Below are 57,671 nucleotides of genomic sequence, written 5' to 3' on the forward strand. Positions count from 1 at the left end.
GAGCCAACCCCACGTACTCAAACACCAGATCACGAACTTCATCATCGGTATACCCAGCAGAAATCGGCATCTCAACCCCCTCACCGGTCATGACCACCATGACTCACAACCAGTCTGACAATGAGGGGTTTGCAGTGGTGTTGGGAACGGATGGCTCTGCGGCGTCCCTTGATCGAGCTCGGACCTATCTGTCGGCACTGGATGTCGCGGAGACACCTCCCATGTCACGCAGCGATGCCTCCGCCACGTGGAGTACCCGTCTGATTGCCACGTTGACCGTCTTAGCGAACCTGGGGATGTTCGTGGCCGTAGTGATTGCCGGCCTGTCACTGGCGGTCTCCACGGCGGCGTCGATCCTGGAACGTAAACGGGTGTTCGGCTTGCTCCGCCTCATGGGCATGCCCATATCCCTATTGCGGGGCATTGTGGTCAGGGAAGCGGTCCTGCCCTTGATGACTGCGGTCATCGTGGCCGCCGGCCTCGGTTACCTGATGGCGGCACTCATGCTCAACGGCCTGGACGGCACGCGGTCGGTTTCCTGGCCGGACGGGTCATACTTCCTGACTCTCGGTGTGAGCGCGGCGCTCGCCGTTGGCGCCGTTGTCGTGGCGTGTGGGTTGCTTAGGCAGCACAGGAACGTGGTGCTGACGCGATTCGAGTGACAGTCACAGAAAGTGGGGGCGATGCCTCTCAGTTCCAGACGAAACCAGGCTGAGAAGAAAGTCTGTTTTCTGCAGCCAACTTGGCCAATCGAAGAGAGCCATCCAGCGGATCGCCGTGAGGCGGTCCAACGACAGCATCTGTTGTGATCCGTTCTAGTTCTCCAATGAACGAGGACCTGAGGGTGTCGCAGACGTTGGCGAGCCCGCCCGTCAGGACCACGTGGTGCGGAGTGATGTCAGAAAGGGCTGCAGTTGCGCTTCGGGCAGCTTCACGTCCTGCGGCTCGGAGGATTTCTGTGGAGGCTGGATCACCCTGCCTGGCCAGGTCAACCACGTCGCGGGCAAATTCGGCAAGAAGCCCGGCACGGTCGTCTCGAGTGTAGAACTGAGACGGCCAAGTGCTAGGCGGGCCGAGGCGTCGTACTCCAGCTGCGAGCAAAGTTTGTCCGGAGGTGACGAATCCATCGTGGGATTGAAGCGCTAGTTCAAGACCTTGGCGTCCGATCCATGCCCCGCCACCCCGGTCACCCAATAGATGACCCCAACCGTCGGCACGTTTCCAGGGCAGAGCTTCTGTGCCCTTTTCGGTAGGGCCGGGGTGTCCGATCGCTATGGCTCCTGTGCCAAGGGCGACCATTGCGCCGCCTTGGCCGGCCAGTGCACCCAGATGAGCTGTGACAGCGTCGATGGCTAACACAGCTGGCGCACCTGTGATCCGAACGCACTCTCGGGCCAGACTGGGTGGGTCATCGACCAGAGAGGCCAGACCGCTGGCGCCAATAGCCAATCCACTGATCTCTGCGCTTTCCTCGGGCCAGGTCTCTTTAGCGAGCGTAAGCAACTCAGCGACAAGGCTAGGGACGCTGCTTCCGCGGGGTCCGATGTGCAGTCGAGGCCCGGTTAATTCCCGACGGCGATCATCAGTTGTATTCATCAGCCCTACGCGGCTGCCCGATCCGCCGATGTCAATTCCGATGACCGATTCTGAGGCCTTCAAGAACCGTCACGTCCCTCGGAAATATCGCCATCTGTGTGCGCTGCGAGGAGTGCACCCTTGACCGATTGGCCATTCTCTCTCAGGAGATCCAGCGCGTTCTTCACAGTAACGTCCGCCAAAGCAACTACGATCGCGGCCTTGAGGTCGCCATCTGTCTGGTCCAAGAGTTTTCGGGCTGATGCATCGTTGATATCTGCAGCCTCACCGAGAATCCGTATCGTTCTATCTCTGAGTTTCTGGTTGGTGGCCACCACGGACACCATTAGGTTCTGCCAGGTCCTGCCGATGGCAACCATGAGTGAAGTGGAGAACGCGTTGAGCACGAGTTTCTGCGCCGTACCCGCTTTCAGACGTGTGGAACCAGTAACCACTTCGGCACCGGTATCCAATGCCAGAAAGTGATCCGCCAAGTCGGACAGGGGACTGAGGGGATTGTTGGCGATCAGCACAGTCTCGGCTCCAGTGCGCCGGGCCGCCTCCAGGGCCCCTCGGACGTACGGAGTCGAGCCGCTGGCCGTCAAGCCTATGGCCACGTCATCTTTCGAGAGGTTTGCAGCAGCTGCCCGTCCGTCCTCGACGGAGTCCTCGGCGTTCTCGACCGCGCTCATCAGGGCAGGTGGGCCACCTGCGATATGGCCGACTACACGACCCGGTTCCAAGTTGAACGTAGGCAGTAATTCACTTGCATCAAGTACACCGAGGCGTCCTGAGGTACCAGCACCGAAATAGTGGATGGTGCCTCCACCTTGGAGTCGTTCGGCAGCCACATCGACCACTTTTGCAAGGTCTGGCAGAACGGGAGTCACGGCCTCCAGCGCCACTAGATCTTGGCCATGGAGAACTCGTAGTACTTCCAGCGTGGTGAGTTCATCCAAGTTCTGGCTCAGGGGGTTACGACGCTCCGTGGGAGGCAACCACGTTGGGCCTTTGCCAAAAGCGCCATCCTCATCGTTCTGGGGTATATGGGATCGGCTCATCACTGCCTTTCGTAACGGGGGATCAAGACGTGGTCACTGTATTGGTGTTCCGGCGCTCGCCAGCCGGGTGGCGTAGTGACAACAATCCGCCCACTACAAGGGTGATGACCACGCCCAGCAATGGGTACCACTGCCATGCCACCCAAACCTCACCTGTCACGTACTTCTCCATGATGAAGAAGTACGCATTTGTCGCCACAGCGGCCACGAAGGCGATATTGGCGTCGAGCGCGCGGGCCCGTGAGTTGACGATGCCGAACACGAATGCACCGAGCAGGCCACCGTAGGTGATCCCGGCAACGCCCAGGGCCAGAATGACGATATTGCCTTCATCCGATTGGAAGACAGTTGCGGGAAGAATGAACGCCAAGCCCCAGCCAACGGTGGCCCAGCGGCCAACTACTAGTCCTTGCTGATCGGTCAATGGAGTCTTTCGGAACCGAGCCACTACATCGGTGACCGTCGATGAAGCGAGCGCCGACAGGGAAGACGACAAAGTCGACATCGCGGCAGCGAGTATGCCTGCCAACAACAGGCCTGAGATTCCTTGAGGAAGGCCCTCGATAATGAACTTCGGGAAAATCTCGTCATCGCGGGTCAGCCCCATCGAGGCGGGAGAGGCGTGGTTGTAGTAGCCCCAGAGAGCCAGGCCGACCAGGAGGAACACTGCGAACTGGAAGAAGACCACGACGCCGGACCAAATCAGTGCCTTCTGAGCCTCCACCTTGGAACGACAGGCCAATAGTCGCTGGACGATCAACTGGTCAGCGCCATGAGACGCCATAGCGAATACGGCACCGCCAAAGAATGATGCAATGAACGAAGTGTCCGCAGAAATCGGGTTTCCTTCGAAAACAAACATTGTGAATTTGTCGGCACTGACGGCGTCAGAGATCCAACCTGAGCCAGTGACCGACGTGATCACAATAATTGTCAAGATGCCGCCAGCCACGTACAAGAGCATCTGAGCCACATCGACCCAGACCACGGCCCTGATTCCTCCGATGAAGGTGTACAAAATGGTGACGACGGACAGCACGACAATGATCGTGAAGTAGTTGGTGTGGAGGCCCATGCCGTCCAGGATGATCTTGAGCGGGATGGCAGCAGCAAGTACGCGGATACCATCTGCCAATAATCTAGTGAAAAGAAACGTCACGCCAGCCGTAGTTTGAGTGCTCCGACCGAATCTCTTGCCGAGGTAGGCGTATGCGGTCACCATTTCACCGTCGTAGTACCTGGGCAACATTAGGAACGCGACGACTACTCGCCCGAGTATGTAGCCCAGACCGAGTTGTAGGTACGAAATATCGCCCAGGTAGCTCATTACAGGAATACCGATCACTGTCAGAGCGCTGGTTTCTGTCGCGACTACCGATAGGCACACTGCCCACCAGGGAATGTTTCGGCCGCCCAGGAAATAGTCCTTAGATCCAGACTGCCGGCCACTGAGCCGCAACCCCAGCCAGGCCGTGGCGACCAGATACAGGACGATCACCAGTAGATCGAGGGTGTGCATGGTGCGTCTCCTTAGTACTAAAAACTGCTAGATCAAGACGTTCAGTCGTTTGGGTGGATCCTTGAACGGATTAGGTAATCGGAGTGGTCCGCTTCCTGGGGACAGTCGTCCCGCTATGGATGTTTCTTCCGCCCCGGTGGCGCTTGGCAGAGAGCCGGGCAACCCGTGCCAGCTCAACCATCCGAGGAGTGCCATGAGACAAGACTCTTTGGCCGCCTCCGGCAGTCCAAAGGTTTCCTCGGTGCTCATCACGGGGATGCCAGTTCCTTTGGCTGTGCGGAGCTCTATTGACAGTGCTGTCATCAGGGCCGGGTTACGAGTGCCTCCGCCCGATGCGATCACCTCAACCACTCCTTGGCGGATGCATTCCTGCGCGACTGTGCGTGCAGTGAGGCTAGTGAGTGTGGCAATGACATCCATGTCGGTGACCGAGATCTGCTGCGGGAAAGACGCGCGGTATTGAGCCAGATGTCGGTCCAGGTATGCGGCGTTGAAGAGTTCTTTTCCCGTGGACTTGGGAGCTGGCTGCGCATAGTACGGATCGCTCAACAACTGATTGAGCAACGCGGGAATGACCTTTCCTTGCAATGCGTAACTCCCGTCCCAGTCATAGCCACGTGAATTCCCGGAGATTCTTCTCGCCATGATGTCTAGGAGCGCATTCGCAGGGCCAGTGTCATAGGCGATCGTGTCTGAGTGAGGCGAGACCACAGTGATGTTGGCAATGCCACCTAGATTAAGCATCGCGGTGGGCACGTTTCGGTCGGCCAAGAGCAACTGATCCATCGTGCTGACTAGGGGCGCACCTTGTCCGCCCTCGGCCACGTCCCTTGCGCGGACATCCGAGAGCACAGGAAATCCGCAACATTGAGCGATCCAGGCGGGTTGCCCCACTTGCAGCGTGGACATGACCTTTCCAGCAATCACGTCGTGGCGGATCGTCTGCCCATGGAACACCGCCAACTCGCACCGAACCCCCGTGTCATACGTGAGCTGCTGAAGTGCTTCGGCAGAAGCCTGACCTAACCGCGCATCAACGCTGCTGACCAAAGACACTGGTACGGGTGCCCCGCTAATGAGAAGGAGGATGTCGTTCGCGAGATCGGGGTCGAAATCGAATTCTTGGTACGCAAGTAATCGCATGTCCAATGTCGAACTGTCCGTGATGCTAACCGACATGTCGACAAGAGCGACGTCCAGGCCATCAGCGGATGTGCCGGTCATGATGCCAGCGATGATCATGATCGTGCAGCCTTTCTGGCCATGGGAATCGCCAGTTCGGTGTGGATTTTGTACCGGTCGCCTCGATACACGGAACGGACGAATTCCACAGGATTGCCGTCGGATCCCCACGACACTCGTTCGAACAGAAGGGCCGGTAACTGCGGAGCTACTTCAAGTTTTGAAGCCTCGTTCTCCTGGAGAACAGTGGGTTCGATGGTCTGGGTGCTTCGAGTCATCGAGATGCCGCACCGGTCACTCAACAGCGCGTAGAACGAGTGGTTCTCGAGGTCTTGGGCCGTCAACTCGGGGATCAGGGTCCGAGGCACTGTGAGTTCTTCAAGCGCAATGGGTTCATCATCAGCCAGACGAAGCCTGGTGATGTGGAAAACTTCGGCCGATGCTGCGATGCCCAATCGCCGGGAAATCCTTGTCCCTGCTGGGACGATTTCGAAATCGACGGTGCGTGAACCTGGACGAAGTCCTCGAGCATTCATGTCTTCGGTGAATGAATTCGCGACGAGTGATTGATCGAGCTTCGGACTGAGCGCGAAAACTCCGGAACCATGGCGACGACGCACAACCCCTTGGGCCACCAGCTCGTCGATGGCGCGCCTGAGAGTCATTCGTGACACGCTCATTTCCCCAGCGAGTTCGCGCTCGGGCGGAAATGGTTCACCGGGGGACATGGACTCGAGTCGGTCCAAAAGGTGATCGCGTACCGCGTGGAATTTGGTCACATCTCCATTGAGACACAGAGCACATTCATAAACAAGACCAATGGTCTAGTTTTTGACAGCGCTTGGGGCATTCCGTTCACCACCCCGAGCAGTGGCACACTAGTCCCCATGCTGACTTTCGGTGATGACACTGCCTGGACCGCGGCCGAGGACCGCTACGACGCCATGCCCTACCGGCGGGTGGGAAATTCGGGTTTGAAGCTGCCCGCGCTGTCCCTGGGGCTATGGCACAACTTTGGCGATGACACCCCGCTGGCGAACATGCGTGCCACCCTGCGTAAGGCGTTCGACCTGGGCATCACCCATTTCGACTTGGCCAACAACTACGGCCCACCCGCGGGTTCAGCCGAGTTGAATTTCGGCCGCATCCTCCGCGAGGATTTCGCACGGTACCGCCAGGAACTCATCATCTCCACCAAGGCGGGCTGGCAGATGTGGCCGGGCCCGTACGGGGGAGTGGGCGGCTCGCGGAAGTACCTCCTGGACTCCATCGACCAGTCCCTGGAGCGCATGGGCTTGGACCGGGTGGACATCTTCTACCACCACCGACCGGACGCCGACACTCCACTCGAAGAAACCATGGGCGCCCTGGACCACATCGTGCGGTCGGGTCGAGCGACCTACGTGGGCATCTCGTCCTACAGCGCGGACCTCACACTGGCTGCGCAGAAGATCATGAAGGAACTGGGCACCCCACTACTTATTCACCAACCCTCGTACTCCATGCTCAACCGCTGGATCGAGAAGCCCAACGAGCACGCGGACGGCAAGAACCTGCTCGCCGCCCTCACCGAGGCAGGCATGGGGTCCATCAGCTTCTCCCCGTTGGCCCAGGGCATGCTCACCAATAAATATCTGGGCGGTGTCCCGGAAGAATCTCGCGCGGCTGCGGGCAAGTCCCTCAACCCGGAATGGTTGACCGACAACACCCTGGTGCAGGTCAAGGAACTGAACTCGATGGCCGAGGACCGCGGTCAGACGCTGGCTCAGATGGCCATTGCATGGGTTCTGCGCCCGCAGGCCGAAGGTCAGGTCACCACGGCGCTCGTGGGGGCGTCGTCCCCGGAACAGATCACTGATTCCGCGGCGGCCATTCAGAACCTGGACTTCTCTGACGCTGAACTCGAACGCATCGACTCTCTGGTCACGGATGCCGACATCAACATCTGGGGCGCGGCAACGGACTCCAAGCACGCATGAGCACCACACAGTACCTGGCCCTGCTCGGCCTGTGGATCGCGGGCATCGTCTCGCCCGGCCCGGACATTCTGGTCATCCTCCGCAACGCGTTCCTGTCATCGCGCGGCAAGGCCATGCTCACGGCACTAGGCGTGATGATCGGCAACATCATCTGGATCACCCTCTCGCTCACCGGCGTCACGGTGGTGATCAACCAGAACGAGGTCCTCAAGCTGACCATCCAGATCGCGGGTGCACTGTTCCTCGCGTGGATGGGCTACGGCTCCATTCGCTCGGCGCTCGCGGCCAAGGCGAATTCACGACGTCGTTCGGAGACTACCCACGCGAGCCCGACGGGCGGTGCCGTACCCGGCTCGGGCGAGGCGGCGCCGTCGCCGGCCACCGTGGAGGCCGCCGAGCAGATCCCCGAGCCCGCGCCCAGCGCGCACGGTGGCGGGATCTTGGGTACCAAGAACCTGACCGGGTTCAGAGCGGTGGTGCAGGGCATCATCACGAATCTCTCCAATGCCAAGGCCATCGTGTTCTTCATCGCGTTGTTCGCCTCGGTGGTTCCGGCGAATGCGCTGTGGTGGGAATCAATGCTCGTGGCCGTGCTGTTGTTCGTGGTTGGGCTGGCGTGGTTCTGCGCGGTTGCGTGGTTCGGATCCGTGCCGGCACTGGCCGCGAGGTTCCAAGCGCATTCCGTGGGAGTGGAACTGATCGCGGGTGTGGTCTTCCTGGCGGTGTCCGTGCTGCTGCTGGTGGAGGCCGCGCTGTCCTGGTAAGCCCCAGTCATGACCGCCCGCAACGGTGCGTTAACCGACCCGTAGCTTGACTAGACTGTGGAGTTGGTTCTGTGCGGCGCGGCACTGCGGTGGTCAGCCACCCGTGTGTCGGCGCGGGTCTGCACAATGACCACTGACTACTTGATTCCCCGAGGAGAACCGTGTCCGAACACCCCATTCGCGTGGCCATTGCAGGTGTGGGCAACTGTGCCACATCGCTGATCCAGGGCGTGCACTTCTACCGCGACGCCGACCCGTCCGAGGCCGTCCCCGGCCTGATGCACGTGCAGTTCGGCGCCTACCACGTGCGCGATGTCGAATTCGTGGCGGCCTTCGACGTGGACGCGGCCAAGGTTGGCCTGGACCTCTCCGAAGCGATCCTGGCATCCGAGAACAACACCATGAAGATCGCGGACGTCCCCAACCTGGGCGTGACCGTGCAGCGCGGCCCCACGCTGGACGGCCTGGGCGTGTACTACCGCGAGATGATCACCGAATCGGACGCCGAACCGATCGACGTGGCCCAAGCACTGCGCGATGCCAAGGTGGACGTGCTCGTCTCCTACCTGCCCGTGGGCTCCGAGGACGCAGATCGCTACTACGCGCAGGCCGCCATCGACGCGGGCGCAGCCTTCGTCAACGCGCTGCCCGTGTTCATCGCCGGCACCGAGGAGTGGGCCCAGAAGTTCCGCGACGCCGGTGTTCCCATCGTGGGCGACGACATCAAGTCTCAGGTGGGCGCCACCATCACCCACCGCGTGCTGGCCAAGCTGCTCGAGGACCGTGGCTACGTGCTGGACCGCACCTACCAGCTCAACGTGGGCGGCAACATGGACTTCAAGAACATGTTGGAGCGCTCCCGTTTGGAGTCCAAGAAAATCTCCAAGACCCAGGCCGTGACCTCCAACGTGCCGCACGAAATGCGTGCCAAGGACGTTCACATTGGCCCCTCGGACTACGTGGGTTGGCTGGACGACCGCAAGTTCGCGTTCGTGCGTCTCGAGGGCCACGGCTTCGGCAATGCGCCCATCTCCCTGGAGTACAAGCTCGAGGTGTGGGACTCCCCGAACTCCGCGGGCGTGATCATCGACGCGATCCGCGCCGCCAAGATCGGCCTGGACCGCGGTATCGGTGGCCCGCTGACCTCGGCGTCCTCGTACTTCATGAAGTCCCCGCCCGAGCAGTTCGATGACGACACCGCTCGCGAGAACGTCGAGAAGTTCATCCGCGGCGAGGTGGAGCGCTAACGGCGCCTCTCAACCGACGGCGGCGCCCGGTACCGAAGCATTTCGGTACCGGGCGCCGCCGATTCAGTGGGTACCTGAGATCCGAAGCATCCCCGCGCCACTCTTACCCCAGCAGAATGCTCAGAATCTCAGGTTGCAGATCTATCGCCGGTCCTGCCCCGCCAAACCGGCGCGGGAAATGATGTAGTCGACCAGCGGATTGTAGAGGTGCGGGGCCACGTTGTCGTCCAGGGGAACGGTGACCTCCACGTCACCCTGGGCCTCGGCCACGAAGATACCGGGGTCGTTGCAGTCGCCCATGGCGATGGTGCGTAGTTTGGCCCGCGAACCCGCGTAACCGGCCATGCCGTGGTCGGAAACGACAAGGTCCGGCTGCTCGCGACCCTCTGCGGCCAACTGCTCCAGAACCAGTTTCATAGGCTCGGGGGAGTGTGTGTGTCGCAGACCGCCGTACTGCTCGACCATCACGACATCCTCTACCTGCCGCACATCACCGTCCTCGAACGGGATGGCACCGTCCACCCGCAGCACACGGGCACCGGACTTGCGGGCAACTCGGGCGAGCCGGGCGTAGACGGGTGCGAGCCCGGCGGGGTGTGCCGTGGCGAACAACAAGCGTTTGCGGCCCTTGACGGCCTCACTGAAAACATCCGCGTACTTGTCGAGCGCGGCAATGCACAGGTTGGCGGAAATGGAGTCCTGGCCCTCCGTGTACTTGGGGTCCTCATTGATGCCTACGCGATCACGCATGAGCTTGAACACGGACTTGTAGGTCCAGTCCTTGGTCTGTTCGACGCCCATGTGCTGGTGCTGGTCGCCATCCAGGAAACCCTGGATGTTACGGAGGTTGGCTTCACGGGGGGTCGCTACGGCGCCGGTGATCCGGGATCGATCCAGATACCTGGCCAACGATTCACGGCTGAGATACGCGGTGGTCACACTCTCGAGTCTAGGTGTTAACGGGCTCGGCCGCGCAGCGTGTGTAAGCCACCTCATGTTGGGCGGCCACATGGTCCCATGTGAGTTCGCGCCCCCGCTCCGCCGCAGCCTGGGACATGGCCCGCCAGTGCTCAGGGTTCGACGCCGCTCGGTACAGCGCCTCCGCCCACAGTTCCGGGGTGCGCCCGGGCACCAACCATCCGGTGCGATGGTCCTCCACTGCGTAGCGCAGCCCGTCCACGTCGGTGGCCAGAACCGGCGTTCCGCATGCCTGGGCCTCCAGAGCCACCAGACCGAAGGTCTCGGACGAGGACGGCATGGCCACCGCATCCACGGAACGCATCAACTCGGCCAGTTCGGATGACGGCATGGAGCCTTGGAACTCGATGACGTCCGCCACGTCGTATTCGGCGACCAACCGATGCAACGCCGCCAGAAAATCTGGGGAGCCCACCCCCGCAAGGATCAGCCTGATCGCGCAGTCGGGGTGCTCGTGGCGCAACAGTCCCATGGCGGCCACCAGAATCTGCGGACCCTTGAGTGGCTGCATGCGACCCGCGCACAACACGGTGAACGGCCGCCCCGCCGCACGGGCAGAAGAAGACGGAGCAATCGAGGCGATCGACGTGACGGAAGGCTCACCGGAATCATCAGCGGAGGCGGTCTGCGCTCTTGGGTAGAAGATTTCCGGATCCACTCCCGGAGGAATCACACGAATCCGGTCCCGGGAGGCCCCGTAGAGCTCCACCATGTGATCGGCCTCGGCGGGTGTGTTGACCACCAGGGTGCAGGAACTGGCCACGAGCTCCCGTTCGGCAAGCTCGCGGGACGCGGGTTCCGGATTCTCGCCCGGCCCGGCGCGCAGGTTCTTCACCGCCGCAGAGGTGTGCAGCGTGAGCATCTGGGGGATCTTGAGAGCCTCACAGATTTCACGGGCCGCCACCCCGGACAGCCAATAATGGGCGTGGACGAGGAGGGGAGCGTCGTCGTCGTCGTAAAAAGTGGCGAGCGCGCGGCCGAACTCGACCGCGAACTCGGGGAGCTGTTCCTTGGGTGCACTGGCCGCCCCGGGAAGCGCCACCGAGAGCAAGCGGAGACCATTGGACAGAGGAGCCACCGTGATGCCCTCCGGATGCATAGGAACCCGGTCGAGAGTGGCCATGTCCACGTCCCAACCGCGCTGGGACAGCGAACGGGCCAGGTGCAGAACGTACACGTTCATGCCGCCGGCGTCGCCGGAGCCGGGCTGGTCCACGGGCGAGGTATGCATGCTCACGAGCAGCACGCGCGGCGGGGTCTGTTGGGGCACCAGTCCAGCCTAGCGGGAAGCGCCGCGGCACAGTGCAGTAATGGTGGTCGGGCGCGCGGCGGCGCGCGGAACAGGCACAATGGAGGGCGTGAGCGTAACAACGTCGTGGCAGTCCGAAGAACCCAGCGAGCGCAGCGCGGTCATCGACCTCTCGGCCGTGTGGCACAACGTGGTCCGATTAACGCAGTTGGCGCGCGGACGAAAATTGATCGCCGTGGTCAAGGCGGACGCCTACGGCCATGGTGCCCCGGAGGTGGCCCGCACCGCGCTCTCAGCGGGAGCGGATCTGTTGGGCACCGCGCACGTGAGTGAGGCACTCGCGTTGCGCTACGCAGGGATCACCGCACCCGTGCTCTCGTGGCTGCACACCACGAGCACCGACTTCTTTGAGGCACTGGAACACAACGTGTCCCTGGGGATCAGCGGTTGGGAGCTCGACGCCGTGCTCACCGCCGCCCGTGAGACCGGCAAGACGGCCACACTGCACCTCAAGATCGACACCGGTCTGGGCCGCAATGGCTCCACCGCCGGGCAATGGCCGGGCCTGGTGGAACGCGTGATGGCCGCGCAAAATCAGGGCCTGGTTCACGTGGAAGGCATTTTCACGCACCTTTCGGTCGCCGATGAACCAGCCCGCGGCGACGAGACCATGGAGCAGCTCAACGCGTTGACGGACGCGGTGCGGATCGCGCGCAAGGCCGGCCTGAAACCCGCCATGATCCACGCCGCCAACACGCCCGCACTGTTGTCCGCGGATCAGCTCGAGGACCCCGACTACATCCTGCGTGACGCCGTGCGCATCGGCTTGGGCATCTACGGACTGAGTCCATTCGAAGACCGCCCGCCCAAGGATTTCGGTCTGATCCCGGCCATGACCCTGCGCACGCGCGTGGCCAACGTCAAGGCTGTTCCGGCCGGACACGGTGTGTCGTACGGACTCACCTACCGCACCGAGGGCCCCACGCACCTCGCGCTCATCCCGCTGGGCTATGCCGACGGCGTTCCGCGCGTTGCGACCGGAGCTCCCGTCTACATCGGGGGCCGGGTCTACCCCGTGGTCGGTCGCATTGCCATGGACCAGTGCGTGATCGACCTGGCGCAGGGCCAGACCGTGACACCCGAGGGCCTCCCCGCCGGAACCCCCGTGGTGGACGAAGCCGTGGATCCCATGGTGCACATCGGGGACGAGGCCGTGCTCTTCGGCGCCGGTGACTACCCGTCAGCGACCGAGTGGGCGGACGCTTCTGGAAGCATCAACTACGAGATCGTCACGCGGGTGTCCCCGCGCGTGCCCCGTGAGTACACGAGCCACAGCCATCTGACTCTGGGGGACGTGACGGTGTCTCGCAGTGCCAGCGCCTTGGCTGCCCACAGCCTGCCGCAGGACCCGCGGCCCACGCGTGATTCCTCCGGGGAGTCCTACACCCAGCCGAACTGGACACTGACCCGCTATCCGTCCTCCGCGGAAGAAACCCAGCTGATCGCGCAGAAACTTGCCACGCACCTGAAGGCCGGGGACCTGCTCATGCTCAACGGCGAACTGGGCGCAGGCAAGACGACGTTCACACAGGGGCTCGGAGCGGGAATGGGTGTGCGCGAGGGCATCATTTCGCCCACGTTCGTTCTGTCCCGCAAGCACCCGAATCTGCCGGAGGGTCCCAACCCCGGTGGACCGGATCTCGTGCACGTGGATGCCTACCGTTTGGACACCTCAGCGGACATCGACAACATCGACCTCGAGGACACGGTGGAGTCCAGCGTGACCGTGGTCGAGTGGGGTACCGGCAAGGTGGAGCACCTCAGCGAGTCCCGTCTGGTCATCGACATCGTGCGACCCCGGGGAGCGGTGGGAGCGCCGTCGGCGGCCTTTTCCCTGAACTACGAGATCAACCAGAGCGCGGGCGAGACGGAACAGTCCGGCGCCGGTGCCCAGGGACCGGGCGAGAGCTCCGCGGCGGCCGAGGAGTCCCAGTCCCTCGCGAGCGCTCTCGATGCCCTCAATGAGGAATGGGATGAGGACGAGGAAGACACGGATGAGCCGCGCACCATCATCATGCGCGGCTACGGTCCCCGCTGGTTCGAGCGTCTGGACCTCTGAGCTCCGGGGCATCTGCTCACGTCGAGAGCCGAACTCGACGGCTCGAATCGTCCGGGCAGTGGCCCCCGCCACCGTGACCGGTCGTCGATGAACGGCCGGGTTTAGACTGTTCGGGTGCTTGTGCTGAGTCTGGATTCGTCGTCCATTGCGTCCGCGGCGCTGACCCGTAACGGGGAGGTGCTCGCGGAGTTCGCCACCCAGGACACCCGCTCCCACGCGGAGGCGCTTGCTCCGGCCGTCTACAACCTGCTGGGTCAGGTGGACGTTGAACCAGCACACTTGACGGCGATTCTCGTGGGCACCGGACCCGGTCCCTTCACGGGCCTGCGTGCCGGCCTGGTGAGTGGCCGCACCTTCGGCTTTGCGTGGAATCTTCCCGTGTTCGGCATGTGTTCTTTGGACGCGCTGGCCCATCGGGCCGCGCAGGGTGCAACGGAGGGAACCGAGTTCCTGGTTGCCACCGATGCCCGCCGCAAAGAGCTCTATTGGGGCCGCTACGAGGTAGGGGAGGACGGTCACGGCCGTTTCGCTCGGTCCGTGGACGGACCGCAGGTCACCGCGCCTGGCGAACTACCCAAGCTGCCGGTCTACGGCTCCGGTGCCGGGCGGTATGCCGACCAACTTCCGCACACCGTGGCGGACTCCACCGACTGGCAACCCACCGCAGCCGATCTTTCCCGCGCTGCCTGGGCGCTGCAGGAGCGCGGCACGGATCTGAGCACGGACACGTCCCCGCTCTACCTGCGCGAGTCGGACGCCAAAGTGCCCGTGCAACGCAAGAAGGCACTCCGGTGACCGGACACGAAGTGGCTCGCGCGGCGGCGTCATCGTTGCCGGAGGGCTACGCCCTGCGACCCATGCAACCCGCGGACCTGGACGAGGTCTACGCGCTCGAAACCGCGCTGTTCCCCGAGGACGCCTGGCCGCGCCACATGTTCGACGAGGAACTGGCCCACCCCACCCGCCAGTATTGGGTGCTCACGCGCGAGCAGGAGATCGTGGGTTACTCGGGCATGATGTGTATCCCTCCGGTCGCGGACGTCCAGACCATTGCCGTGGCCAGCGGGCACGAAGGCAAGGGCCTGGGCAGCGCACTGTTGCGCACCCTGCACGAGGCAGCGATCCACGCCCGCGGCACGGAAATCCTGCTGGAGGTGCGTTCGGACAATCACCGGGCGCAAGAGCTGTACAAGCGCTTCGGCTACGAACACATTCACACCCGCCCCGGCTACTACGGGGGCGGTCATGACGCGCTGATCATGCGCTGCGAGCTGGTTCCGGCCGGGCCGCCGCAGCGCAGCGCGGACGGAAGGACCATTCATGGCAACCGCTGAACCACTCGTGCTGGGTATCGAATCCTCGTGCGATGAAACGGGCGTGGGAATCGTGCGCGGCACCGAACTGCTGACCAACACGGTGTCCTCGTCGATGGACGAACACGTGCGCTTCGGCGGCGTGATCCCCGAGATTGCCTCGCGAGCGCACCTGGAAGCCTTCGTGCCCACGCTGCAGGCCGCCCTCGACGACGCCGGTGTGACGCTCGATGAGATCGACGTCATTGCCGTGACCTCCGGACCCGGACTGGCCGGCGCGCTCATGGTGGGGGTGGCCGCGGCCAAGGCGCTCGCGGTCGCCACGGGAAAACCGCTCTATGCCATCAACCACCTGGTCGCCCACGTGAGCGTGGGATTGCTCGACGACAATGACGAACTGCCCGACAACCTGGGCGCGCTGCTCGTCTCGGGCGGGCACACCGAAATTCTCTCGGTTCCGGATATCACCGGCGACGTCCGCTTGCTGGGCGCGACGATCGACGACGCCGCCGGCGAGGCCTACGACAAGGTCGCACGGCTACTCGGGCTGAGTTATCCCGGGGGACCGGCCATCGACCAGGCCGCTCGTGACGGTGATCCCAATGCGTTCCGCTTCCCGCGCGGGTTGACCGCGGGCAAGTACATGGGATCGGCCGACAAGCCTGGATCGCACCGCTACGACATGTCCTTCTCAGGGCTCAAGACCGCGGTGGCCCGAGTGGTGGAGACCTACGAAGCTTCCGGGCAGCCGGTTCCGGTCGCGGACGTCGCCGCGTCCTTCCAGGAATCCGTGGTGGACGTGATTTCCCGCAAGACCGTGCTCGCATGCACCGAGAAATCGATCGACACGCTGCTCATGGGCGGCGGCGTGGCAGCGAATTCACGGTTGCGCGCGCTGGTGACCGAGCGCTGCAATGCCCGGGGCATCGAGGTGATCGTGCCGCCGCTGAACCTGTGCACCGACAACGGGGCCATGGTGGCGGCTCTCGGAGCGCGGTTGGTGGCGGAGGGTCGCGCCGCGACCGGGATCGTGTTCACCGCGGATCCGGGGCTTCCGGTGTCCACGGTGTCCATTGGGGCGGCGTAGCGCTTACCCGGCACCGGGCTGAACGGCGCGTTGGGCAGTGTGTCCCGAGCGCGACTGACGGTGCGGCCCGTGCGTTACGAACGGGTGCGGTTCAGCCCACCGAGTTGCGGTTGCGCCCCACGATGTCCAGGACCACGGCGCGCAGATCGCCGTTGTGCTCCTTGGCCACGCGCTGCTGACGCTGGTACCCGGCACCATTGCGGATGATGTCCTCCACGCGCGCGAGTTCGTCGCTACAGCTGAGGTCGGAAGCAATGGGCTCCAGCTTGTTGAGGAGCTCGGTGAGATCCTCGGTGATCAGGCGCTCGTCACTCTGTGCGTTCTGAATGATGATGGCGTCCAGACCGTAACGGGCCGCGCGCCACTTGTTCTCCTGGTGGTGCCACGGCGGCATGGTGTGAATGGTGCCGCCGTCGTTGAGGGTGCGGGAGAAGGACTCCACGAGGCACTGGGTCAGGGCGGTCAGCGCGCTCACGTCGTGCAGGGTGGAGGGCCCGTCGCACACGCGCATTTCCACGGTGCCGAAGCGAGGAACGGGTCGGATGTCCCAGCGGTTTTCGGAATCGTCCTCGATCACGCCGGTGGTCAGCAAGTCCTGAACGTAGGACTCGTATTCGTCCCAGCTCTTGAACTGGAACGGCAGTCCCGCGGTGGGCAGCTGCTGGAACACCTGGGAACGGTGTGACGCGTAGCCGGTGTCGTGGCCGCACCAGTACGGCGAGTTGGCGGAGAGCGCGAGCAAGTGCGGGTAGTAGTTCAGCAACCCTTCGAGAACCGGCAGGGCCTTGTTCTTGTGATCCACGCCCACGTGTACGTGCAGGCCGTAAATCACCATTTGGCGGCCCCAGTACTGCGCGCGGTCCACCACTTTGTAGTAGCGCTCCTTGTCCACGACGGCCTGGTCCTGCCACTCCGAGAACGGATGGGTTCCGGCGGCGAAGATCTCCAACCCCTCGGGATCGGCGACCTTGCGGATCTCGTCCGACGTAAATTTCAACTGCGCGGTGGCCTCGGCTACGTCGTGGCACACTCCCGTGACCATTTCCACGGTGTTCTGCAGGAACTCACCGGTGACGCGAGGGTGGTCGCCGTCCTCGCCCATTTCGGGATTGGACGCGATGACCGCTTCGAGGACTTCCTGGCCGCGCGGTTCGAGCTCCCCGGTTTCACGATCAACCAGGGCGATCTCCCACTCGACGCCCAACGATGAGCGTTCGGAAGAGACGAAATCAATGTGCACGGCAGTGGTCCTCTCATGGGTGCACCGGGGATGTCCCGCAGTCCATGAGCGAGGCCGGGAATTCTTCACCGAATCTCGCACTGCTTAGCGGGTACTTCAGTGTACGGGGTCAACCACCAGCGCCGCGCGACGTTCTTTCCCGATTTCTTGCAAACGTGTCATCACCAGAGTGGCTTTTTCGGTGCCGCGAGGGGCCAGCTGTTTCCTGAGCTGTTCCGGAGTCACGTCCGTGCCGCGCTTCTTGATGGTCAGCGTGCCCACGTTGTGATCCCGCACCCACTTTTTGAGGGTCTTCACGTTGTGAGGCAGCACGTCGCGCACGCGGTACGCCGTGGCCAGCGGGGAGTCATGCAGCTCGTCCCCGGACAGATACGCGATGGTCGGGTGGATCAGGTGCGCGTCCAATTGCTGCGCCAGATCAGTGACCAATCCGGCGCGGATCACGGCGCCGTCGGGCTCGTAGAGGAACTCGCCCACTTCGCCCAGCAGGCCCCCTTCGGGCGCGGGGGAATCCCAAGTCTCGGAGGTCAGTTCCGCGGCGGTCGCGGAACCGTCCGCGCGCGAGCCCAGCACGAGCGCGGCACGGGCCACGTCCGGGCGGCGCACCGCGTTGAACCACAGCACCACCTCGACCACGTCGCCGTGATCGGAAACCCACTGTGCCTCTGCGTCGGCCGGCACCTGATCGTGAGGAATTCCGGGTCCCAGCTTGGCACCCACGGCCAAACCCTGCTCGGCCAGCCCCGACACGAAGGAGAGGGGAGGCGAAAACGCCTCGGGGTCGAAAACGCGCTGGGTGCGCCCCGAACCGGTGACCCGACGCGCGGGATCCAGCCAGACGCCGTCGGGCGCGCCATTCTCGAGGTCCGAAAAATCAAGGGTTTCGACGTCGCCGCACACCACGTTCGCGTTGGGCCACCCGGTGAGGTTGACCGTGGCCACGGCGGCGGTCAGCTCGTCCTTCTCGACGGCGGTCACGGTGCGTTCGAGGGCGGCCAGAGCCAGGGAATCCGCACCGATTCCGCACCCGAGATCGGCCACGTGGGTGAGGTCCGCCTGGGCGTATCGGCGGGCGTGCAGCGCAGCCACGGACCAGCGCGTGGCCTGTTCCAGACCGTTGCGGGTGAAGACCATGTGCTGAGCAAACTCGCCGAATTTGGCCTTGGCCTGGGTGCGCAGCTTGGCCTGCGTGAGACCCGCGGAAACCAACTCGGGGGAGTAGCCTTCCGCGCGCAGCGACTCGGACAACTTGAGCGAGCGCTCGGGATCGTAGGTTCCGATCGAATCCACCAGGTGCAGGCCCTGGGGCGTGAGGAGCTGGGCGAGGGCGTGCATCTCGGCATCGGCGGGGGAATTCACGGTTCCATCACATCACGAGCGCGCTCGCGGGTCACATGTAGTACATGCCCACGTGGTGGCCGTTGATGACCTCCACGCGGATATCCATGTCGTAGATGTCGCGCAGGATGTCCGGCTGCATGATCTCTTCGGGGGTGCCCTGACAGACGAGCGCGCCCTCCTTCATGGCCAGGATGCGATCCGAATAACACGAGGCGAAGTTGATGTCGTGAATCACCAGGATCACGGTCTTGCCGAGCTCGTGGGTCATGCGCCGCAGGAGCTTCATCATTTCCACGGAGTGCTTCATGTCCAGGTTGTTGAGCGGCTCGTCCAGGAGCACGTAGTCCGTGTCCTGGGCAATCACCATGGCAATGAACACGCGCTGCCGCTGACCGCCGGAGAGTTCGTCCACGTAGCGGTCTTCGAATTCGGTGAGGTTCAGGTAGTCCAGGGCGCGGTCGATGTGCTCGGTGTCCTCGGGCCGGAGTCGACCCTTCGAATGCGGGAATCTGCCGAAGCCCACCAGGTCGCGCACCGTGAGGCGAACCGTCAGGGTGTTCTCCTGGCGCAGAATGGACAGCTTCTTGGCCAACTGGTCCGAGGGGGTATTGAGCACGTCGTGGTCGTCCACGAACACGGAGCCGTCGTCCATAGTGACCAGGCGAGCAACCATGGACAGCGCGGTGGATTTGCCTGCCCCGTTGGCACCGATGATCGAAACCACCCCACCGGGTTCGATCTGTGCCGAGACATGATCCACCACGGTGGTCTCGCCATACTTCTTGGTGAGACCGGACAGCTCAATCACTTGATGGACCCTCTCAACAACAGGAACAAGAACAACAACCCACCGCAGAACTCAATCACAATGGACAGCGCCGTATCGAATGCGAAGACGCGCTCCAGGATCAATTGTCCGCCCACGAGCGCCACGATGCCGAGAAGCACGGAAATCGGTAGGATCCAGGCGTGGCGGAAGGTGCGGCACAGGGCATAGGCCAGGTTGGCCACGATCAGTCCGAAGAACGTAATGGGACCCACCAGCGCGGTGCAGACGCCCACGAAGATCGAGCAGACGATCAACACGGTGGTCACAGTGCGGGTGTGGTTGATCCCCAAGCTGATCGCGGTGTCACGGCCCAGGGACAGAACGTCGAAGCGGCGCCGCATCACGATCAGCGGAATGGTGGCGGCGGCAATGATGGCCACGGAGATTCGCAGCAGACCCAGGTCCACACCGGTGAACGAGGCGAACATGGAATCCTGCAGCACCATGAACTCGCTGGGGTCCAACAGGCGCTGCAGCAGCGAAGAAATACCGCGGAACAGCGTGCCGAACACGATGCCGATCAGCAGCACCAGGTGCAGTGAGAGCCCGGATCCCGTGAACAGCCAGCGGTACATGATGGCCGCGAAGAGCACCATGAGTCCGAGCTCCAGCATGAACAGGGGATAGGTCCCCAGCTGGGTGCGGCCCACGGTGCCGATCACGAAGATCAGCACGGTCTGGATCAGCATGAACAGGGAGTCGAAGCCCATGATGGAGGGCGTCAGGATCCTATTGGAGGTGACCGTCTGGAACAGCACGGTGGAGACACCCACGCAGAAGGCGACCAGGACCATGGTGAACACACGGTTGGCGCGGCGGGGGAGCACATAAGCGGCGTTGGCATCCAGGCCCAGGAACAAGTACAGGCCGATGCACACCAGGGCCAGCGCGCCGATGAGGGCGGTGACCATGGCCGGCGACACGGAGCGCACGACAAAGCGTTTGCGCTTCTGCTGGATCGCGTTGGGGACCGGCAGAGCGGCGGATTTGGGGGTCATCAGGAACGAGCTCGCTTCCGCAACAGCATGGCCAAGAAGATTGCAGCGCCCACCACGGCCACCACGGTTCCCACGGGAATCTCGAACGGGTAGCGGATCACACGACCCACGATGTCGCACACGAGCACGAAGCCCGCGCCGAAGACACCCACCCACGGAACCGACCGGCGCATGTTGTCACCGATCATGAGAGACACGATGTTGGGAACCACCAGGCCCAGGAACGGGATGGAGCCGATGGTCACGACCACCACGGCGGAAATGAGAGCCACGATGGTCATCCCCAGCGCCATAATGCGCTTGTAGTTCACGCCCAGGGTCGTGGAGACGTCCTGGCCCATACCGGCCACGGTGAAACGATCAGCGGCGATGTAACCAATCAGGGTGAGTGCTGCTACGAGCCACAGCAACTCGTAGCGGCCCTTGATGACGCCGGAGAAGTCACCGATCATCCACGTGTTGAGCGTCTGCAGCAGATTGAAGCGGTAGGCGAAGAACGTGGTGATCGCTGCGATCACGTTGCCCAGCATGATGCCGACCAAGGGAACGAGCAGCGCGTTGCGCAGCGGGATCTTCTGCAGCACGGCCAGGAACAGAGCGGTGCCGCCCACGGCGAAGACCGCCGCAACGCCCATCTTGCCGAGCAGTGGTGCGCTCGGAACCAGCACGGTGACGGCCAGCAGGCCCAATGAGGCAGATTCCACGGTGCCGACCGTGGAGGGTTCCACGAATTTGTTGCGCGCCATCTGCTGCATGATCAGACCGGCCACGGCCATGGCCATACCGGCAAGGATCACGGAGATGGTGCGCGGAAAACGGGAGACGGCCAGGAGATGAAAGGACTCTTGGAGTCCGGCGGTGTCCCCGCCGGCCACCTGACGCATCAGGGTGGCCGGCGTGACATCCGCGACGCCCACGAACGTTGAGATCACTGCCAGGACGAGCACCGCGAGAGCGGCGATCACCAGGGCACCGTTGGAGCGCAGCAGTCGCCTGAAGGGTCCGGGCCTTCCGGCCTGGTCCGAGCGATTACTTGCTCCGGGTTTTACAGCGGGTTGAGGTTCGGGAGCCGAACCGCCGCCGGTGTTCTCAGGTGCGTGAGCGATGGTGCTCACTTCAAGCTGTCCTGAACTTCAGTGATCATCTTGGGGAAGTTGTTCAGGCCGGGACCCACGATGTACCACGCGGAGGGATCCAGGTAGGTGATCTGGTCTTCCTTCGCGGCGGTGGTCTGGTTGACCAGGTCGTTGTCCAGAACCTGCTGAGCTGCCTGGCCGGATTCGCCCTGACCCACGGCCACGTCGCGGTCGATCACGAACAGGCGGTCCGGGTTGGCTTCGGAGATTGCCTCGAAGGACAGGGACTCACCGTGGGTGCCTTCTGACTGCACATCACCGGCGGGCTTCACGCCCAGGGTGTCGAAGATGATGTTGCCGAAGCGCGAGCCGGGGCCGTAGGCATTGATCTCACCGGCATTGGTCATCAGGAACATGGCGGAACCGGCATCAGTGGCGGCTTCCTTGGTGTCGGCGATCTGCTGGTCCACGCCCGAGAGTTTCTCCTCCACCTCGGATTCCTTGCCCAGGATCTGACCGATGGTCTCCGACTGCTTCTTGAAGGAGGCGACCGGGTCCTTCTGATCCATGGTCAAGTCCACGGTGGGGGCGATTTCCGAGAACTGGTCGTAGAAGTCCGCGGTACGGCCGGAAATGATGATCAGGTCCGGGTTGGCGGCCGAGATGGCCTCCATGTCCGGTTCCTTCATGCCGCCGGCGTTGACGTACTTCTCGTCCTGGTACTTCTCGAATTCGTCCGGCAAGGATGCGGGCTTGGGCAGGCCGTCGACCTCTTCGCCCAGGGCCTCGAAGCTGTCGATGACCCCCAGGTCCATGGAGATCACGGTCTCAGGGTTCTTGGGGACCTCGGTGGTGCCCTGGACGTGTTCCACGGTCACGGTTTCGTTCGAGGCGCTTTCCTCGGAGGAGGACTCGCCAGCGGCTTCGGTGGAGCAACCGGTGAGAGCGAGAAGGCCACCTGCGGTGAGCAGTGCCATGGCCTTGGGGCTGATGCGGTTCATGTCGTTCCTCAAGTGTTCAGGGAAGGTGCGGGATCGTGCGGCCGCGCAAACCCGGCGGCAATGCCAGGTAGGTACGACGGCGCCGTCGAACCCTGACCTGCGAATGCATCGTCTTAGGTTTGCCTTACCTGACAAACTAGCGGGAGGAATTGGGTGTGCGCAAGCTAATAGCGAACGTGTTACTTACCTAATTGTTTTCATCGGCGAGTGAACGTCTGGCACTCGCCTTGACCGACTGCCAGGCCAACCCTAGAGTGACTATTGGCACTCTCCGGGTGAGGGTGCTAAGGGCCAGGCGCTCAATCGGCACCGCGACGACGGTTGGCACGCCAACTGGCTCGTAGCGCATCCGCGGTCACGGGACCCCGTGAACCACCGTGGGCGCTCACCGTCTCATACGCCTAAAGAAAGGGAGAGATCGTGTCGGTCTCCATCAAGCCCCTCGAGGACCGCATTGTGGTCCAGCCGCTGGCCGCCGAGCAGACCACTGCTTCCGGTCTGGTCATCCCCGATACCGCCAAGGAGAAGCCCCAGGAGGGCACCGTCCTGGCTGTGGGTCCGGGCCGCGTCGACGACAAGGGCAACCGCATCCCCGTGGACGTCAAGGAAGGTGACCTGGTCATCTTCTCCAAGTACGGCGGAACCGAGGTCAAGTACAACGGCGAAGAGTACCTCGTGCTCCCGGCACGTGACGTGCTGGCAGTCATCGAGAAGTAAGTCTTCAGAATCCTTTCTGCGCGGTGCCCGCTGCGCCTACTCGTGAGTGGGTGGCGCACGGGTACCGCGTTTTTCACCCTTAGTTTTCTCGCCCGATAAGGAGCACACATGCCCAAGCAGTTGGCGTTCAACGACGCCGCTCGCAAAGCCCTTGAGGCCGGTGTCAACCGGCTTGCCGACACCGTCAAGGTGACCCTCGGCCCGCGCGGGCGCAATGTCGTTCTCGACAAGAAGTGGGGCGCCCCCACAATCACCAACGACGGCGTCACCATTGCTCGCGAAGTAGAGCTGGACGACCCGTACGAGAACCTCGGCGCTCAGCTCGCCAAGGAAGTTGCCACCAAGACCAACGATGTTGCCGGTGACGGCACCACCACCGCGACCGTGCTGGCGCAGGCCCTGGTCAAGGAGGGTCTGCGCAACGTGGCCGCCGGTGCGGCCCCCAGCGAGATCAAGCGCGGAATCGAAGCAGCCGTGGAGGCCGTGTCCCAGCGTCTGCTGGACAACGCCCGCCCGGTCGAAGGTCAGGACGTGGCCCACGTGGCCGCGATCTCCGCTCAGTCCCCGGAAATCGGTGAGCTGATCGCTCGCGCTTTCGAGACCGTGGGGACCGACGGCGTCATCACCATCGAAGACGGCTCCTCGACCGAGGTCGAGCTGGACGTCACCGAAGGTATGCAGTTCGACAAGGGCTACCTCTCGCCGTCGTTCATCACCGACCAGGAGCGCCAGGAAGCCGTCCTCGAAGACAGCCTGATCCTGCTCTACCAGGGCAAGATCTCTTCCGTGCAGGACCTGATGCCGGTTCTGGAAAAGGTACTGCAGGCCAAGAAGCCGCTGACCATCATCGCGGAGGACGTCGAGGGCGAGGCCCTGTCCACCCTTGTGGTCAACAAGCTGCGTGGCACCCTGGACGTCGTCGCGCTGAAGGCTCCCGGTTTCGGTGACCGCCGCAAGGCGATCATGCAGGACCTGGCCGTGCTGACCAACGGCACCGTGATCACCCCCGAGTTGGGCATCTCGCTGGACAGCGTGGACATGTCCCAGCTCGGTACCGCGCGCCGCGTGACCGTGACCAAGGGCCAGACCACCGTGGTTGACGGCGGCGGCTCGGCCGAGCAGGTCGCGGACCGCGTGGCCGAGATCAAGGCCGAGGTGGAACGCACCGATTCCGAGTGGGATCGCGAAAAGCTCCAGGAACGCCTCGCTCGCCTGGCCGGCGGCATTTCCGTGATCAAGGTGGGCGCCGCCACCGAGGTCGAGCAGAAGGAACGCAAGCACCGCATCGAGGATGCCGTTTCCTCCACCCGCGCCGCTCTCGAAGAGGGCATCGTGGCCGGTGGCGGTTCCGCTCTGGTGCACGCGTCCAAGGCGCTCGACGGCGCCGAGCTCGGTCTCGAGGGCGACGCCGCCACGGCCGTCGGTATCGTGCGCCGCGCCCTGGTTCAGCCCCTGCGCTGGATCGCCGAGAACGCCGGGCAGGACGGCTACGTCGTGGCCTCCCGCGTGGCGGACCTGGAACCGGGCCACGGCTACAACGCCGCGACCGACGAGTACGAGAACTTGGTCTCGGCCGGCATCATCGATCCGGTCAAGGTCACGCGTTCCGCTCTGCAGAACGCAGCATCCATTGCCGCTCTGGTACTCACCACCGAAACTCTGGTGGCCGAGAAGAAGAACGACGATGAGGATCACCATCACCAGCACTGATCTGCTGTGATGAAATCCACGCTGACCGGCGGCTTTCCCCACATCACGGGGCGGGCCGCCGGTTTTTCATTGCGTGGATCCAGTAGCTGTCCTTACGGGCGGTGACGACGGACCTCGATTCTGCATGTCAACTCGAGGGGGTTAAGGTGGCAGTCATGCCCGAAACCCTTCCCCCACGGTCGAGCGCGCCCCACGTTCGCCCCGACGTCGTCTCGCGCTATTCCGGTTTCCGAACCGAAGTGCAGGGTTTGCGCGCCGTAGCGGTCCTGCTGGTGGTGATTTACCACGTGTTCCTGGGCCGGGTGTCGGGCGGTGTGGACATCTTCTTGTTGATCTCCGCGTTCTTCATGACGTTGTCCTTCGTGCGCAAGATCGAAAGCGGTCGCCCGCTGGCCATCGGCCGGTACTGGTTGCACACGTTCAAGCGGCTGCTTCCGCTGGCCACCGTGGTGATTCTCGTGACGATCGGGTTGCTCACGGTGTTTCCCGAGTCCTCGGTCGCGCAGTTCCGCTGGGAGGCCCTGGCGTCCGTGTTCTACGTGGAGAACTGGGCTCTTGCGGCGTCGTCGGTGGATTATTACGCGGCGGATAATTCCACGGCCTCGCCGTTCCAGCATTTCTGGTCCCTGTCCGTTCAGGGCCAAGTCTTCTTGTTGTGGCCGTTGACCTTTGGTTTCGCGTGGCTACTACGACGCCGCACACGCATCAGTTCGGTGCCCATTCTGGCGGTATGTTTCGGGCTGATTTTTGCGGCGTCCATGATTTTTTCGGTGATCACCACCGAGACTCAACAGGCTTACGCCTATTTCGACACCCGTGCCCGGTTGTGGGAGTTCGCGCTGGGTTCTCTGATCGCCTTGGCGATTCCCTACCTCAATCCGCCGCGGGTGCTGCGCATCATCCTGGGGTGGGTGGGCATTGTGAGCATGGTGTCCGTGGGCATCCTGGTGGACGTTCAAGGTGCTTTTCCGGGCTGGATCGCTCTGTGGCCGCTGCTGTCCGCGGCCGCAATCATCGTGGCCGGTAACACCGAGTCCCGGGTGGGGTTCGACCGGTTTTTGTCCTGGCGGCCCGTGGTGAAGTTGGGCGACGCCGCCTACGCGTTGTACCTGGTGCATTGGCCTCTGCTGGTCACGTACCTGGTCATCATGGATCGTCCCTGGGCCGGACCGCGTTCGGGTGTTGCACTGGTGCTGGTGTCGATTGTTCTGGCGCTGGTGCTCACGGCGTTCATTGAAAACCCGCTCAAGGCGTGGACGTGGCCCGAGCAGACCAAGCGCCGACTGGCACTCGTGATCATCGCGTGTTTAGCGGTGGTTTCCACTGCGGTACTGTCCTGGACCGCCGTGGACGCCCACCGCAGCGCGCAGTTGGAAGCGGAGGCCGCGCGCAACAACCCCGGGGCGGCGGCACTTGCGGTCGAGGATCCCAGCGGCACCGAGACGGATGCGCCGCTGGTGCCGATCATTCAAGGGGATTACCCGAAACCGTCCCTGGGAGAGCCCTGCCCGGAAGAAATGGGTTTGAGTGCCGCAAATCAGACATGGTGTGGAATCACCATCGATGATCCGCAGGCAAGCCAAACGATTCTCGTGGTGGGCAACAGCCACACGATCCAATGGCTTCCGGCCATCGAGGATCTGGCGCGCAGCCAAGGGTGGAACATGGTGAGTTACATTCGGGGAAACTGCATCCTGGGCAGCGCCGATGACCAAGTGAGGGATCAGGCGGAGTGCGCAGAATGGCTCAGTGAGATCGACAAGGTCATCGATGACGCAGATCCGGACTTGGTCGTCACGACAGGCACCCGCTCCTTGGAAGACGGGGGTGAAGACCTGAGCCCGGGAATGGTGGAGAAGTTGCAGGAGTTGTCGCAAAAGACCGGGCATCTCCTGGCTATCAGGGACAACCCTCGTTTCGTTGACGCCCCGGGTCTTTGCGTCCAGGACGACCGGCGAAGCGCGCAGGATTGCACCCCTCCCGCCACCGACATCACGACCTCTCCGAACCCCCTCGAATCCATCGCCGGCCAGAACGAGGGGATCTCCACGGTGGACATGGGGGATCTCATTTGTCCTGACGGAATGTGCGCACCCGTCATCGGCAACGTGATCGTGTACTGGGACAATAATCATCTCACGCAGAACTACGTTCGTTCCTTGTCCCCGTTCTTCGTGGAACGTGCGAAGAAGGCCCTCACCGAGAACGGTTTGCTCTAGGGCGGCAACCGAGCCGCAGCCGCATGACCGTAGAATGAAAGGGAAACTACTTGGTGAAAGGGAGCTTTCGTGACCGATGCCGTGCCTACCGCACTGATGGATGACCCGTTCGGCTTGACCGGACTGACCTACGATGACGTTTTGTTGTTGCCCGGCAACACTGATGTGATTCCTTCCGAAGCGTCGACCAAGACCCGGCTCTCACGCCGGATCGAGATCGAGGCGCCCGTACTGTCCGCGGCCATGGATACCGTCACCGAATCCGCCATGGCCATTTCCATGGCCCGGTTGGGTGGCATGGGTGTAATTCACCGCAATCTCTCCATCCAGGACCAGGCCGATCATGTGGATCGCGTGAAGCGCAGTGAATCCGGCATGATCACCAAACCGGTGACCGTGGGCCCGGACGCGACCCTCGCCGAGTTGGACCACCTGTGTGGCTACTACAAGGTCTCCGGCCTGCCCGTGGTGGATGAGAACCAGAAACTGCTGGGCATCATCACCAATCGTGACACCCGCTACCTGCCGGAATCCGATTTCCACACCCGGCTGGTGCGCGATGTCATGACCCCCATGCCGCTGGTGACCGGCAACGTGGGGATGAGCAAGGACGAGGCCCACAAGCTGTTGGCCACGCACAAGATCGAGAAGCTGCCCCTCGTAGATGAGCAGGACCGGCTCACCGGCCTGATTACCGTCAAAGACTTCACCAAGGCGGAGCAGTATCCGCTGGCCACCAAGGACGACGAAGGTCGTTTGCGCGTGGGCGCCGCCGTCGGTTTCTTCGGTGACGGTTTCGAACGCGCCATGACCCTGATCGATGCCGGTGTGGACGCACTGTTCATCGACACCGCTAACGGCCACTCGCAGGGTGTGCTGGACATGATCTCGCGCCTCAAGCACGAGTCAGCCGCGTCCCACGTGGACATCATCGGCGGTCAGGCGGCAACCCGCGCGGGCGCGCAGGCCATCGTGGACGCCGGTGCGGATGCCGTGAAGGTGGGCGTGGGGCCGGGCTCCATCTGCACCACCCGCGTCATCGCCGGCGTGGGCGTTCCCCAGATCACCGCGATCAACGAGGCCGCCAAGGCCACCATCCCGGCCGGGATCCCGATGATCGCGGACGGCGGCCTCCAGTTCTCCGGTGACATCGGCAAGGCCCTGGTGGCCGGTGCCGATTCCGTGATGCTCGGTTCACTGCTCGCCGGTTGTGACGAGTCCCCGGGAGAACTCGTGTTCGTGGCCGGTAAGCAGTACAAGGCCTATCGTGGCATGGGTTCGTTGGGTGCCATGCAGTCCCGCGGTAAGAACACCTCCTACTCCAAGGACCGCTACTTCCAGGCGGACGTCTCCGACGATGAGAAGCTGATCCCCGAGGGCATCGAAGGTCAGGTGCCCTACCGCGGCCCCTTGGCTTCCGTGTTGCACCAGCTGGACGGCGGTCTGCGCCAGACCATGTTCTACGTGGGCGCTCACAACGTGGAAGAGCTCAAGATGAAGGGCCGGTTCGTGCGCATCACCCCCGCGGGGCTCAAGGAATCGCACCCGCACGACATCACCATGACCGTGGAATCGCCCAACTACAAGCGCTGATTCACCCCTCCCGCTACTCGCGCACGGTTGCGCGGGGAAAGGATTACCCGTGAGCTACGACATTGAGCTGGGCCGCTCCAAGCGGGCCCGCCGCACGTTCAACCTGGACGAGATCGCCCTGGTCCCGTCGCGGCGTACCCGCGATCCGCAGGACGTGAGCACGCACTGGCAGATCGACGCCTACAAGTTCGACATCCCCGTGGTGGGCGCGCCCATGGACTCGGTCATGTCTCCGGCAACAGCCATTGCCCTGGGTCAGGCCGGTGGCCTGGGCGTGCTGGACCTGGAGGGTCTGTGGACTCGGTACGAGGATCCGCAGCCGGTGTTGGACGAGATCGCGGACTTGTCCACGGACAACGTGCCCGAGGCCACGCGCCGGATGCAGGAGCTCTACAGCGCTCCCATCCAGCCCGAGCTGATCAAGGCCCGCCTCGCCGAGATCCGCGAGGCCGGCGTGATCGTGTCCGGTTCGTTGTCGCCGCAGCGCGTGGTCGAGCACTACAAGACCGTGCTCGAGGCGGGCGTGGACCTGTTCGTCATCCGCGGCACCACGGTGTCCGCCGAGCACGTCTCGCAGAACCAGGAGCCCCTGGACCTCAAGAAGTTCATCTACGACCTGGACGTCCCGGTCATCGTGGGTGGCGCGGCCGGTTACACACCGGCGCTGCACCTCATGCGCACCGGTGCCGCGGGCGTGCTGGTGGGCTTCGGCGGCGGCGCTTCGCTGCGCACCGAGTCGATCCTGGGCATCCACGCGGCGATGGCCACGGCCATTTCCGACGTAGCCGCGGCACGTCGCGACTACCTGGATGAGTCCGGTGGCCGGTACGTTCACGTGATCGCCGACGGCGGTCTGGGCACCTCGGGTGACATCGTCAAGGCGATCGCCATGGGCGCGGATGCCGTCATGCTCGGTACCGTGCTCGCGCGCGCCGAGGAGGCGCCCGGGCAGGGTTGGCTGTGGGGCGCGGAGTCCCACCACCAGCATTCACCGCGCGGGGAACGCACCAGCGTAGGCACCGTGGGTTCCTTGGAAGAGGTGTTGAACGGTCCCGCACGTCACGTGGACGGATCCTCGAACATCATCGGTGCGCTGCGTCGAGCCATGGCCACGACCGGGTACTCGGACCTCAAGGAGTTCCAGCGGGCCGAGGTCGTGATCCGCGGCTGACCACCGTCGGTCGAGTCAGAGTGGGCCGTCCTGCGTGTCGACCGATCCCCGCGGGGGATTTGGGAAACGCACAGGGCGGCCCACTACTCTTGTGTGGTGCTCAAGATCGCTCTCAGCCCCCGGTCGCTCGCCTTTCTGACGGTGAGCTTGATCATTGCGGCACTCTTCGTGATCTTGAGCATGTGGCAGCTGAGCAGTTCCGATCAGGCCGCCACCGTTGCCGATCCGGACAAGGATCGTGTGAAGCCCCTGTCTGAAGTGATTCAACCCGGCGAGGTGGCCACCGCAACCACTGCCGATCACACCGTGGAGATCGCCGGTAGGTACGTTCCCGATTCCACCGTGGTGATCCCCGGCCGCCTCTACGACGGCGCGGAGGGCTACTGGGTGGTCTCGGAACTCGTGATTCGTGACTCCGAAGAGTCGTGGGATGCCGCCAACGGTCCCATGTCCATGGCCGTGGCGCGCGGCTGGGTGGAATCCGCGGATCAGGTGCCCGCGGCGCCGTCGGACGCCGTGACCGTTGCGGGCCGTTTCCTGCCGCCCGAGGCGCCCCTGGGCGACCGCGAGCTTCCCGAGAAGGAACTGGCCTCACTGTCTCCCGCGCAGCTGACCAACGTGTGGAACGCCCCGTTGTACTCCGGGTACGTGGCGGCCGCCGCCGAGGTACCCGCGGGCGAGGAGCTGCCCGTGACCGAGCAGGGTGCCCTGGCAGAAAACGCGAGCGTGATGAGCGCTGAGCTGCGTGATCTGGACATCGATCAACAGCCCACCGATACGTCCCTGAACATGCTGAATCTGTTCTACGCCCTGGAATGGATCGTGTTCGCGGGCTTCGCGGTGTTCCTGTGGTGGCGCTTCGTCCGCGACGAGTACCTGCGCCGTCAGGATCCTCAGAAGTACTTCTACCTGGAGGGGGACTACTTCTGGGATGAGGACGCCCAGTCCTTCTATTACTGGGACGAGCGCGATCAGTGCTACTACTACTTTGACGACCAACCGGCGGCGACCTCCTCATCCAATGGAGCCTCGACGCGCGAGAACCGCACCCACCCCGAGCACGGAGCCACGCATGAGTGAACCCACCCCTGATCCCCAGCACAACCCCAAGCCGGTTCGTCGCACGGACGGCGTGCGCGTGAACACTCCCGCGGACGCCACTCCGGAGCGCGCCACCGTGCCCGAGAACGTCAAGGCGCGTGCGGCGGCACTGCAGCCGCGACGTCGATTCGGCGGCACCGAGGCTCAGATCCGTGGTGCCCTGACGTTCTACAAGATCTGCGCCTGGGTTTCCGGTACGTTCCTGCTTTTACTCGTGGCCGAGATGATCACCCGCTACGGCCTGGGCTACGACCTGATCGCAGGCGGCACCGACAAGATCACCGGTGAGACCGTGGCGCTGGGCTGGCAGAACCTGGAACTGGAGAACCTGGCCGGGGGAGTGAACATCTCCACGTGGATTCTGATCATCCACGGCTGGTTCTACGTGGTGTACTTGGCGGCGTGTTTCCGCATCTGGTCGCTCATGCGTTGGCCGTTCCCGCAGCTGATTGTGATGGCTCTGGGCGGTGTAGTGCCGTTCCTGTCCTTCATCGTGGAGCGCAAGATCCACCGTTCCACCGAGGTGGAGCTGGCCTCGAACCCCAAGGCCGCCAAGCGATACTGAGCGTGGGATAAAGCGCGCGCTGGTGTTCTAGACTTGAGCCCGTGACTGAAACCCCTGACAACCTCACCGAACTCGAGGACCGCCCGGTTCTTGTGGTCGATTACGGCGCGCAGTACGCGCAGCTGATCGCCCGCAGGGTCCGCGAAGCGAACGTCTACTCGGAAATCGTTCCGCACACCTGGTCCACCGAAAAAATTCTGCAGCGCAATCCGGCGGCCATCATCCTGTCGGGTGGCCCGTCCTCCGTGTACGCACCCGGCGCACCGCAGCGTGACTCCGAGCTGTTCGAGGCCGGCGTGCCCGTGCTGGGCATTTGCTACGGCTTCCAGGTCATGGCCAGCGCACTGGGTGGCTCGGTGGAACGCACCGGAGCCCGCGAATACGGTGCCACCGTGGCCACCGCGTCCCAGGAGGTCACGGGAACCCTGTTGGAGGGCTCCCCGGACGTGCAGACCGTGTGGATGAGCCACGGTGATTCCGTGACCGCTGCGCCGGAAGGTTTCACCACCCTGGCTTCCAGTGACGGCGCCCCCGTGGCGGCCTTCGAAAATCCCGAACGCAAGCTCTACGGCGTGCAGTGGCACCCGGAGGTCAAGCACTCGGCCTACGGCCAGCAGGTGCTCGAGAACTTCCTGTTCAACGGTGCCCAGATCAGTCCGTCATGGTCCACCGGCAACATCATTGACGAGCAGGTCGCCCTGATCCGCGCCCAGGTGGGCGACGGCAAGGCCCTGTGCGGCCTGTCCGGCGGCGTGGACTCGGCTGTGGCCGCGGCTCTCGTGCAGCGCGCCATCGGCGACCGCCTGACCTGTGTGCTGGTCGATCACGGCCTGATGCGCCAGGACGAGGTGGAACAAGTCGAGAAGGATTACGTGGCCGCCACCGGTGTGAAGCTCCACGTGGCCCGCGAATCGGATCGCTTCCTCTCCGCACTGGCCGGCGTGAGCGATCCCGAGACCAAGCGCAAGACCATCGGCCGCGAGTTCATTCGCGCGTTCGAGGCCGCGGAGGAACAGGTGCTGCGCGCCGAGGCCGCTGACGGTAAGCCCGTCCAGTTCCTGGTCCAGGGCACCCTGTACCCGGACGTCGTGGAATCCGGCGGCGGTGAAGGTGCAGCCAACATCAAGAGCCACCACAACGTGGGCGGGCTGCCGGAAGACCTACAGTTCGAGTTGGTCGAGCCGCTGCGCCAGCTGTTCAAGGACGAGGTCCGCGCGGTGGGTCGCGAACTGGGTCTGCCGGAGAACATCGTGGGCCGCCAGCCCTTCCCCGGCCCCGGCCTGGGTATCCGCATCATCGGTGAGGTCACCGAGGAGCGACTGGACATCCTGCGCCGCGCGGATGCCATTGCCCGCGAGGAGCTGACCCGCGCCGGCCTGGACGACGACGTGTGGCAGATGCCCGTGGTCCTGCTCGCGGACGTCCGCTCGGTGGGCGTGCAGGGAGACGGCCGCACCTACGGTCACCCCATTGTGCTGCGCCCCGTCAGCAGCGAGGATGCCATGACCGCGGACTGGTCACGATTGCCCTCGGAGTTGCTGGCCAAGATTTCCAACCGCATCACCAACGAGGTCGAGGAAATCAACCGCGTGGTCCTGGACGTCACGTCCAAGCCGCCCGGAACCATCGAGTGGGAGTAATCCCACACTCGTTGTGATCGAACATCAGTGCCGGTGCGTCGGCCGCGTCACCCGGGAGCGGGTGGCGCGGTCGGCGCACTCGTGAGTAGGAGACTCATGTCTGCAGACGCGCCCCAAGAACGCCCCGAGAACACCACCGAGACCGGGACCGATTCCAGGGTGTCCTTGCGTGCCTGGACCCAGCAAATGGATGCCTATACCGGTCCGGACACACTGCTGGAATTCAACCGCGTGGATAACGTGTGCATCGACCTGGCGGAAGCCAATTCCTCGGGACAGGCGCAGTTGTTGATGGGCCGTCCCACCAGACTGTCCACGATGATTCATCATCAGGACCCCGCCTACGAACGTGCTGCCCGCTCCGCACGTGCGCTGCGTACCAAGATCCATGAACTCTCGGTCATGCACGGACTGGACGCCGCGTATTTAGCGGCCGGAACGGCGTCGTGGTTGACCAACCCGGCCGTGGACGGGCAGCGGCGATTCATCGCACCGGTGCTGCTGGCACCGGTGACCGTGAAGCTACGACCGGACGGTAAGGATTTCGAACTGCAGATTGTGGCTCCGGCGCGGTTGAACCCGGCCCTGGTGCGCCGGTTGCGCGAGGATTACGACGTGGAGCTGGCCACGGGGGAGATGTCTCGCCTGGCGTACGGCACCCGCCGTCTGGATCCCGCGCCCGTGCTCGAGACCCTGCGGCAGCTGGCCGTGGACGTCCCGGGCATGCACGTGGATCACCAGCTGCTCGTGTCGACCTTCGCGGACCTGCACGAACGTCCCGCGGACGAGAACGTCGAGGCGCGCACCGCGTTCGTGCGTGACTTGGCGCGGCTGAAGAACCACGAAGTGGGCAAACTCCCGGTCGTCTCTCCCGTCGAGAACCGCGCCGAGCCTCTCGACCACCGCGATCCCGCGCAGGAACTGTCCCTGACCGATCTGGACCGCAGCCAGCAGGAGGTCGTGGACCTGGCCGAACAAGGCGAGAGCTTTGTGGTCAGCACACCGGTGGGCACTCCTGCCATCGACACCGTGGTGGCCACCGTGGGCTCACTCGTGTACCGCAACAAGAGTGTCCTGGTGCTGGGCGAGTCCCGCACCACGCTCTCCGCCTTCACCCGCGCCTGGAGCCGTTTGGGTCTGGAGTCGCTCGTGCTGCCGCTGGGCTCGCACCTCAACGACGATGACATCGCCGAGCGACTCGTGAACGCCATCGCCCGCAACGAGCGCACTGAAGAACCGGATCTCGAGCAGCTCCACAACACACTGCGAGTTACGCGGGGTCAGCTGCGTGTTCACGAAGAATCGCTGCATGCCGTGCGCCCGCGCTGGCAGGCCTCGCCCTATCAGGCGATGCAGGCCCTAGCGGAGCTGACGGCCCGCGAACCCGGCCCGCAGACGGCCGTGCGGTTCCGCCGATCGGTGCTCGACGCCGTGTCCCACCGTGCCGAGGTCGAGAAGCAACTGGAACGCGCCGCCCGATTGGGGGCCTTCGACGCCGAGACCCTCGCCGGGCCGTGGAACGGTGCTCGCTTGGTCAATGACGACGAGGCCCGCGAAGCCCACCAACTGGCCAAGTCCCTGCTGCTCGAACTGACCACCCTGAAGACCGGGATCCGCAGTGTCCTGGCAGTGTCCGGGCTGCGCCCCGGAAGCACCATCCAGGAGTGGGCGCAACAGCTGTCGCTGGTCATCGAGGTCGGCGACTCCCTCAAGCACTTCACCCCGGACATCTACGACCGACCGGTCACCGACCTGATTGCCGCGACCGCGTCATCGGGCTGGCGCCGGGATCACGGAATCGAGATGACCGGGCTGCAACGCTCACGATTGCGCAAGGCCGCCAAGGAGTACATGCGCCCGGGTGCTCACATCTCGGACCTGCACGCGGCGTTGGTCAAGGTGCAGTCCGAGCGGGACCGCTGGCGCACATGGGCCACGTCCCTCGAGCAACCGGCCGTGTCCGATCGCGCTCGCGAGGTCCGGGACATCCAGCGTCGATTCAGTGAGGACCTCGAGGGACTCGCGATTGCCCTGGAAGGTTCACCCACCGCCGCCACACTGGAATCAGCGGACGTCGAGCAGCTGGAAACCACTCTCGACGATCTGATCAACGACGAGGCCCACCTGGCCACGCTGCCCGAACGCACCATGCTCTTGGACGACCTGCGTTCGCGCGGGTTGGGGGAGTTCCTGCAGGACATGCAGGACCGTCGCGTGCCCGCCCACGAGGTCCGGGGTGAGCTGGAACTGGCCTGGTGGCAATCCGTGCTCGAGGCCATGATCAGCGGCGACGACTTCGTGGCTATGCCCCACGGCAACGAACTGCGACGCACCGAATCCATTTTCCGGCGCGCCGATTCCGCACACGTGGCCTCGGCTCCCGGCCGTTTGATGCACGAACTCGCCATGCGCTGGAGGCACAGCATCCGACGCAGTCCCGTGGCCGCTCGGAACTTGCGGGACATGCTGCGCTCGGGGCGGGTGCGCCCGGACCAGTTGAGCGCGGAGGAAGGGCTCATCAAGCAGTTGGTGCCGGTGTGGACCGCGAGCCCGCTCGTGCTCTCGGCAACGCTGGCCGAGGACCAGCACATCGACACCGTGGTCATCCTGGACGCCGAATCCACGCCTCTCGCCGCGACCCTGCCGGCTCTGGTGCGTGCGGACCAGGTCATCGCCTTCGGCGATGCCCACGCCGGTAATCCCCACCCCTTCACGGTGGCACCGCAACAGAATTCCGGGGACGTCCCACAGCCGGTGGCCGAGCTCGAATCGGCCTTCGACGCGCTCAGCCGCGTGGTCGACCAGCGCGGTCTCACCTCGGTGCGTCGGGCCATGGACCCGCGCCTGTTCAACTACCTCAACTCCGCGTTCTACGACGGCGCTCTCGCTCGCCTCCCGCACGCATCCGAGCTGGTCAGCCCCACCTCGGGGATGTCCGCGGAGTACGTCGAGGACGGCGTGGGTGTCCTGACCGCCGGTACGGAAGGTGTGCAGGCGCCGTCGGCGGAGGTGCAGCGCACGGTGGATCTCGTGTTCGCCCACGCGATGCGTCACCCCGAGCGCTCGCTCGCCGTCGTGACCGCAAGTGCGATGCACGCGACCCGCGTCGCGCAGGCCGTGCAGCGCAGGCTGCGCGAAAACGGTGAGGCCGCAGATTTCTTCGCGCCGGGCCGTGAGTCCTTCCGCGTGGTTGAACTTCACCGCGCCGCCGGGATCGAACGCGACACCGTGATCTTCTCCCTGGGCTTCGGGCGCACCACGTCCGGCAGGTCGACACCCAACCTGGGCGCGCTGTCCGAGAAGGACGGGCGGCAGGCCTTCGTGCGCGGCATGACCCGCGCACGTCGCCACACGCACATCGTCACCTCCATCCACCCCAAGGACACCGAGGAACGTCGCCTGCAGTACGGCGCGCGGGACATGTACCGCATGCTCGAGTTGCTCTTCGGCGAATCTACGACATCCGAGAAGGCCCAGGCGCCGGCTTCGATCGCCGACGACGCCGCGGACGCCCTGGTCGCGGACCTCGCCGACCGCTTGGGTCGCGCGGGCGCCACGGTGCACACGGACTATGCGGACATCATTGACGTGGTGGCGTACGCGGATACCGAGTCCCTGTCTGCGGGTGCCGTGGTGCAGCCGACCGAGAACGGCGAAGCCCCGCGGATTCCCGTAGCCATCGAGTCCGACGGTTCCGATCGCAGCCGCGCCCTCAGTGTGCGTGAGCGCTCCCGCCTGATTCCGCAGCAACTCGAACGGGCGGGCTGGAACTACGTGAGCCTGTGGTCCGTTGAGGTCTTCACGGATCCGCAGACGGTGGCATCGCTGGTGCAGCGGTATCTGGGGCTGAACGCCAAGGCAAAGTCCTCGGCGACCGAGCCCCGTGAGCAGGAAGCTGCTGAGTGGCCGGAGCGATCCGAGGACTCGTCGGCTGACGCGGAGAACGGCTGAGCGGGCCCATGAACGAGGAAAACTCGGCCCCGAAGGCCGGATCCGACGAGCCCGTGGATTTCGTTCATGGTTCTGACTCCGGTCACGAAACCGGGTCACGTCAGGTGGCGGATTCGGATAGCAGCACTGCTTCCGGAAATGCTACCGAGCTTTCCAAACGCCGGCGCCGGGGGCATCGGCGGGTCACCGGTGGTCGTGCGCCGGATCCTAACTTGGCCGTGAACGATCCCGCCCTCTCCGCGCGGCCGAGTGACCCAGATCGTGCCGCGTCCGGGGCCTCGGATGCTATGTCCGACTGGGAACACGAGCTGTGGTTAAAGGAACAGCGTCCCCCGCACTGGGGCTGAAAAACTCTGCCCCCACACGGCACGTCCGAGTTATCCACCTAATCCGCCACCAGGATCAACGATGTTCGTCCGGAGCCGTCCAAGGAGGCCAGACCAGTCGCGGTATCACGCGGCGCGGCCAGTACGACCAGACCCAGGTCGGAATCGGTTCCCGAAGCCGACAACAGCGACGCATCTTGACCAGCATCCTCGGATGCGCTCCACAGCACGGTCACCGATTCCGCCATGGTTTTCCGTTGGTCGTGCCCGGCGCTGTCCGGTTGGTGGACCACATCCACACTGTCACCGGGACGGATGTGTCGCAGGACTGCGGGATCGCTGACACGAATACTGGCCGCAGTGGTGCCGTCTGGCTGGCCTTTGAGGAGTCCCGGACCAAGCACTGAGGATTCCGTCAGGAATTGCCCGGGGACCAGGGCAACCGTGGCAGGCTGTCCCGTTACGAGTGCGGGGTCCGTGAGTGCGTCCTGGGGAACCCAATCGATAGGGACGTCCTGGACGTTCATATCCGAACTGGTCAATGCCTGCCCCGCGGGTATTGGATTGACCACGGTCACCACGGGGGAGGACTGCGCGCTCGGGGGAGCGAACCGCAGGATCAGAAGTGTGAGCGCCACGGCACACAGGGCAGCGGCGACCAACCGGTGGCGGCGGTTCACCGCCGTTCGGAAACGCAGACTCAGTGGGTATCGGGGGCGGGCTCGTGGGCTCATGCCCGAACGTTATGAGCATTCACGGGTCCGCGGCGGAGTCACCAGCCCGGTTGGGGATGCGCGCGCGACTTCACAGGCCGCGGTCGCACTGTGGAGTGCCTATGCCGCGGTCATCTCACGACGCACCGCAGGGGACTGCCGTTCAGGACGAGGAAGCCCCAGATGTACCAGCGCTCGAGGCGGCCTTGTTGGAAGAGGACTTCTCGGAGGAGCCGGACGAAGACGACGTCGAATTCGACGACGATGAAGATGAGCTGGACGCCGAGGAATCCGAGCCGTTCGAAGCGGAGGACTTGGCATCCGAACGAGAATCGTTGCGGTAGAAACCGGAGCCCTTGAACACCACGCCCACGGTGTTGAACTTCTTACGCAGCTGGCCACCGCACTCGGGGCATTCGGTCAGGGCATCGTCCGTGAAGGACTGACGGATGTCGAAGGCATGGCCGCAGTCTTTGCAGCCGTAGGCGTAAACGGGCACGGATTTCCTCGCAAGTAGTTGGCACTGGTGTGGACCGAGTGCCAATCTTACTCCGCCCCGGACGGCTGCGAAGTGTGATTCTTACTGCTCCCCAAGCCGACCACACCGCGTTCGGTCAGTGCCTTGGTCATCACGGCGTCGTGTGGTTCTCGCGGGATACTCCCGGCGACCAGGATCTCGTCGTGGAACACACACGCAAGCATCTCGGGCAGGGGATGCGCGGCCGCGAGTTTTTCCAGGAAGCGGTCGTAGTAGCCGCCCCCGAAACCTAGCCGAACGCCGTCGGCGCCCACGGCAACGGCCGGGATGACCATCAGAGCGATGGTTCGGAAGACCTCGATGTCGTGCCGGGGACCGATCGGTTCGCGCAGACTCGGCAACGAGCCGGGCGCAAGCGCGATTCCCGGCCGCCATTGGCACCACCGCATCGCACGGTCGGTCTCCACCACGGGCACCCAGACCCGGTGACCGGCTTGGTGCGCTGCCTCGAGAGCAGCCAGCAGCGGAGGCTCCGTGTCCAGGGGCAGGAACGCGGCCAGATCCCCGGTCGAGGTCCTGGCCAACTCCCGCATTAGGTGCTCGGTCAACGCGTGCGCTGCTGCCTGGCGCACCTGGGGTGAACGACGACGCCGCTCGGTCAGGATGCGCCGCCTCAGGTCGGCTTTCGTGGTCCCGTTCGAGGAAATGGAGGTCATCACAGTTCCGTCCTTGGTGGATTCGAGCGGCGGTCGTCGAGGAGAAACGTGCGAAAGCGGGGTGTCCCCTCATGAAGGGACGATGACAAACTCTGCATATTTTGCCTCAATCAGCCACACGGAAGGATCGTCCATTAACCTGAGTTTATGAGCCCTAATCAAACCAAGCGCGCGCACAAGGCGGTCATCCCCGCGGCAGGTCTGGGAACTCGTTTCCTGCCGGCCACCAAGGCCATGCCCAAGGAAATGTTGCCGGTCGTTGACCGGCCCGCCATTCAATATGTCGTTCAGGAAGCCGTGGACGCGGGCCTGGACGATGTCCTGATGATCACGGGGCGTTCCAAGCGCGCCCTGGAGGATCACTTCGACCGTGTGCCCGCACTCGAGGCATCCCTCAAGGAATCCGGCAAGGACAAGCTGCTCACTGAAGTTGAGCACGCCTCCGACCTGGGTGAGATTCACTACCTGCGTCAGCAGGATCCCAAGGGCCTGGGCCACGCAGTGTTGCGTGCCAAGACCCACGTGGGCAATGACCCCTTCGCCGTGCTGCTCGGTGACGACCTCATCGACGAGAGCGAAGACCTGCTCGAACGCATGATCGAGGTTCAGCAAGCCACCGGTGGTTCGGTCGTGGCTCTCATGGAGGTTCCGCAGGAGCAGATCAGCGCCTACGGCTGCGCGGACATCACCGCGGTCGATGGCCAAGAGTACGTCCAGGTCAACGGATTGGTGGAGAAGCCCGCTCCGGAAGATGCGCCGTCCAACCTGGCCATCATCGGCCGGTACGTGCTGCACCCCGAGATCTTCGAGATCCTCGAGAACACCCCTCCGGGCCGCGGTGGCGAAATCCAGCTGACGGACGCCATGCAGACCATTTCCGACAAGGGTGATCAGGCGCACGGTATGTACGGCGTGGTCTTCAAGGGCCGCCGCTTCGACACCGGTGACAAACTGTCCTACCTCAAGGCCAACATCGTGCTCGCGTGCGAACGTGGCGACCTGGGTCCGGACCTGCGCGAGTGGGTCAAGGATTTCGCAAAGGACCTGCAGGACTGATAGTCAGTGTTCCGTGAACACTGAAGTCGTGTGGCCGGTAAGTGTGCAATGGGCGCAGCTGACGCTGCGCCCATTGTCCATGCGTGACCGTGCTGAATGGGACAGCGTCCGGTACCGGAATCGTGAGTGGTTGGAGCCGTGGGAGGCCAGCAACCCGCTGCCCGGGGGAGAGCCGCCCACGTACCGCCAGTTCGTGAAACTGATGCGCGACCAAGCCAAACAGGGCACCTCGTTACCGTGGCTGATCACGGAAGTGAATCCGGAGACCGGCCGAGACGAATTGGTGGGCCAGCTGAGTGTTTCCAGCATCACGGGTGGCTCGTTCAGATCGGCCACTCTGGGGTACTGGGTGGATGCCGCTCAAGCGGGCCGAGGGATTGCGCCCATGGCGGTCGCAATGGCCACCGATTACTGTTTCCAGCATTTGAATCTGCACCGGATGGAAATCAACATTCGCCCGGAGAACGTCAAATCTTTGCGAGTGGTGCAGAAACTTGGATTCCGTGACGAAGGTTTACGGAAAGACTTTCTGCACATTTCCGGGCACTGGCGGGATCACCGGAGCTTTGCCCTCACGTCACCGGAGGTTCCCCGCGGGTTGGTGCATCGCTTCACGGGATCCGATGAACTCGTGACCGTGCACCGGGCACGTTTCTGATGACCCCGGCAAGGGTATTCTGAGGAAAGCACCGTGTAGCACGCAACGAATTACACCGTTGTAAGCAACACGGTCCTGTGTGGCGCAGATTTCGTCCCCCGCTCCTTTAGGGTAGGGGTCGTGGGATTGACGTGGGTAAGCAGCTCGGCCGTTTTGGCCATCGTGTGCGTGTTGTGCGCGGTATGGTTGGCACCCCGAATTCTGCGACGTGAAGACACCCCCGTGCTGGCACAGGTGGATGCGCGCGACCTCCGGTTCGATGCACCCCGCAATGGCCCACAGCACACTACAGTGAGTCTTGCGCCCAAGACATCAACCTACGAACGGGAGAGCACCATGGAGACGCCGGCAACGGAACCGTCCACCGCGGCATCTGCGCGCCGCCCCATGGCCGGCCTGCACATTCGGTGGGACCGCACCCTGATCTTCTTGGCCGGTGCCATGCTGTTGTTCACCGCTCTGATCACGGGTGTCATGGCTCCTTTCACCGCGGTCACCTGGGCTGTGCCGACCGTCCTGACTCTGCTGGGCATCGGTTGTGTTGCCGGATTGCGTTACCTGGCCGTCGAGGAACAAAACGTTCGTCGTGCCCGCGGTTCCGTGAGCGCTCCGGTGGAGCAGCCGGAGCAGAAGCTCTTCGACAACGAGGACGAGAACCGCCAGGAAGAACAGGTCCGCGAACGCCGTGCCATGGCCGCGCTGGATCTGCCCGTGCAGGTGGAACAGCCTGAGCAGCAGGTTGCCGCGAAGACTCATGAACCCGCCTACACCGTGGATGAACTGCGCGCGGAAGCCCTCAAGGTCGCTCGCTCCACTGCCCCCAAGTTCGAGGGCAAGGCCACCTGGAAGCCGGTTCCGGTTCCCAAGCCGCTGTACACCCAGGCTCCGGTCGTTCCCCCGCGTGAACCCGAGCCCCTGCAGGTTCCGCAGCGCCCCGCAGCCAAGTCCACCACGTTGAAGGACGCCGCCGAGGCGGGTGCACGGGAATCCGCGGCCCTCAATCTGGACGACGTCCTCAAGCGCCGCCGGGCATAGCGCGTAGAACCACAACGATTTAGAGAAATATTTTGATTCCGCGCCGCGGCCGTACCCAGCAGGGATGGTCGCGGCGCGTTTCTTATCTAGGGAGTGTCATGGCTGAGCACCAATGGGAGATTGAGCGCAAGTACGATGTCTCGCCCAAACAGGCGGCCAAGATCAAGCTGCACAAGGTCAAAGGATTCACGGTGGGCGAGCCCGCAATCTACGACTTGACGGCCGCGTACTTCGACACCGACGATTACGCGCTGAGCGGTGCCAACGTGGCCGTGCGGCGTCGTGCGGGCGGCGGCGACGACGGTTGGCACGTGAAGTACAAGGCAGGCAAGGTGCGTGGGGAGCTGCATTACGAGCCGCTCAAGACCTCGACGCGCATGCCCGCAGCGTTGCGTAAAACGCTGGTCGGGATCACCCTGGACCAGCCGCTCACGCCCGTAGCGACCATCAATACCAAGCGCGCCGAGTACCCGATCACCGCCGAAGACGGTCAGCAGCACGCCGTGCTGTGCGTGGATTTCGTCTGCGCGCGTGATGAGCGAGCCGGGGTCGATCGTGAGTGGAGCGAGTGCGAAATCGAGCTGAGCTCCAATGAACTGTCCAAGAAGCAGTCCAAGGCGGTCTTCTCGGCAGTCGAGGACATTTTGTTCGAGGCGGGGGCAGTGGCTTCCACGTCGCCGGCCAAGATTGCTCGCGCGCTGGGCCAGGACGAAGGGCCGGCCAAGGAACTGGCCGCGGACGGCAAGGACAAGGATTCTTCCAAGGACTCTGCGAAAAAGGACAAGAAATCCAAGAAGTCCACGAAGGAAGCTGAGAAGAAGCAAGCATCCGAACCCGTCCAGGACGCACCGACCAGCGGCCAGGACGTTCTGGCGTCCATGTGTGAAACTCTCACACGCCAGCTGCAGCACTGGGATTTCGCGGTGCGGATCGACGCGGATGATTCCGTGCATCAGATGCGGGTGCGCAGCCGTGCCTTGCGTAGCGTGCTGCACGCCTCGCGCGATTTCATCCCCGAGCAGATCGGGGCTGATCTCGAGGAACGCCTCAAGACTCTGGCGCGGGCACTCAGCGATGCTCGTGACGAGGAAGTCGCGGCCGAGCAACTGCACGCTCGGTTGGACTACGAGTTCCAGGGCCAGATCACGACCGCGGCCCGGCAGGACTTGTTTGCCGCCTCGGAGGCAGCGTCTGCCGACGCCGCTCGGGCCGTTCGCCGCATGCTGGACAGTCCCGAGCACATCCAGTTGTTGACTGACCTGCGGGCACTGTTCCAGGACTCCACGTTCGGTGAGCAGGCCGCGGGGCTGTCCGCAAAGAAATTCGCCAAGGCCGTCATGACGACCGCTTTGACGGACGTGATCCAGAAGGCCACGGCCAAGCCGACCGTGGATTCTGAGACCGGTGAAACCGAAGTCAGCGAGCTCGGTGCCGAGCTGAGCGAACGGCTGGCGCAGGCTGACGAGGATCCCGTGGCGCTGGCCGTTTACTTCGATCACCTGCACGACGCCCGCAAGGCCATCAAGTCCGTCCGGTACGTCAGCGATGCCCTGGACCGCGCGAATGTCGAGCCGGGCAAGAAACGCTCCAAAGCGGCGTCGTACGCCAAGGAATACCAGGACGAACTCGGTTCCCTCACGGACTGCGCCGTCATGGAACACTGGCTGGCCCGTGTGGCCCGCAGCTTCCAGCGCACCGGCAAGGACCGCTACGCAGTGGGTCTGCTGCACGGCATCGAGATGGCGTCCCTGCGAGCCCGCCTGGATGATGCCCCGGAGCTGATCGGGGACCTGGTGGAGGACATCCAGCGGGAACTTCCGAGCGAGGACTAACCGCCCGGCTGTCTGAAGCCGTCTGACCGACGGTAGAACCCCGCCAGAGTGGATCTCCATAAAAACGATCGACGGTACGACCTGGAACTTTCGTTTTCTGGGTCGTACCGTCGATCGTTTTACCGCTGCGCGGGTCGCGCGCTAGTTCTCGCTGATGAGCTGAATCAGGTTTCCGCAGGTGTCATCCAGGACCACGATGCTCACCGGACCAGCGTTCGTGGGTTCCATGGTGAACTCCACACCCTTCTCGCGCAGCTCGTCGAACGCCTCCTGCACGTCGTCCACCTGGAACTGCGTGTAGGGAACCCCCGCGGACTTCAGCGTGGATTTGAACTCGGGAGCACCGAAATTGGCGTCCGGCTCGAGGAGGAGCTCCACGCCGTCGGGATCGCCGGGGGAGGTGAGGGTGAGCCAACGGGCCTCACCGGCGGGAACGTCGTGCTTGAGCTCGAAGCCGAGCTTGTCGGTGTAGAACGCCAGAGCCTTGGCCTGATCGTCCACCAGGACACTGGTGATGTTGATGCGAATGCGCACGGGATGCTCCTGCTCAGGGACGGGTCGAGACGGACCGTTGGTCCGATTCCGGCTTAACGGTAGCGGAGGAGGGATCGGAAACAGCCGGATCCGCACCGTGCAGCTTGGCGTCGGAGGCGGCGTCGGCGGCCGGTTCATCGTCTTTCGGGGCGTAAACCTCGCGGTCGATCTGCGTTGCCAGAGGCTTCTCCTCCACAAAGAAGAGCAGCACCAGGGCAATGATCGTCAACGGCACCATGAACAGGAAGATGGGCAAGAGCGCGTCGTTGTAGGAATCGATTACCGGGATGCGCAGGGCATCCGGCAAACCCTGGACTGCGCCGGGCGTCAGGGAGTTGGCGCTGACCGGGGCGTTCGCGGCGGCCGGTGGCATCCGCTCCGCCAGGAGGTCGTGCAAACGGGTCACGAACACCGAACCGACCACGGCTGAACCGACCGTGGCACCCACCTGACGAAAGAAGTTGCTCGACGCCGTGGCCGTGCCGACCACGCGGTTGGGGAAGGAATTCTGGACGATGAGCACCAGGATCTGCATGCTCAGGCCGATTCCCGCGCCGAAGATGGCGATGAACAGGCACAGCTTCCAGATGGGATCGGCCGCGGTCATGGTGGACGTGAGCCACAGTCCCAGTCCGGTGATGACCATGCCGACGAGTGGGAAGAACTTGTACCGACCCGTCTTGGAGACGATCTGACCCGAAATTACGGAGGTGACCAGGAGGCTGCCCATCATGGGCGTCATCAGCAGTCCGGCCGTGGTCGCATCCACGCCCTTGGCCATCTGGATGTAGGTCGGCATGTATCCGAGGGCACCGAACATCACGATGCCGACCATTAGGCCGGCCACAGTGGTCAGGGTGAAGTTCCGGTCTGCGAACAGCGACAGCGGGATCACCGGATCCTTGACCTTGGACTCGGTCACGACAAAGGCACCGGCGGCGAGAACGGTGAACAGTGCCAGGCCCAGGATTTGTGGGGAGAGCCAGTCGTACTGCTGGCCGCCCCACGTGCAAACCAGGATGAGCGTGGTGGTGGCCGACGCCAGAAGCACCATGCCCAGGTAATCAAGGTTCAAGGATTTGGCGCGTTCGGGCCGGGGGATCCGCAGGAACACGGCCACGGCGGTGAAGGCCAGAATTCCCAGGGGGATGTTGATGATAAACGCCCAGCGCCAACCGGGTCCTTCGGTCAACCAGCCACCGAGCAGCGGGCCGGCCACGGAGGCCACCGCGAAGACGGCACCCATGACGCCCATGTACTTGCCGCGCTCGCGGGCGGGCACCACATCCGCAATGGCGGCCTGGGAGAGGATCATCAGGCCACCGCCGCCCAGACCCTGTACCACGCGTGCCGCGATGAGCAGGCTCATGGACTGGGCCGCTGCACCGATCACGGATCCTGCAATGAACAGCACCACGGCGGCGAGCAGGATGGGCTTGCGTCCCAAGAGGTCGGAGATCCGCCCGTACACGGGCATCATGACGGTTGAAGCGAGGATGTATGCGGTGATGACCCAACTCATGTGATCTACTCCGCCGAGTTCTCCCACCATGGTGGGCAGCGCGGTGGACAGAATGGTTTGGGACAGCGCCGCGAGCAACATGACCATCATCAGTGCGCCGAACAGCAGGACCAGGCGTGGCGGGGGTGCTGACTCTTCCGTGCTCGAGGTCCGGCCCGAGGCCGGCGCCGTGGTGTGACTCATGAAACCTCCTTGAATGCGGATCGGAAGACGGACAGGGCCTGCTCCACGGCACGGTCGACGACGTCCGGGTCAGAATTGCTGGTCAGGTCTTCGTTGTTTCGGTAAACGTATTTGAGGACCGAGCCGGCCATCAGAACGTAGGCCTGCGACCTCTCGGATGCCCGCGTACTGGTCGATGCGGTGGAATGCCCGGCAACGGTCGAGGCCACCAAGGACTCCGCTGCCGTGATGTGGAGCCCGATTTTTCGCGAGAGGTCCGGGTTGGCCGCGAGCAACTCCTTGCGTTCTGTGCCGGTAGCGCTGAATCCGGCGGAGTGCCGGAGGACGGCCATGAAGAGACGCACGGTTCGGGAGAACTCATCACCGGTGGTGGGGTCCTCGTAGTTCTCTAGGGCTGCCTGCGGAATGTGAACCGGCTTCAGCCCCAGAACGGCATCTTCCTTGCACGCGAAGTAGTTGAAGAAGGTTCGACGGGAGACCCCCGCACGTTCGGCAATGGCCTCCACAGTGGTAGCACCGTACCCGTTTCGGCGGGACAGCTCCCATACGGCCTCGTGGATTTCGCGTGAGGTCTGGGCTCGATGACGCTCACGTAATGACACATTCACTTCTGACACCGGTACATATTATGCACTGGTGCAAACTTGCACAAGTGCAAGGACTGCTGATGTGGGCCCACACCCAAGGTTGTGTTCAGGTAACAATCAGGAGGTTCGGTGTGGGCACGCATACCTGGTTGTTACGGTAATAATGTTCTGGCCACGCATGATCCCGAGTGGCTGGACATCCGTAGAGACCGAGGACCCGCGCAGATCGTCAACAGGTTCCGGCATCGGAGGTCGGTGTGTGAGTACCGGTCCCGTTCGCAGAAAGTGCAACCTGATATCCAGATTTCTATGATTGGCGATAGTCAAGAAGTGGGGGCCTAGCGTGAAGAACAAGAGCGCTCGAAAACTCTTGAAATTCGCCGTCTCACAGTTCACGTACCCGCGTGATCCGAAAGACTTCCTTCAGGTGTTCAACAACCTGACCAGTGCCCGGTACACCCGGGGAATCGTGTCACATGTGACCCGTGAAACACCGGACACCTCCACCATCTTCTTCAAGGCCGGGGACGGGTGGATTCCCCACGTGGCCGGTCAGTGGGCACGCATTGGAGTCTCACTCAACGGCAAGCGGGTGTGGCGCCCCTTTTCCATCAGCGCCGCAGAGGGCCACGATCCCTCCATCACGGTGAAAGCCAACGGTGAGGTGTCCACGTTCTTGGTGCACGACGCCGAACCCGGAACCCTTCTGTACCTGGAGGAGCCCTCCGGTCAGTTCGTGTTGGAGGAAACTCCCGCGAGCATCCTGTTCATCGTGGCGGGTTCCGGCATCACCCCGGTGATGTCCATGCTCCGCACGCTCATGCCGCGGCGCCCCGACCACGATGTGGTGCTGCTGTACTCCTCCAAATCCCGTGAGGACTGCATCTTCCACGACGAGATCCTTGAACTGGCGGACCAGTTCCCGGGATTGAAACCCATTTTCCGGTTCAGCCGCGAAGACGGTCGCATCGACTTCTCCGACACAGGGGACATCCCGCGATTGTGCCCCGACTACCAGGATCGCGAGATCTACTCGTCCGGCCCCGATTCCTTCGTGAGCCAGGTACAGGACATGGCCATCCTCTTCGGCGGCGAATCCCGGGTGGAGCGCTTCGACCTCACCCGGCGCACCAGCGCGAGTGGCAACGGTGAAGTGTATTTCTCCAAGTCCGGGGAAACGCTCGAGGTCACCGGGGCGGATTCCATCCTGGAAGCGGCCGAGAATTCGGGTCGGCAATTACCGCACGGCTGCCGCATCGGTATTTGCCGCAGTTGCCTGGCCCCCATGACGGACGGCCAAGTGTCCGACATCCGAACCGGCGAGGTGACACACGATCCGGGGCTGGTACAAACGTGCATCACCCGACCAGCACCCTGGGTGGAATTGGACGTCTAGCGGCCCTGCCGCATTCCCGCCCACCCCATAGATTCAGCCGACAGGCATTCACACCCCTCTGAAGGAGCAACGCATGACAGCAACATTGGAAGAGCAGACACCCACCTTTGAATTAGAGCGCTCGCGTCCAACGCCCAACCCCTTGAATCTCACTGAGGAACAACTCATTGAGCTCGAGGTCAAGTTCGACGCCATTCGCGATGACATCACGGCCAAGCGCGGCGATTCCGACGCGCGGTACATCAATCGGGTCATCAAGCTCCAGCGCAGCTTGGAAATGGTGGGACGCGCTTCCATGTTGTTCTCCAAGCACAAGCCTTTCTGGTTCTTGGGGGTGGGCTGCCTGGCGGGCGGCAAGATCCTGGAGAACATGGAGATCGGTCATAACGTTCTGCACGGTCAGTGGGACTGGATGAACGACATGGAAATCCACTCCACCACTTGGGAATGGGACTTCGTAGCGCCGGCATCGGGCTGGCAGCGAACCCACAATGAAACCCACCACACCTGGACCAACGTGGTCGGTAAGGACCGCGATGTGGGCTACAACGTGCTGCGCATGGATCCTTCGCAGCCGTGGCGCCCGGCCAACCTGCTCAACCCGGTGATCAACGCCGGCCTGGCACCCATGTTCGAGTGGGGCATCGCGATTTACGATGTCGAGTTCGACCAGTACTTGGAGGGCACCAAGCCCAAGGAGGCCATGCTCAAGGACCTCAAACGGGTCCTGAAGAAGTTCGGTCGGCAGAGCGCCAAGGATTTCGTCCTGTCGCCGCTGTTGGCCTCGCTGACCGGCTCGGCCAAGTCCTCGATCAAGGGTTACGTGGCCGCCAACGTGATCCGTAACCTGTGGGCCCACGCCGTGATCTTCTGCGGTCACTTCCCGGACGGTGCCGAAACCTTCACGGAAGAGGACATCGAGAACGAGTCCCGCGGTCACTGGTATTTGCGCCAGGCCATGGGCTCGGCGAACATCGACGGTTCCAAGTTCATGCACTTTATGACCGGCAACCTGTCGTTCCAGATCGAGCACCATTTGTTCCCGGATCTGCCGTCCAACCGCATGGCCGAGATCGCTCCGCGGGTCAAGGCGATCTGCGAGGAGTACGGCATTCCCTACACCTCTGGTCCGTTGCCCAAGCAGGTTTTCAAGGCGTGGCGTAAGGTCTTCCGGCTCGCTCTCCCGTGAGTCGCGGGGCAGGATCGACGGGGGTGGATGATGGGCGGTCCGGTAGAGTTTCACGGGTGAAAATAACCACCCTGGCTCTCGTCGGACCGTCACAACACGGGGTCAGAATGCACGCGAGTGCCCTGGCCCATCACACTCCGCACGCCGAGCGCATCGAGGGTGAGATCACCGAGATCCTGCCGCGCCTGCTGGCCAGCGAAGGGCCGGTGCACTTTCATTTCACGGACCGGATCTTCGGCCACAACGCGCACGACGCCTCTGGGACCGTCGAGCGGATCGCGGCTCACCGTCCCGTATCGGTCACCCTTCACGACATCCCGCAACCCTCCGACGGCCACGCCTTCACGGCCCGTTGTGCCGGTTACGCTCGCGTGGTCGAAGCAGCGTCCACGGTGATCGTGAGTAGCGAGTACGAACGTGACCTTCTGATCAGGCATTCGGGTCTGCCCACGGATACCCCCGTGCACGTCGACCCGTTGCCCATCGACCGTGCCCCCGCCCTCGAGGTAGTCAGCGATCCCCTCGGGTTCGTGAACACCCCCACCGTGGGACTTCTCGGGTTCATCTACCCGGGCAAGGGCCATGCGCGGGTGTTGTCCGCCTTGGCATCCAGTGATCACTCCGCCGACGTCGCCGCGCTGGGTCGGCCGTCGGACGGTCACCAGGACCTCGTGGCCGAGTTCGAGGAACGTGCGGGCGCGCAGGGTCGACGCTTCCATGTCACCGGCTTTCTGGCCGAGGAGCAGCTCACCGCGGCGGCACGCTCGGTCACGGTCCCAGTGGTCGCGCCGGAGCACGTCTCCGCATCGGGATCGGTGGGGCGCTGGATCGCCAGCGGCCGCCGGCCGATCGTCACCCGGCACCCGTTCTTCGAAGAGCTCCGTGATCGTGCACCCTGGGCGTTGACCCTCACCGATGACCTCCCTTCGGCCTTGAACGCCGCACTCGAGAATCCCGCTTCCACGTGGATCGACGCACGGGACTGGAACGATTCCGACGTCCCCTCCACCGCTCACGCCGCCCGTACCCAGTGGTCCCGACTGTCAGCTGCTGACCCGAACCTCCAGCCCCATGGACCGTCCAACGCGCGATCAACGACCTCCGCGGAAGTTCGACCGGCGAAGCCTGGGGCGCCCTCGGAATCGCCGGTGACACCGTGATCCCGGGTGCCCGCACCATCGACGCCTCGCACCAGGAGAACGCCCCGCGCGTCAGCGTGATCGTGCCCTACTACGAGAACCAACTCGGACTGGACCGGCTGCTTCGTGCGCTGGAACGACAAGATCTTCCGCCGCACGAGTTCGAGGTGATCGTCAGCGATGACGGGTCGGCCGAGGCACCCGCGACCCGAGCGACGTCGTACTCGATCACCGTCACCCGGCAGGAAAACCTGGGATTCCGTGCGGCCGCGGCGCGCAACAAGGGCGCGGCGCTCGCGCGGGCACCCCGGCTCGTATTCCTCGACGGGGACATGATGCCCGAACCCGGATTCCTCACCGCAATGCTCGCGGGTCTCGAACGCCACGATGACGGTCACGGCGTCCTGGCCGTGGGTGCCCGCCAGCACGTGGACGTCTCCGCATGCACGCCGGCCCAGATCGACCAGTGGCTGGCTCTCGGACATGCCGACGGCGCTCGTCGACTCACGGACCCTGCCTGGCTTTCGGACGGCTACGCCCGCACGAACGACCTGGCAGAGGCCGGAGTCGAGGATTTCCGACTCATCATCAGCGCGCTCATGGGCGTGGACCGTGAGCTCTTCGAACGAGTGGGCGGATTCGACGAAACACTGACCGGCTACGGGGGAGAGGACTGGGACCTCGCCTACCGGTGCTGGCAAGCGGGCGCGCGCTTCGCTCACGTTGCGGGGGCAGTCGCGTGGCACGATGGCCCTGACTTGGGTGGTCGGCCCGACACTCGGGACGTCAAGGACGCCGAGACCATGGCACTGGCCCGTCGCATTCCACTGCCGAGCACCCGCGGGCGGGGTCTGGTCTTCGGGCAATCGGCCGTGGTGGTTCGGGTGCGCGGTCACGAGAATGACGGTGAGGCGTTCCTGACGGCGATCCAGTTGCTCCGGGACACGGACGCCGGCGTCTGGTTCGTGGACCGCGACTCGGTACCGGTTGTCCTTGCACAGGATCCCAGGATCAGGGTGGGTGAGCCGAGATCGAAGATCGTTGATCGATCCCGCTACGTGGTGGATGTCCTGGCCCCGCTCACCCTGGACGAAGCGCTGGGTGCGTTGTGTGAACGCGGTGAACAAAGCGCCCCCGGGCTACTGGAGCTGCGGGAGACACGTAGGGTGAACCGTGGGGAATCGGACGCATCAGACGCGTGCCACGCGGCTCGTCCGGCAGACACGCACCAACGCATCGAAGGACGGGTGGCACATGGCTGAGGCATTGGGATTCGATCCGCACGACCCCGGTCGCCGAGCGCACTACGGTGAGTTCTACGGGCTCACCGAACTACCGGATGCCCCGATCTTCATGGTGCACGGCAATTGCCAGGCCGAGTCACTGCGCGTGCTCCTGCACGGGGCGGGGGAGGGTCGCTGTCACGGTGTGCGGGTTCCACCGGTTCACGAGTTGCTGGCCGAAGACCTACCGCATCTCACGCGATTACTGAACCGTTGCAGCTTTGTGGCGACCCAACCCGTCGCTTCCGGGTATCGCGGATTGCCCCTGGGATCGGATGAAATTCTCGCTCTGACCCCTGCGGATGCTAGCGCCGTGAAGTACCCCGTGATGCGGTGGACTGCGCTCATGCCCACGCTGGCGATCGTGCGGGCAGCCGGCGTCACGGACCCGCCCATCGCGCCCTACCACGACCTCCGAGTGCTGGTCGCAGCCGCTCAAGGACAGAAATCCGTGCGCCTGGAGCCTGTGTCCCCGGAGGCTGTTCGCGCTTCCCGGGACGAATCACTGCGCCAGTTGCGAACCCGGCAGGAGGCACACGGGACGGTGGACGCGGCGTCGTTGTTCGAAGCCGCTGGCCCCAACGCCGCGTACGTGATCAACCACCCGAGCAATCAGGTGCTGATGGGTGTGGCCCGGGCGATTCTCGACGACCTGGGCCGAGCGGGCGAGGTCAAGGACCCGGGGCGCGTATTGCTCGGCGGCATCCGCGCACCGATTTACGAGTCCACACTGGATGCGCTGGGGTATCGCCCCGAGGAGCTCGAGGGCGGTCCGCGCGAGCACTGGATCATCGGCGGCGAAAAGGTTTCAGAGGCCGACGTCGCCGCGGAGCACCTCGGCTGGTACGCGCGCTTCCCGCAGGTGGTTGCCGCTGGCATGAAACGCCACGAGCGGCTCATCCGCACCATGCAGCTGGTCGACTAGCGCGGAGGACATCCCCACATGATGAGCGAGAGCGGTACTGAACCGGGCGCAGCAATACCCAGAAGTCCCGAAACTGCCGAGACCACCGAGACGCCGGATCTCCGAGACCGGGCCGCCGCATCCATCCGTGATCTGCTGCGCCAACGCAACGGCAAAACGATCTGCCCTTCCGAGACCGCACGTGCGATTGGCGGGGACGACTGGCGGGACCTGATGCCGTTGGTGCGCGACGTTGCCGCGGGGCTCGTGGACCAGGGGCAGGTGATCGTGCAGCAAAAGTGCAAAACGGTAGACATCGCTGCTGCTCGCGGCCCCATTCGCTTGGCGCCGGGTCCCACGCTGAACGGGACCACGTCGAACGACTGACCACAATGTGACACAAACGCCACGCATAGCCTGCGTTCTCGTGGGAATGTTGTAGCCGTCTGAGTAATGACTGAAGCCCCGAGCGATCGAATCGCTCGGGGCTTCAGTCATTGTCGCCGGTTCATGGTCTACCGGTGGAAGCGGCTATCGCATCAGTGCCGGGGACCGACCTGACCGTTGGGCACCAGCTTGCGACCCGCGGCGCGGGAGGCCTTGGTGACGAACCGTTCCAGGGGGCCTGAACCCAACGCGTGCTGCCATGCCGTGGCCACCAGCGCGGCCACCGCGATCTGGACGATCAACCAGAACATCGGGGTTTCGCTGATGGGTACGAAGGCCAGAAACACCAGGTGCGCACTGTAGATGGTCAGGGTCATGGATCCCATGGCACCCAGGGGAGCCAAGAAACGACCGATCCACCGGCAGATCAACAGGAAGATTCCCAAGGCCACCATGGCCAATCCCGCGCTCACCGCGATGGCGAAGGGCGTGTTGGTGTGCGGACCGGAGATCAGCAACCAGCTCATCGTAGTGGTCGGAAGCTCGGGGTCTGGACCGTAATTCTGAATGGTCATGACCTCCTTGTTGGTCAGCCACGGGGTGGCCGCGACCAATGCTTCGCGTACATCGAAGCGAAGCAGCATCAACATGGACAGGCCCTTCGCCACGGCCGCGATCACCGCTCCGAAGATCACCATCAGAATCTGGGTCCGATCACGGGTCAGGGGCAACCGCCCCAGCGCCATGCCCAGGCAGATGAATGCCATCCACGGCAATGCGGGATAAGTTCCGGTGAGGAATAGCTCGGCCAGGACCGTCCCGGGCTCCGACACCAAGTCCACGAGGTTGGCGTTGTCGTGCACGTGTCCGGGCAGGACCGTCAGGGAGAACTGCATGAGCATCGGGGCGAAGATCATGAAGAGCGCGGCGCTCGTCAGTAGCCAGCGCACGGACATGATGGTGAAGGGAATGGCCAGCAGGAACATCAGGCCGTAGTAGATCAGGATGTTGTACGCCGGAAAGTCCAAGGTGTTGAGGAGTAACCCGAGGGCGAACAACATCAGTGCGCGCACAGCGATGCCCACGCGAGCGCGACGCGCGTCGATGCCCTTACGTGGGTTCCTGCCACCCGTGAGGAATGCCAGGCTCACGCCCGCCAAGACGGCGAACAAGGCGGCGGAATGGCCGCCGAACAGCACCCACGTCAACGAAGGCTGATCGGTGGTGCCCACGGAGGCGGGCAAGGTGTGGACCGCGATCATGCCGAGAAGCGCAAAGCCTCGAGCGACGTCGACCCCCATGATGCGTCGCTTGGTGCGTCGCCCGTCCGCGCTGGCCACGTTGCGTGTCGCCGCGGCTTGCCGAGGCGAGGGTGCGGTGGCGCGCGGCGGGGCAGTGACCACCGGAGCATTTTCGCTCCAGTGCTGGGCCTCGGTCGTGGACGTGCGGCCGTTGTCGGAGCCACCGGTCCACACCTCCCGCTGCGGGCGCTGTCCGGGGCGGGGCCGCTCGCCGGGAGCCAGGTACCCTTCGGGTATTTCCTCCACTGCTTGTTCGTTCATCGGGTGGCCTCCTCGGGGGCAGCCGCCGAGACGGCCTGTGGTGTCGTGATGGGTGCAGTGGACAGGATGGGAAGATCATGTCCCGCAACCGGCGGTCCGGGAACAACCTGGGCACTGATGGCCTGGTCCCCGGGTTCGAGATGTCGGATGGGGTTTCCGCCCCAGTTGCCGTCGGCGGGTACGGTTTCCTGGCGCATGACCAGCGAACCGGGACCAACCGTGGAGCGTTCCTCGATCGTGGCACCCGGCAGCACAAAGCTGTTGGGGCCCAACGTGGAACCGCGGCGCATTGAGACCGGCTCCAAGCGCATGATGCGGTCGTGGAACAAGTGGGTCTGCAACACGGTGCCGCGGTTGACGGACACACCCTCTTCCAGGGTGACCAGGTCGAACTCGGGCAGCCACCAGGTCTCGCACCAGACGCCGCGTTCCACACGAGCACCCATGAGGCGGGTCCAGGCATTGAACAACGGGGAGCCCACGCTGAGGCGGATCAGGGACGGCACGGCCAGGGACTCGGAGAACACGTCCGCCAACTCGTTACGCCACACGAACGAGCTGAACAGCGGGCGCTCGCCGGTGCGGAAGCGACCCATGAGGGCCCACTTGACGATCACGGGGACCAAGCACGCCAACGTGCTGGCGGCCAACAGGACCGCGCCGGACCACAGTGCGGTGTAGAGCAGACCCTGCATGCCCATGCCGTGGGCCATGTAGATGCTGGTCAGCGCGTACACGATCATCAGGTCGATCCACGCGGACACCATGGCCGGGACCATGCGGAACGCCTCCACGAATCCACGTGCCGCCTGAAGACGGCGGGGCGGACGGAAGGTTGCCGACTCGTCGGCTTCCGTGTGGGCGCGGGCAATGGGTTGAGCACGGCGGCCAAGCCACGACGAACCCACGGGGGCCTTGTGGGGAGCGGAACTCAACACAGCCACCAAGGCGTCTGCGGGAAGGTCACGGTCCGGTCCCACGATCGCTGAGTTACCCACGAACGTGCGTTCCCCGATCACGGAAGTACCCAGGTGCACCCAGCCGAATCCTGCCCGGTGCGAGGCAACGAGCGAGTGGTCGGCCAGGAAGGAACCGTCCTTGAGGGACGTGAGGTGCGGAATGGTCTCTGCTGTGGAGATTTCGACCGAGCGCCCCACGCGTGCGCCCAGCAAGCGCAGGAACAAGGGGGTGATGCAGGACGCGTAAATCGGGTAGGTCGAGATCAGCGTGCGCTGCATGAGGGTTTCGGTGAGCCAGGTGGCCCAGCCCACGGGACCGTTCTGTGGGAAGTAACCGGGGGTGATCATGCCCGCGACCAGGCGCACGCAACCCACCACGAGCAACAGCCACACTGCAGCGGTGATAATGACGAAGACCGGCACCCACAGCGCGAGGACCGGGAAAACCAGTTCATAGAACTCGATTCCGATCACCTGCGGCAGGATCAGGAGTGTGCCCGGGATGATTGCCAAGAACGGCAACAGGCCAATGATGGCCGCGCCCCCGGAGTAGGCCAGGTGAGACTTGACCCTGCCCCAGGTGGGAAGGCCAGATACGGCCTCCGGAGCGATGTCGGGCCAGGTCTGCGAGGCGGCACCGCGATGGTACATGGGGGAGCCGCCCCACAGCTCGTCGTTCGGAACCGTGCCGGTCACGTGCGAGCCCGGCAGTACCTCTGCCCCTTCGCCCACACGGGACCCGGGGTCCACGAGCGTGCGGGTACCCACTCGTGAATTCGCGCCGATCTCAATGGCGCCGACATGCAAGGTGTCGCCGTCGAGCCAATAGCCGGCCAGGTCCGCCTCGAATTCCACGGTGGCGTTGTCTCCGATGGAGACAAGACCGGTGACGGGCGGCATGTGGTGCAGGTGTGCACCGCGGCCCACCTTGTTGCCGAAGAGACGGTGGAGAGTCCGGGCCATGGGCGTGCCCAGAAGAACCTCGTACTTGTTGAACACCACGAGACGTTCGGCGGCCCAGACCCGCAAGTGAGTCCACTTGCCACGCGGGTAATGACCGGGTTTGACCCCTGCAGTCAGCAGTCTCACGGCGGCGGAGCCCAGCAGCACGCGACCTGGCAGGGAGAACATCACGAGCCAGCCAATGACCAGCGGCAGCAACGGAGGAGTGGGTACCCAACCGGCGCCGACAACCACCGCGAGGATCCACACGACGATGAGTGAGCCCACCACGTAGCGCAAACCATTGACGATGTTCAGACCCACGAGGAAACCGCCCTGGACCCAGCCCGTCCATGCGGGCAAGGGCGCGGGTTCACGCTTGGAATCCTGGGACGCCTCGAGCGTCTCCAAGTAGTTGGCCATACCCCGCAGGGTGGGGTCCGCGTAAATGCGGGCGATTTCGGTGTCAGGGTGGGATTGGCGCAGTGCCGAAACGAGTCGGGCCACGCCCACCGAGCTACCGCCCATGGCGAAGAAGTCACTGTCCTCGGTGAAAGGCAGGGGACCGAGCTGGTCGGCCCACAGCTCCGCGAGCCATTCGAGGTCGCGGTCCAGTGAGTGCGTCTGATCGAGGTCGTCGGTGGGCATTGGCCAGGGCAGTGCCTTGCGGTCCACCTTGCCCGAAGTCTTGAGCGGGAGTTCGTCCATGGTGCACAGTGCGGGCACCATTTGGCCCGGGAGTCGCTCCGAGAGCCAGGCGCGCACGGCGACCAGATCAACCGAGCCTTCGAACTCAGGGACCAGGTAACCGGCGATGATGTTGTCGCCGCCAGGGGTGGGATGCACGGCGCAGGCACCGACGCGAACGCCGGGGACCGAGCTCATGTAATCGTCGATCTCGCCGAGTTCCATGCGGCGTCCGGAGACCTTGACCTGGTCATCCACGCGGCCCGCGAAGACGAGACCTTCTTTGTCCGCCTTGACCATGTCGCCGGTGCGGTAGGCGCGTTCCCAGCCCAGAGAAGGCAGCGAGGCGTACTTTTCG

Annotated in this window: 48 protein-coding genes (1 of these 48 running past the window's edge); 27 read left to right on the forward strand and 21 right to left on the reverse strand. The window is 63.9% G+C overall.

Annotated features, from left to right (window positions below; all coding sequences use genetic code 11):
• Window positions 1-221 precede the first annotated feature (221 nt).
• Window positions 222-662, forward strand: a complete 441-nt coding sequence (locus CKW39_RS14370; RefSeq protein WP_158222962.1) for an FtsX-like permease family protein — start codon at window positions 222-224, stop codon at window positions 660-662.
• A gap of 28 nt (window positions 663-690) precedes the next feature.
• Here CKW39_RS14370 and CKW39_RS14375 read toward each other — a convergent pair whose 3' ends face one another.
• From CKW39_RS14375 to CKW39_RS14395, 5 genes are read right to left on the reverse strand one after another with little or no spacing between them, the layout of a single operon-like run.
• Window positions 691-1,659 (reverse strand): N-acetylglucosamine kinase, encoded by a 969-nt coding sequence (locus CKW39_RS14375; RefSeq protein ID WP_256382236.1) that lies wholly within the window; start codon window positions 1,657-1,659, stop codon window positions 691-693.
• Window positions 1,656-2,636: an N-acetylmuramic acid 6-phosphate etherase gene (gene murQ, locus CKW39_RS14380; RefSeq protein ID WP_095798862.1), complete on the reverse strand. Its 981-nt coding sequence runs from the start codon at window positions 2,634-2,636 to the stop codon at window positions 1,656-1,658. Before murQ ends, CKW39_RS14375 begins: the two co-directional genes overlap by 4 nt.
• Before the next feature lie 22 nt (window positions 2,637-2,658).
• Window positions 2,659-4,155, reverse strand: coding sequence for a sodium:solute symporter (locus tag CKW39_RS14385; RefSeq protein ID WP_095798811.1), 1,497 nt, complete (start codon window positions 4,153-4,155; stop codon window positions 2,659-2,661).
• A gap of 27 nt (window positions 4,156-4,182) precedes the next feature.
• Window positions 4,183-5,397: an anhydro-N-acetylmuramic acid kinase gene (locus CKW39_RS14390; protein ID WP_095798812.1), complete on the reverse strand. Its 1,215-nt coding sequence runs from the start codon at window positions 5,395-5,397 to the stop codon at window positions 4,183-4,185.
• Window positions 5,394-6,116 (reverse strand): GntR family transcriptional regulator, encoded by a 723-nt coding sequence (locus CKW39_RS14395; protein WP_095798813.1) that lies wholly within the window; start codon window positions 6,114-6,116, stop codon window positions 5,394-5,396. Before CKW39_RS14395 ends, CKW39_RS14390 begins: the two co-directional genes overlap by 4 nt.
• 108 nt (window positions 6,117-6,224) lie before the next feature.
• On the opposite strand from CKW39_RS14395, the gene mgrA reads away from it, so the two are divergent.
• The 3 genes from mgrA to CKW39_RS14410 all read left to right on the forward strand — a co-directional run bounded on the left by mgrA (window position 6,225) and on the right by CKW39_RS14410 (window position 9,327).
• On the forward strand, window positions 6,225-7,316 hold the full coding sequence (gene mgrA / locus CKW39_RS14400; protein WP_095798814.1) for an L-glyceraldehyde 3-phosphate reductase: 1,092 nt from the start codon (window positions 6,225-6,227) through the stop codon (window positions 7,314-7,316).
• Window positions 7,313-8,080 carry a LysE family translocator gene (locus CKW39_RS14405; protein WP_095798815.1) on the forward strand — a complete coding sequence of 256 codons (768 nt, stop codon included), beginning with the start codon at window positions 7,313-7,315 and terminating at the stop codon, window positions 8,078-8,080. Before mgrA ends, CKW39_RS14405 begins: the two co-directional genes overlap by 4 nt.
• Window positions 8,081-8,241: 161 nt before the next feature.
• Entirely contained in the window at window positions 8,242-9,327 is a 1,086-nt protein-coding gene (locus CKW39_RS14410; RefSeq protein WP_095798816.1) for an inositol-3-phosphate synthase, read from the forward strand.
• A 141-nt stretch (window positions 9,328-9,468) separates the two neighbouring features.
• Here the strand turns inward: CKW39_RS14410 and CKW39_RS14415 are convergent, their stop codons facing one another.
• Together CKW39_RS14415 and CKW39_RS14420 are read right to left on the reverse strand one after the other, a co-directional pair.
• Window positions 9,469-10,266: a phosphatase gene (locus CKW39_RS14415; protein WP_173674345.1), complete on the reverse strand. Its 798-nt coding sequence runs from the start codon at window positions 10,264-10,266 to the stop codon at window positions 9,469-9,471.
• Between the two features lie 10 nt (window positions 10,267-10,276).
• On the reverse strand, window positions 10,277-11,575 hold the full coding sequence (locus tag CKW39_RS14420) for a glycosyltransferase (RefSeq protein ID WP_254049451.1): 1,299 nt from the start codon (window positions 11,573-11,575) through the stop codon (window positions 10,277-10,279).
• A gap of 79 nt (window positions 11,576-11,654) precedes the next feature.
• On the opposite strand from CKW39_RS14420, the gene alr reads away from it, so the two are divergent.
• The 4 genes from alr to tsaD all read left to right on the forward strand — a co-directional run bounded on the left by alr (window position 11,655) and on the right by tsaD (window position 16,073).
• Window positions 11,655-13,673, forward strand: coding sequence for an alanine racemase (gene alr, locus CKW39_RS14425; RefSeq protein ID WP_254049457.1), 2,019 nt, complete (start codon window positions 11,655-11,657; stop codon window positions 13,671-13,673).
• A gap of 114 nt (window positions 13,674-13,787) precedes the next feature.
• Entirely contained in the window at window positions 13,788-14,468 is a 681-nt protein-coding gene (tsaB, locus tag CKW39_RS14430; RefSeq protein WP_095798818.1) for a tRNA (adenosine(37)-N6)-threonylcarbamoyltransferase complex dimerization subunit type 1 TsaB, read from the forward strand.
• A gap of 62 nt (window positions 14,469-14,530) precedes the next feature.
• On the forward strand, window positions 14,531-15,007 hold the full coding sequence (gene rimI, locus CKW39_RS14435; protein WP_095798865.1) for a ribosomal protein S18-alanine N-acetyltransferase: 477 nt from the start codon (window positions 14,531-14,533) through the stop codon (window positions 15,005-15,007).
• A complete protein-coding gene (gene tsaD / locus CKW39_RS14440) occupies window positions 14,994-16,073 on the forward strand; it encodes a tRNA (adenosine(37)-N6)-threonylcarbamoyltransferase complex transferase subunit TsaD (protein ID WP_095798819.1) in 1,080 nt (359 codons plus the stop codon). Before rimI ends, tsaD begins: the two co-directional genes overlap by 14 nt.
• Window positions 16,074-16,164: 91 nt before the next feature.
• On the opposite strand, the gene CKW39_RS14445 is transcribed toward tsaD, so the two are convergent.
• From CKW39_RS14445 to CKW39_RS14470, 6 genes are all read right to left on the reverse strand, one after another.
• Window positions 16,165-17,313, reverse strand: a complete 1,149-nt coding sequence (locus tag CKW39_RS14445) for a glutamate--cysteine ligase (RefSeq protein ID WP_095798820.1) — start codon at window positions 17,311-17,313, stop codon at window positions 16,165-16,167.
• A 96-nt stretch (window positions 17,314-17,409) separates the two neighbouring features.
• On the reverse strand, window positions 17,410-18,672 hold the full coding sequence (locus CKW39_RS14450; protein ID WP_095798821.1) for a class I SAM-dependent methyltransferase: 1,263 nt from the start codon (window positions 18,670-18,672) through the stop codon (window positions 17,410-17,412).
• A gap of 31 nt (window positions 18,673-18,703) precedes the next feature.
• Complete coding sequence (locus tag CKW39_RS14455; protein WP_095798822.1) at window positions 18,704-19,462, reverse strand: ABC transporter ATP-binding protein; 759 nt, start codon at window positions 19,460-19,462, stop codon at window positions 18,704-18,706.
• A complete protein-coding gene (locus CKW39_RS14460) occupies window positions 19,459-20,481 on the reverse strand; it encodes an iron chelate uptake ABC transporter family permease subunit (protein WP_095798823.1) in 1,023 nt (340 codons plus the stop codon). Before CKW39_RS14460 ends, CKW39_RS14455 begins: the two co-directional genes overlap by 4 nt.
• Entirely contained in the window at window positions 20,481-21,596 is a 1,116-nt protein-coding gene (locus tag CKW39_RS14465) for an ABC transporter permease (RefSeq protein WP_368630854.1), read from the reverse strand. The genes CKW39_RS14460 and CKW39_RS14465 overlap by 1 nt, the downstream gene beginning before the upstream one ends.
• Complete coding sequence (locus CKW39_RS14470; RefSeq protein ID WP_095798824.1) at window positions 21,593-22,558, reverse strand: siderophore ABC transporter substrate-binding protein; 966 nt, start codon at window positions 22,556-22,558, stop codon at window positions 21,593-21,595. The genes CKW39_RS14465 and CKW39_RS14470 overlap by 4 nt, the downstream gene beginning before the upstream one ends.
• A gap of 420 nt (window positions 22,559-22,978) precedes the next feature.
• Here CKW39_RS14470 and groES point away from each other — a divergent pair, with 420 nt between their 5' ends.
• The 9 genes from groES to CKW39_RS14515 all read left to right on the forward strand — a co-directional run bounded on the left by groES (window position 22,979) and on the right by CKW39_RS14515 (window position 37,225).
• Window positions 22,979-23,275, forward strand: coding sequence for a co-chaperone GroES (gene groES, locus CKW39_RS14475; RefSeq protein WP_095798825.1), 297 nt, complete (start codon window positions 22,979-22,981; stop codon window positions 23,273-23,275).
• A 108-nt stretch (window positions 23,276-23,383) separates the two neighbouring features.
• Window positions 23,384-24,985 carry a chaperonin GroEL gene (groL, locus tag CKW39_RS14480; protein ID WP_095798826.1) on the forward strand — a complete coding sequence of 534 codons (1,602 nt, stop codon included), beginning with the start codon at window positions 23,384-23,386 and terminating at the stop codon, window positions 24,983-24,985.
• Between the two features lie 155 nt (window positions 24,986-25,140).
• The gene (locus CKW39_RS14485; protein ID WP_095798827.1) at window positions 25,141-27,204 is read left to right on the forward strand and encodes an acyltransferase family protein; all 2,064 of its coding nucleotides are present in this window, start codon (window positions 25,141-25,143) and stop codon (window positions 27,202-27,204) included.
• Between the two features lie 96 nt (window positions 27,205-27,300).
• Complete coding sequence (gene guaB / locus CKW39_RS14490; RefSeq protein ID WP_095798867.1) at window positions 27,301-28,797, forward strand: IMP dehydrogenase; 1,497 nt, start codon at window positions 27,301-27,303, stop codon at window positions 28,795-28,797.
• A gap of 49 nt (window positions 28,798-28,846) precedes the next feature.
• Window positions 28,847-29,968, forward strand: coding sequence for a GuaB3 family IMP dehydrogenase-related protein (locus CKW39_RS14495; protein WP_095798828.1), 1,122 nt, complete (start codon window positions 28,847-28,849; stop codon window positions 29,966-29,968).
• Window positions 29,969-30,064: 96 nt separating this feature from the next.
• Window positions 30,065-31,048: an SURF1 family protein gene (locus CKW39_RS14500; protein WP_095798868.1), complete on the forward strand. Its 984-nt coding sequence runs from the start codon at window positions 30,065-30,067 to the stop codon at window positions 31,046-31,048.
• Window positions 31,041-31,634 (forward strand): DUF3817 domain-containing protein, encoded by a 594-nt coding sequence (locus CKW39_RS14505; protein ID WP_095798829.1) that lies wholly within the window; start codon window positions 31,041-31,043, stop codon window positions 31,632-31,634. Before CKW39_RS14500 ends, CKW39_RS14505 begins: the two co-directional genes overlap by 8 nt.
• A 41-nt stretch (window positions 31,635-31,675) precedes the next feature.
• Window positions 31,676-33,274, forward strand: coding sequence for a glutamine-hydrolyzing GMP synthase (guaA, locus tag CKW39_RS14510; protein WP_095798830.1), 1,599 nt, complete (start codon window positions 31,676-31,678; stop codon window positions 33,272-33,274).
• Between the two features lie 96 nt (window positions 33,275-33,370).
• Window positions 33,371-37,225 (forward strand): DUF4011 domain-containing protein, encoded by a 3,855-nt coding sequence (locus CKW39_RS14515; RefSeq protein ID WP_254049452.1) that lies wholly within the window; start codon window positions 33,371-33,373, stop codon window positions 37,223-37,225.
• Between the two features lie 385 nt (window positions 37,226-37,610).
• On the opposite strand, the gene CKW39_RS14525 is transcribed toward CKW39_RS14515, so the two are convergent.
• From CKW39_RS14525 to CKW39_RS14535, 3 genes are all read right to left on the reverse strand, one after another.
• Window positions 37,611-38,285 carry an RcpC/CpaB family pilus assembly protein gene (locus CKW39_RS14525; protein WP_173674346.1) on the reverse strand — a complete coding sequence of 225 codons (675 nt, stop codon included), beginning with the start codon at window positions 38,283-38,285 and terminating at the stop codon, window positions 37,611-37,613.
• A gap of 142 nt (window positions 38,286-38,427) precedes the next feature.
• Window positions 38,428-38,763, reverse strand: coding sequence for an FmdB family zinc ribbon protein (locus tag CKW39_RS14530; protein WP_095798832.1), 336 nt, complete (start codon window positions 38,761-38,763; stop codon window positions 38,428-38,430).
• A gap of 47 nt (window positions 38,764-38,810) precedes the next feature.
• Window positions 38,811-39,458 carry a 5-formyltetrahydrofolate cyclo-ligase gene (locus CKW39_RS14535; RefSeq protein WP_095798833.1) on the reverse strand — a complete coding sequence of 216 codons (648 nt, stop codon included), beginning with the start codon at window positions 39,456-39,458 and terminating at the stop codon, window positions 38,811-38,813.
• A gap of 147 nt (window positions 39,459-39,605) precedes the next feature.
• Here CKW39_RS14535 and galU point away from each other — a divergent pair, with 147 nt between their 5' ends.
• The 4 genes from galU (at window position 39,606) to CKW39_RS14555 (ending at window position 44,039) form a co-directional block, all read left to right on the forward strand.
• Window positions 39,606-40,514 carry a UTP--glucose-1-phosphate uridylyltransferase GalU gene (gene galU / locus CKW39_RS14540; RefSeq protein ID WP_095798834.1) on the forward strand — a complete coding sequence of 303 codons (909 nt, stop codon included), beginning with the start codon at window positions 39,606-39,608 and terminating at the stop codon, window positions 40,512-40,514.
• 13 nt (window positions 40,515-40,527) lie between these two features.
• Window positions 40,528-41,172 (forward strand): GNAT family N-acetyltransferase, encoded by a 645-nt coding sequence (locus tag CKW39_RS14545; RefSeq protein WP_095798835.1) that lies wholly within the window; start codon window positions 40,528-40,530, stop codon window positions 41,170-41,172.
• 336 nt (window positions 41,173-41,508) lie between these two features.
• A complete protein-coding gene (locus CKW39_RS14550) occupies window positions 41,509-42,207 on the forward strand; it encodes a hypothetical protein (RefSeq protein WP_095798836.1) in 699 nt (232 codons plus the stop codon).
• A gap of 98 nt (window positions 42,208-42,305) precedes the next feature.
• On the forward strand, window positions 42,306-44,039 hold the full coding sequence (locus tag CKW39_RS14555) for a CYTH and CHAD domain-containing protein (RefSeq protein ID WP_095798837.1): 1,734 nt from the start codon (window positions 42,306-42,308) through the stop codon (window positions 44,037-44,039).
• A 141-nt stretch (window positions 44,040-44,180) separates the two neighbouring features.
• Here the strand turns inward: CKW39_RS14555 and CKW39_RS14560 are convergent, their stop codons facing one another.
• The 3 genes from CKW39_RS14560 to CKW39_RS14570 are packed head-to-tail and all read right to left on the reverse strand — an operon-like array spanning window position 44,181 to window position 46,895.
• Window positions 44,181-44,573, reverse strand: a complete 393-nt coding sequence (locus CKW39_RS14560; RefSeq protein WP_095798838.1) for a VOC family protein — start codon at window positions 44,571-44,573, stop codon at window positions 44,181-44,183.
• A 13-nt stretch (window positions 44,574-44,586) separates the two neighbouring features.
• A complete protein-coding gene (locus CKW39_RS14565; RefSeq protein WP_095798839.1) occupies window positions 44,587-46,278 on the reverse strand; it encodes an MDR family MFS transporter in 1,692 nt (563 codons plus the stop codon).
• Window positions 46,275-46,895: a TetR/AcrR family transcriptional regulator gene (locus CKW39_RS14570; RefSeq protein WP_095798840.1), complete on the reverse strand. Its 621-nt coding sequence runs from the start codon at window positions 46,893-46,895 to the stop codon at window positions 46,275-46,277. The genes CKW39_RS14565 and CKW39_RS14570 overlap by 4 nt, the downstream gene beginning before the upstream one ends.
• 313 nt (window positions 46,896-47,208) lie before the next feature.
• Between CKW39_RS14570 and CKW39_RS14575 the strand changes: the two genes are divergently transcribed.
• The 6 genes from CKW39_RS14575 to CKW39_RS14600 all read left to right on the forward strand — a co-directional run bounded on the left by CKW39_RS14575 (window position 47,209) and on the right by CKW39_RS14600 (window position 53,163).
• Window positions 47,209-48,261, forward strand: a complete 1,053-nt coding sequence (locus tag CKW39_RS14575) for a flavin reductase family protein (protein WP_095798841.1) — start codon at window positions 47,209-47,211, stop codon at window positions 48,259-48,261.
• Between the two features lie 73 nt (window positions 48,262-48,334).
• Window positions 48,335-49,450, forward strand: coding sequence for an acyl-CoA desaturase (locus CKW39_RS14580; RefSeq protein ID WP_095798842.1), 1,116 nt, complete (start codon window positions 48,335-48,337; stop codon window positions 49,448-49,450).
• Window positions 49,451-49,506: 56 nt separating this feature from the next.
• On the forward strand, window positions 49,507-50,610 hold the full coding sequence (locus CKW39_RS14585) for a hypothetical protein (protein ID WP_254049453.1): 1,104 nt from the start codon (window positions 49,507-49,509) through the stop codon (window positions 50,608-50,610).
• Window positions 50,607-51,851, forward strand: a complete 1,245-nt coding sequence (locus CKW39_RS14590; protein ID WP_254049454.1) for a glycosyltransferase family 2 protein — start codon at window positions 50,607-50,609, stop codon at window positions 51,849-51,851. The genes CKW39_RS14585 and CKW39_RS14590 overlap by 4 nt, the downstream gene beginning before the upstream one ends.
• Window positions 51,844-52,797, forward strand: a complete 954-nt coding sequence (locus CKW39_RS14595; RefSeq protein ID WP_095798844.1) for a WcbI family polysaccharide biosynthesis putative acetyltransferase — start codon at window positions 51,844-51,846, stop codon at window positions 52,795-52,797. Before CKW39_RS14590 ends, CKW39_RS14595 begins: the two co-directional genes overlap by 8 nt.
• A gap of 18 nt (window positions 52,798-52,815) precedes the next feature.
• Window positions 52,816-53,163, forward strand: coding sequence for a DUF3253 domain-containing protein (locus CKW39_RS14600; RefSeq protein WP_095798845.1), 348 nt, complete (start codon window positions 52,816-52,818; stop codon window positions 53,161-53,163).
• Window positions 53,164-53,315: 152 nt separating this feature from the next.
• Here CKW39_RS14600 and CKW39_RS14605 read toward each other — a convergent pair whose 3' ends face one another.
• Together CKW39_RS14605 and CKW39_RS14610 are read right to left on the reverse strand one after the other, a co-directional pair.
• Entirely contained in the window at window positions 53,316-54,725 is a 1,410-nt protein-coding gene (locus tag CKW39_RS14605) for a heparan-alpha-glucosaminide N-acetyltransferase domain-containing protein (protein ID WP_095798846.1), read from the reverse strand.
• Window positions 54,722-57,671, reverse strand: the 3' portion of a protein-coding gene (locus CKW39_RS14610) for a Pls/PosA family non-ribosomal peptide synthetase (protein WP_371514805.1). It continues 1,010 nt past the right edge of the window; 2,950 of the gene's 3,960 nt are visible here — the last part of the coding sequence; its start codon lies beyond the right edge, outside the window; it ends in the stop codon at window positions 54,722-54,724. The genes CKW39_RS14605 and CKW39_RS14610 overlap by 4 nt, the downstream gene beginning before the upstream one ends.

Origin of the sequence: Kocuria sp. WRN011 (assembly GCF_002295155.1) — a bacterium.
Classification (GTDB): domain Bacteria; phylum Actinomycetota; class Actinomycetes; order Actinomycetales; family Micrococcaceae; genus Kocuria; species Kocuria carniphila.

Bases quoted from the DNA above. Each gene is read 5' to 3' on its own strand.
- CKW39_RS14605 (WP_095798846.1), bottom strand. From the start codon at position 54,725: ATGAACGAACAAGCAGTGGAGGAAATACCCGAAGGGTACCTGGCTCCC.
- CKW39_RS14385 (WP_095798811.1), bottom strand. From the start codon at position 4,155: ATGCACACCCTCGATCTACTGGTGATCGTCCTGTATCTGGTCGCCACG.
- CKW39_RS14405 (WP_095798815.1), top strand. From the start codon at position 7,313: ATGAGCACCACACAGTACCTGGCCCTGCTCGGCCTGTGGATCGCGGGC.
- CKW39_RS14565 (WP_095798839.1), bottom strand. From the start codon at position 46,278: ATGAGTCACACCACGGCGCCGGCCTCGGGCCGGACCTCGAGCACGGAA.
- CKW39_RS14505 (WP_095798829.1), top strand. From the start codon at position 31,041: ATGAGTGAACCCACCCCTGATCCCCAGCACAACCCCAAGCCGGTTCGT.
- galU (WP_095798834.1), top strand. From the start codon at position 39,606: ATGAGCCCTAATCAAACCAAGCGCGCGCACAAGGCGGTCATCCCCGCG.
- CKW39_RS14460 (WP_095798823.1), bottom strand. From the start codon at position 20,481: ATGACCCCCAAATCCGCCGCTCTGCCGGTCCCCAACGCGATCCAGCAG.
- CKW39_RS14580 (WP_095798842.1), top strand. From the start codon at position 48,335: ATGACAGCAACATTGGAAGAGCAGACACCCACCTTTGAATTAGAGCGC.
- alr (WP_254049457.1), top strand. From the start codon at position 11,655: ATGGAGGGCGTGAGCGTAACAACGTCGTGGCAGTCCGAAGAACCCAGC.
- CKW39_RS14515 (WP_254049452.1), top strand. From the start codon at position 33,371: ATGTCTGCAGACGCGCCCCAAGAACGCCCCGAGAACACCACCGAGACC.
- CKW39_RS14470 (WP_095798824.1), bottom strand. From the start codon at position 22,558: ATGAACCGCATCAGCCCCAAGGCCATGGCACTGCTCACCGCAGGTGGC.
- CKW39_RS14600 (WP_095798845.1), top strand. From the start codon at position 52,816: ATGATGAGCGAGAGCGGTACTGAACCGGGCGCAGCAATACCCAGAAGT.
- rimI (WP_095798865.1), top strand. From the start codon at position 14,531: ATGCAACCCGCGGACCTGGACGAGGTCTACGCGCTCGAAACCGCGCTG.
- CKW39_RS14525 (WP_173674346.1), bottom strand. From the start codon at position 38,285: ATGAGCCCACGAGCCCGCCCCCGATACCCACTGAGTCTGCGTTTCCGA.
- CKW39_RS14485 (WP_095798827.1), top strand. From the start codon at position 25,141: ATGCCCGAAACCCTTCCCCCACGGTCGAGCGCGCCCCACGTTCGCCCC.
- CKW39_RS14550 (WP_095798836.1), top strand. From the start codon at position 41,509: ATGGAGACGCCGGCAACGGAACCGTCCACCGCGGCATCTGCGCGCCGC.
- guaB (WP_095798867.1), top strand. From the start codon at position 27,301: ATGGATGACCCGTTCGGCTTGACCGGACTGACCTACGATGACGTTTTG.
- mgrA (WP_095798814.1), top strand. From the start codon at position 6,225: ATGCTGACTTTCGGTGATGACACTGCCTGGACCGCGGCCGAGGACCGC.
- murQ (WP_095798862.1), bottom strand. From the start codon at position 2,636: ATGAGCCGATCCCATATACCCCAGAACGATGAGGATGGCGCTTTTGGC.
- CKW39_RS14390 (WP_095798812.1), bottom strand. From the start codon at position 5,397: ATGATCATCGCTGGCATCATGACCGGCACATCCGCTGATGGCCTGGAC.
- CKW39_RS14535 (WP_095798833.1), bottom strand. From the start codon at position 39,458: ATGACCTCCATTTCCTCGAACGGGACCACGAAAGCCGACCTGAGGCGG.
- CKW39_RS14595 (WP_095798844.1), top strand. From the start codon at position 51,844: ATGGCTGAGGCATTGGGATTCGATCCGCACGACCCCGGTCGCCGAGCG.
- groL (WP_095798826.1), top strand. From the start codon at position 23,384: ATGCCCAAGCAGTTGGCGTTCAACGACGCCGCTCGCAAAGCCCTTGAG.
- CKW39_RS14555 (WP_095798837.1), top strand. From the start codon at position 42,306: ATGGCTGAGCACCAATGGGAGATTGAGCGCAAGTACGATGTCTCGCCC.
- tsaD (WP_095798819.1), top strand. From the start codon at position 14,994: ATGGCAACCGCTGAACCACTCGTGCTGGGTATCGAATCCTCGTGCGAT.
- CKW39_RS14370 (WP_158222962.1), top strand. From the start codon at position 222: ATGTCACGCAGCGATGCCTCCGCCACGTGGAGTACCCGTCTGATTGCC.